Origin of the sequence: Streptomyces sp. NPDC057302, assembly GCF_042667685.1 — a bacterium.
GTDB lineage: Bacteria > Actinomycetota > Actinomycetes > Streptomycetales > Streptomycetaceae > Streptomyces.
Window position 1 is genome coordinate 1 of the sequence record NZ_JBHUZJ010000065.1, and the last position, 57275, is coordinate 57275.

Sequence of the window (57275 nt, forward strand, 5' to 3'; positions counted from 1 at the left end):
GCGAACGCGTGGGTGCGGGAGGGGCGGGGGGTGGGCGACACGACCACCGGCCCGTCCGGCTTTCACGTCGTCACGGCCCGGAGTGGCCGGAGTGGCCGGAGTGGAGCGGCCCGGAGCGGCGCCGGGCACACTGGCCGACATGCCTCTCTCCCTGCATCACATCGTCGTCGACGCCCATGATCTGCCCGCGCTTGCCCGCTTCTGGGCCGAGGCGCTGCACTGGCGGATCCTGTCCGAGCGGGAGCGGGAGGTCGTGATCGGGCCGGACGAGACCGCGCCGGTGGGCATCTGCTTCATGCCGGTGACGGACCGCAAGGCCGTCAAGAACCGACTGCACTTCGATCTGACGACCGCCGCCGACGACCGGGACTCCGAGATCGAGCGGCTGCTCGCGCTCGGGGCGCGCAGGGCGGAGGTCGGTCAGAGCGGTGAGGAGTCCTGGACCGTCCTGGCCGACCCGGAGGGGAACGAGTTCTGCGTGGTCCGCCCGAAGGAGACCCTCATCGGCTAGGGCGGGCGTGGGCGTGGGCGCGGGCGCGGGCGCGGGGGCTGGGGCGGGGCACGCACCCGTTCGAGGCGGGCCCTAGCCGTCCAGCTGCGTCCGCAGCCACTCCTCCACCTCGCCCACATGTGCCGCCGCCGCGGCCCTGGCCGCCTCCGGGTCGCGGGCCACCAGGGCCCGGTGGATGCGCGCGTGCTCACGGCGGGTGCGTTCGAAGGCGCCCTCTTCCTGGTAGCCGCGCCACACCCTCGCGCGGAACGTGCGCGAGGACAGGCCCTCCAGGATCGCCGCCATGGTGTCGTTGCCCGCCGCGAAGGCGATCGCGCGGTGGAACGCCAGGTCGTGGGCGAGGATCTCCTCCGGGTCCTCCGTGGCGTTCATCGCCTCCAAGTGCTTTTCCACATCCGCGAGTTGATCAGTAGAGATGCGTGCCGCCGCCAGCGCCGTCGCCGTGGACTCCAGGATCCGGCGTACCTCCAGGAGCTCCACGAGCCGTGGTCCGCGCGACAGGTCGGCCACCACACCGAAGGTCTCCAGGAGGTCCCCGGCCTCCAGCTGGGTGACGTAGATGCCCGAGCCGTGCCGGGCTTCCAGGACCCCCATCACCGTGAGCGCCCGGATCGCCTCGCGCATGGAACTGCGCGAGATGCCCAGCTGTGTCGCCAAGTCCCGCTCCGTGGGGAGGCGTTGACCCGGCTCCAGGCGGCCCTCGCCGATCATCGCCTTGATCTGCTCGATGGCCCGCCCGGTAACGGTGCCCTTCTGCGGGGCGGTCTGGTCCACGTAACGCTCCTCCACTAGCCGAGTGCGCCGCAGTCTAACCAGAGATGTGGTCGGACCACTACGGCCTGAAACTGGGAAAACTTGACTCCGAGGGGTGTTGTGAGCGCCAAGTGGTCTGATAAATATTCGCCCATCAGTCAGTGGGGCCCGCCAGGAAACGCTGGGGATTTGTCCGATCACGCTCGATTCACACTCGATTAACGCTCGATGAGGAGCCGTCAGATGGCCGGCACAACAGTGCGCAACAGGTCCAGCAGGGCAGGGATTTCGCGGGCGGCGCGGATGGCCGCCGCGGCCGCCTGCGCGTCCCTCGCGCTCACGGCATGCGGCAGTACGAAGGACAGCGCGGCGCCCGCAGGCGGCGAAGGCGGCGGAGAGGGCAAGGTCGGAGTGATCCTGCCCCTGCTGACCTCGCCCTTCTGGCAGTCGTACAACGACTACGTGCCGAAGATGGCGAAGTCCGAGGACGTCGACGCGCTCAAGACGGTCAACTCCAACAGCGACCCCTCGCAGCAGATCACCGACATCAACAACCAGCTCAACCAGAGCGTGAAGGGGCTCGTGGTCGCGCCGCTCGACAGCGCCGCGATCTCCGCCGGGCTCGACCAGGCCGAGCGCAAGGGCGTGCCCGTGGTCGCCGTCGACGTGGCCCCCGAGAAGGGAAAGGTCGCGATGGTGGTGCGGGCCAACAACGTCGCGTACGGCGAGAAGGCCTGCGACTACCTCGGCGGGCAGGTCAAGACGGGCAAGGTCGTCCAGATCATGGGGGACCTGGCCTCGGTCAACGGCCGTGAGCGCTCCGAGGCCTTCCGCACCTGCGTGAAGAGGAAGTACCCCGAGCTCAAGGTCCTGGAGATCCCCGCCAAGTGGGAGTCCGACACGGCCGCGTCGAAGCTCGACACGCTGCTCAACTCCAACCCCGACATCAAGGGCATCTACATGCAGGCGGGCGGCGTCTACCTCGCGCCCACCCTGCAGACCCTGAAGTCCAAGGGAATGCTGAAGAAGACGGGCGAGAAGGGACACATCACCGTCATCTCGAACGACGGCATCCCGCAGGAGTTCGACGCCATCCGCAAGGGCCAGATCGACGCGACCGTCTCGCAGCCCGCCGACGCGTACGCCAAGTACGGCATGTACTACATCAAGGCCGCGATGAACGGCAAGAAGTTCAAGCCGGGCCCGACCGACCACGACTCCACCATCGTGAAGCTGCCCAGCGGCATCCTCGAGGACCAGCTGCCCGCCCCGCTGGTCACGAAGAAGAACGTGGACGACTCCAAGCTGTGGGGCAACACGGTCAAATGAGTACGCCGATGACCAAGCCCCCCACGCCGGGACCGACGGGGCCCACCGCGCTCGTCGAAGCGACCGGCATAGCCAAGCGGTACGGACCCACCGTCGCGCTGCAGGACGGCCGGCTGACCGTCCTGCCCGGTGAGTCCCACGCCCTCGTCGGCCGCAACGGCGCGGGCAAGTCCACCCTCGTCACCGTCCTCACCGGACTCCAGGCCCCGGACGCGGGAACCGTGCTCTTCGACGGTGAGCCCGCACCGCCGCTGGGCGACCGCGACGCCTGGCGCCGCAAGGTGGCCTGCGTCTATCAGAAGCCGACCGTCGTCCCCGATCTGACCGTCGCCGAGAACCTCTTCATCAACCGGCAGCCCGCGGGCCGCGGCGGCTTCATCAGCTGGCGCAAGCTGCGCGGCCAGGCGGCGGAGGTGCTCGACACCTGGGACGTGCGGGTCGACCCGGAGGCGCGCACCGCCGACCTCAAGGTCGAGGACCGCCAAATGGTGGAGATCGCACGGGCGTTGAGCTTCGGAGCGCGGTTCATCGTCCTGGACGAGCCGACCGCGCAGCTCGACAACCGTGAGATCGAGCGGCTCTTCACGCGCATGCGGGCGCTCCAGGAGTCCGGGGTCACCTTCCTCTTCATCTCGCACCACCTCCAAGAGGTGTACGAGGTGTGCCAGACCGTCACCGTGCTGCGCGACGCCCGCTGGATCACCACCGCGCCCGTGGCCGACCTGCCGCGCGCCGCCCTGGTCGAGGCGATGGCGGGCGAGGCACTGCGGGAGAAGGTGGCGGCCGAGGAATCCGTCGCCCGGACCGAAGTGCCCGCCGACGCCCCGGTGATGCTCGACGTCAAGGGCCTCACCAGCGAGTCGTACGAGGACATCGACCTGACCGTCCGCAAGGGCGAGGTCGTCGGCCTCGCCGGATCGAGCGGCAGCGGCAAGATCAACCTCGCCGAGGCCATCGCGGGGCTGCACCTGCCGACCGGCGGCAGCGCTCAACTCGACGGCAAACAGCTCCCGTTCGGTGACGTGAGCGCCGCGCTGCGGGCAGGCGTCGGCTGTGTGCCGCGCGACCGGCACGGCCAAGGATTGGTCTTCGGGATGTCGATCGGCGACAACGCCACGATGACCGTGCTCGACCGGCTCGGGAAGTACGGCTTCGTCGGCACCGAGCGCAAGCGCGGCTTCGCCGAGGAGCTGATCGACCGCCTCGACATCCACGCCGAGGGACCCGACCAGCCCGTGTCGGACCTCTCCGGAGGCAACGCCCAGAAGGTCGTCATGGCGCGCGCACTCGCCTCCGACCCAAGGCTCCTCGTCCTCATCAACCCCACGGCGGGCGTGGACGTGAAGTCCAAGGAGTCGCTGCTCGCCCGGGTGGACAACGCCCGCGAGGACGGCACCGCCGTCCTCGTCGTCTCCGACGAGCTGGACGACCTGCGGCGCTGCGACCGCGTCTTGGTCCTCTTCCACGGCCGGATCGTCGCCGAGCACGCGGCGGGATTCACCGACCACGACCTGATCGCCTCGATCGAGGGCGTGGGAGAGGCCGAGCGCGCGACAGACATCGAAGGAGTGCAAAAAGGAGTGAATGACCGTGGCTGACACGAAGGCCCCGTCGGCCTCGACCGCACCGGAACTGCCCGCGAAAGCCGAGAACGCCCGCGCCCAGGCACGCTCCGTGCTGCTGCGCCGCGCCCGCGAACTCGCCCTGGTGCCTGCCCTGTTGCTGCTCATACTGCTCGGCGCCCTGGTGAACGACTCGTTCCTCACGGAACGGAACCTCATCTCCATCCTGGGAGCCTCCGCGGCCCTCGCGATGGTCGTGCTCGCCGAGTCGCTCGTCCTGATCACCGGCAAGTTCGACCTGTCGCTCGAATCGGTGGTCGGCATCGCGCCCGCCGTCGGGGCACTGCTCGTCCTGCCCGCGGCGCAGGCCGGATTCGGCACCGAGATGCCCGCCGCGGTGGCGCTCCTCGCGATCCTGGTCGTCGGCGCGGTCATCGGCGCCTTCAACGGCATCCTCGTGGTGAAGCTCAAGCTCAACGCGTTCATCGTCACGCTCGCCATGCTGATCGTGCTGCGCGGGCTGCTCGTCGGCGCGACCGAGGGCAAGACGCTCTTCGGCATGCCCGACGCCTTCTACACCCTGGCCACCTCGACGTTTCTGACCATCCCGCTCTCCGTGTGGCTGGCCGCCATCGCCTTCGGCGTCGCGGGCTTCGTCCTCAAGTACCACCGCGTGGGGCGCGCCCTGTACGCGATCGGCGGCAACCCGGACGCGGCACGCGCCGCCGGAATCCGCGTCGAGCGCGTGATGCTGGGCGTGTTCGTCGTCGCCGGAGTCCTCGCCGCCGTCGGCGGACTCATGCAGACCGGTTACGTGGGCGCGATCAACGCCAACCAGGGCCAGAACATGATCTTCACCGTGTTCGCGGCGGCGGTCATCGGCGGCATCAGTCTCGATGGCGGCAAGGGCACCATGTTCGGCGCCCTCACCGGCGTACTCCTGCTCGGCGTCGTACAGAACCTGCTCACTCTCGCCCAGGTGCCTTCCTTCTGGATCCAGGCCATCTACGGCGGAATCATCCTGGTCGCCCTGATGATCGCGCGCGTCACCACCGGCCGCGCACAGGACTGACCCCGCTCCGGGTTCCCCGTCTCCTTGCCCCTTTCCGGAAAGGCCTCCTGTGTCCCCGACCTCAGCCCGCATCACCGCGGTCGACACCTTCGACGTACGGTTCCCGACCTCGCGGGAACTGGACGGATCCGACGCGATGAACCCGGACCCCGACTACTCGGCCGCCTATGTGGTCCTGCGCACCGACGCGGACGACGGCCTGGAGGGGCACGGCTTCACCTTCACCATCGGGCGCGGCAACGACGTCCAGGTCGCCGCGATCCAGTCGCTGCGCCATCACGTGCTCGGCCGGTCCGTCGAGGAACTCTGCGCCGATCCGGGGACGTTGAACCGCGACCTCATCGGGGACAGTCAACTGCGGTGGCTCGGGCCCGAGAAGGGCGTGATGCACATGGCCATCGGCGCCGTCGTCAACGCGCTGTGGGATCTGGCGGCCAAGCGCGCGCACAAGCCGCTGTGGCGGTTTCTGGCCGACGCCGAGCCCCAGTGGCTGGTCTCCCAGATCGACTTCCGATACATCGCGGACGCCCTCACCCCGCAAGAGGCCCTGGAAATGCTCCAGTTGGGTCGTCACGGAGCAGCGGAACGGGAAGCCCTGCTGCAAGAGCGCGGCTTCCCCGGCTACACGACATCGCCGGGCTGGCTCGGCTACAGCGACGAGAAGCTGACCCGCCTGGCGCGACAGGCCGTGGCGGACGGCTTCACCCAGATCAAGCTCAAGGTCGGCGCGGACCTGGCGGACGACGTACGCCGCTGCCGTACCGCCCGTGAGGCGATCGGGCCCGACATCCGGATGGCGATCGACGCCAACCAGCGCTGGAACGTCGGCGAGGCCGTCGAGTGGACCCGCGCCCTGGCGCAGTTCGACCCGTACTGGGTGGAGGAGCCCACCAGCCCCGACGACGTCCTCGGCCACGCGGCGATCCGCAAGGCGGTCGCCCCGGTCAAGGTCGCCACCGGCGAGCACGTGCAGAACCGCATCGTCTTCAAGCAGCTTCTCCAGGCGGGCGCGATCGACGTGCTCCAGATCGACGCGGCCCGCGTCGGCGGCGTCAACGAGAACCTCGCGATCCTGCTGCTCGCCGCCAAGTTCGGCGTCCCGGTCTGCCCGCACGCCGGTGGCGTAGGCCTGTGCGAACTCGTCCAGCATCTGTCGATGTTCGACTACGTGGCGCTGTCGGGGACCACCGAGAACCGCGTCATCGAGTACGTCGACCACCTCCACGACCACTTCATCGACCCGGTCGTGGTGCGCGAGGGCCACTACATGGCGCCCTGCGCACCGGGCTTCTCCGCCACCATGCGGGCCGAGTCGCTCGCCGAATTCACCTACCCGGACGGCGCCTTCTGGGCCGCCGACCTCGCACCCGGCAAAGGAGCAGCCGCATGACTGACGCCCAGGACTTCGATGGCCTCAAGGCCCTGGTCACCGGCGGAGCCTCCGGCATCGGGCGGGCCACGGCCGAACTGCTCGCCGCGCGCGGCGCCCAGGTCGCCGTGCTCGACCTGGACCCCGACGCCGTGCGCAAGCCGCTCACCGGCTACCGCGCCGACGTCTCCGACGACGCCTCGGTGCGCGAAGCCGTCGCCGCCGCCGTGGCCGACCTCGGCGGACTCGACGTACTGATCAACAACGCGGGGATCGGCGCGCAGGGCACCGTCGAGGACAACGACGACGACCAATGGCACAAGGTGCTCGACGTGAACGTCCTCGGCATCGTGCGCACCACCCGCGCCGCCCTGCCCCACCTGCGCGTCTCCACCCATGCGGCGATCGTCAACACCTGCTCCATCGCCGCCACCGCCGGCCTGCCGCAGCGCGCCCTGTACTCGGCGTCCAAGGGCGCCGTGCTCTCCCTGACGCTCGCCATGGCCGCCGACCACGTACGCGAAGGGGTGCGCGTCAACTGCGTCAACCCCGGAACCGTCGACACCCCGTGGGTCGGCCGCCTCCTGGACGCCGCGCCGGACCCGGCCGCCGAGCGGGCCGCCCTCGCGGCCCGCCAGCCCACGGGGCGCCTCGTCACGGCGGACGAAGTCGCGGGCGCCGTCGCCTACTTGGCGAGCCCGCTCTCCGGCGCCACCACCGGCACCGCGCTCGCCGTCGACGGCGGAATGCAGGGCCTGCGGCTCCGGCCGGCCGGCCAGTGAGCGGCATAGCCCGGCGCACCCTGGGACCCGGCGGCGTCGAGGTGAGCGAGCTGTCCTTCGGCGCCGCCGGCCTCGGCAACCTCTACACGCCGATCGGCGACGAGGAGGCGGCCGCGGCGATCGACACCGCATGGGACGCGGGCATCCGCTACTTCGACACGGCACCGCACTACGGCATCGGCCTGTCCGAGCGCAGGGTGGGCGAGGCGCTGCGGGCCCGCCCCAGGGAGACGTACACACTCTCCACCAAGGCGGGACGCCTCCTCGAAGCGCTGGACGAGCCCGTGGGCGACGACCTCGGCCACGGTTTCGCCGTGCCCGCGACACACCGCCGGGTCTGGGACTTCAGCGCGGACGGCGTCCGCCGCTCCCTGGAGGCGAGCCTGACGCGCCTGGGCCTCGACCGCGTCGACATCGTCTACCTGCACGACCCGGACGACCACGCGGAACAGGCCTTCCGGGAGGCGTATCCGGCCCTGGAGCGGCTGCGCTCCGAAGGCGTCGTCGGCGCGATCGGCGCGGGCATGAACCAGACACAGATGCTCACCCGCTTCGTCCGTGACACGGACGTCGATGCCGTGCTGTGCGCGGGCCGCTACACGCTCCTGGACCAGAGCGCCCTGGCCGAGCTGCTCCCGGCAGCTCAGGAACACGGCAAGGCCGTGGTCATCGGCGGCGTCTTCAACTCGGGCCTCCTCGCCGACCCCAGACCCGGTGCGACCTACGACTACACGACCGCGCCCCGCGCCCTCGTGGACCGCGCCCGCCGGCTGCAGGCCATGGCGGAACGGCACGGCACCACGCTGCGTGCGGCGGCCCTCGCCTTCCCGCTGGCCCATCCGGCGGTGGCCACCGTCCTCGTCGGCGCCCGCTCGCCCCACGAAGTCCGGGACGCAGCTGCCCAGTTCGCTTCAGCCGTCCCTGCCGGTTTCTGGAAGGAAGCCCGCGCCGAAGGGCTGCTGCCCGCCTCTGTACCCGTCCCCGGAGAGGACCCCGCGTGAGAATCGCCCTGCACACCAAGGTCCGCGCCGACCGGATCGCCGCGTACGACGCCGCGCACCGCGAGGTCCCCGCCGAGCTGGTCACCGCGATCCGCTCGGCGGGCGCCACCTCCTGGACGATCTGGCGCAGCGGCACCGACCTCTTCCACGTCCTGGAGTGCGAGGACTACGCCCGTATGCTCGCCGAGCTGGACAAGCTGCCGGTCAACATCGCCTGGCAGGCGCGCATGGCCGAGCTCCTGGACGTCGTCCACGACTACTCGGCCGACGGCGCGGACGCGGGGATGCCCGTCGTATGGGAGCTGTGATGAGTGACGTGCCGTGGAGGGTCGACTCCCACCACCATGTGTGGGACCTCTCCGTACGCGACCAGGAATGGATCACCGGCGACGCGCTCGCCCCGATCCGCAGGAACTTCTCCCTGGCCGACCTGCTGCCCGAGGCCCGCGCCGCCGGTGTCGCCGCGACCGTCCTCGTCCAGACGGTCACCGTCGCCGACGAGACCCCCGAGCTGCTCGCCCTGGCGGCGGACAGCGACCTGGTGGCGGGCGTCGTCGGGTGGGCCGACCTCACCCGCCCCGATGTCGTCGACGTGCTCGCCGAGTCGTGCCAACTCCCGGGCGGAACATACCTGGTGGGCATCCGCCACCAGGTCCAGGGTGAGCCCGACCCCCAGTGGCTGCTGCGGCCCGACGTGCGCCGAGGCCTGGCAGCGGTCGGCGCGGCGGGCCTTGCCTACGACCTCGTCGTCCTGCCCCACCAGCTCCCCGCCTGCGTCAAGGCCGCCCAGGAACATCCGGAACTCACGTTCGTCCTCGACCACTTGGGCAAGCCGCCCATCGCCTCCGGCGCCGTCGAACCCTGGGCGACGGCCGTCCGGGCGCTCGCCGCGCTGCCCAACACCGTCTGCAAGCTCTCCGGCCTGGTGACCGAGGCGGATCCGAAGACCTGGACGGGCGACGACCTGCGCCCGTACGCGGACACCGTCCTGGACGCCTTCGGCCCCGACCGGCTGATGTTCGGGTCGGACTGGCCCGTCTGCACCCTGGCCGCCACGTACGGCGAAGTCAGCGACACTGCACGGCAGTTGACCGACACCCTGAGCGAAACCGAACGCGCCGCCCTCTTCACCGGGACCGCGACCCGCGTCTACCGCCTCTGAACTCAGCGAGGCGCATCCGGCTCAGCGAGGCGCGTCGACCCGCGTCGGCGGCAGGAACTCCCGTACGTACGTCCGCTCCCAGAAGGCGCCCGTCTCGCGCCGCTCACGCCGGGTCGTGTAGCGGTAGCGGTAGAGGCGGGCGCGGATGTACGCGGGCGGTGCGTCCGGCGGGAACGGCACGTGGCGCAGCAGCCGCAGCGTGTCCCGGTCGCCGTCCAGGAGCCGCTCCACCAGCGGGCCGAACCACGGCCTCGCGTACGCGGGGGAGAGCCCCGCGAACCACATCATCCAGTCGAGCCGCAGGTGGTAGGGCGCGAACTGCCGTGGCCTGCGCCGCACATCACCTGGCTTGCCCTTGAACTCGTACTCCCGCCACTCGGAGTCCTGACGGGGTCTCGTATCCGCCGTGCCCTCGATGACCACCTCCTGGCGGACGCGGTTGACGCTGCCGAACGCGCCATAGGTGTTGACGAGATGGAGCGGGTCGAAGGAGAAGTTCATGATCTGCCGCCGCGAGAACAGATTGCGCGCGGGCCGGTAGCTCAAGCCCAGGAGCAGCGCCGCCACCGCGATGACCACCACCTCGTACCAGAGCGGGGGACCCGCCACCGGCTGCGACGGCGCTCCCGCGCCCCCGAAGTCCACGACGGACACGGCGAGCACGATGGTCATCCAGTTGAGCCAGGCGAAGTTCCCCGAAAGGACCAGCCACAGCTGGGTGGCGATCATCAGACAGGCCGCGGCCGTCGCGATCGGCTGCGGTGTGAACAGCAGGACGGGCACGACGAGTTGGGTGAAGTGGTTCGCCGCGACCTCCATCCGGTGGACGGGCCTCGGCAGGTGGTGGAAGAACCGGCTCAGCGGTCCCGGCATCGGCTGGGTCTCGTGGTGGAAGTACAGGCAGGTGAGCTCGCGCCAGCACGCGTCGCCGCGCATCTTGATCAGTCCGGCCCCGAACTCGACGCGGAACAGCACCCAGCGCAGCAGGAGGAGCACGAGGACGGGCGGCGCCGTCTCGTCGTTGCCGAGGAAGACGGCGAGGAAGCCCACCTCCAGGAGCAGTGACTCCCAGCCGAAGCCGTACCAGGTCTGCCCCACGTTCACGATCGAGAGGTAGAGGATCCACGGCACGGCCCACAGCAGCATGCCGCCCCACAGGGGGAGGAGATCGCCCGCGCCCGCGAGCAGCGCGAGGGCGCAGGCGCAGCCCGTCCACGCGACGAGAGCGAAGAAGCGGTCGGAGTAGTGCAGCTGGAAGAGGCTCGGTGCCTTGCGGAACGGCACGCGCTCGACGTAGCGAGGCACCGGCAGCATGCCGCGCTCCCCGATGAGCGCCCGGAACTGCAGCGCCGCGCCGAGGAACGCGACGAGATAGACCGCGGCGAGCGCCCGCTGGAAGACGAGGCGGCTGAGCCAGTACTGATCTGCGGTGAACCACTCCACACGGCCATCTTGCGCCCAAAGCGGCCCGGCTCACCCGTCGGCTTGCGCACGGGCTCCGACTGCCCCGGAGAATGGGTGCAAAGTGCCCGATAACAGGCGGGAGAGCACGGTGCGCGTGCCCACAAGGCCCACCAGGTCCACAGGACCCACCAGGTTCACCGGACGCACAAGGCCCACCAGGACCTACGCGGCGGTCTTCGCGATATCCGCGGCCCTCGCCGTCGCGGGATGCTCCGGCGGAGGCGACAAGAACTCCGCGGACGGCGGCCCCGAGCTCTTCATGCAGCCGGTCGCCGCCCAGGGCCCCGATCCGTTCACCGACTCCACCGCGACCTCCACCGCGAGCCCCTCGCCCGTCACCCGTTCGCCGCAGCCGTCGCCCACCGGAACTTCCTCGCCCACGGCCCAGGGCGTGCGCTCCCTGTCGGGCGGTACACCGGGTCTGTACGGCGGCACGGAGTCCGTGGGCAGCTGCGACGTCGACGCCCAGGTCCGCTTCCTCACCGCCGACCAGGGCAAGGGCCGCGCCTTCGCCCAGGCGTCGGGCATCTCCCAGGCCGGTATACCGGGCTTCCTGCGCGGCCTGACGCCGGTCGTGCTGCGGGCCGACACGCGCGTCACCAACCACGGCTACCGCGACGACCGTGCCACCAGCTTCCAGTCCGTGCTGCAGACCGGCACCGCGGTCCTCGTCGACAACCGTGGACTGCCGCGCGTGCGGTGCGCCTGCGGAAACCCCCTGAAGCCGCCGGTCGCGTTCAAGGGCACCCCGAGCCACCAGGGCAAGCCGTGGTCCGGCTACCGCCCGGCGCAGGTGGTCGTCGTGACACCGGCGCCGAAGGTCATCGTGAACATCACCATCGTGAACATCGTCAACAACACGTGGATCGAGCGGAAGACGGGCGACCACGACGGCGACAAGGACCGTGTGGTGCCCCCGCCGTCCCCGACCCCCACACCCCCGACGCCCACGCCCCCCACGCCCACACCGACGCCCACGCCGACGAGCCCGAGCCCGAGCGAATCGGACGAGGGCAGCGGCACCCCCAGCGAGTCGGGCACCACCTCCACGGACTGCCCGACGCCCGCCCCCGCCACCGGCACGGAGTCACCCACCGGCACCCCGTCCCCGATCCCCCCGGGCTGCCCCACGCCCACACCCCCGTCGAGCCCGCCCACCTCGCCCCCTGACGAGCCCAGCACGCCGGACGGCGACACGGTGCGGCCCCCGTCCCAGGAGGACCCAGGCGACGAGACGGGCCCCGAGAGCGTCCCGGACGACCCCTCTCCGACCGACGACCCGCTGACCAGCGATCCCGGCACTTTCCAGAGCTGAGCGTGCGCGCTCCGGCCCGACAGCGAAGAATCATGAACTGTCATGAAGCCCACGCCCCTGCCGGACGACCGCCCAGCGGATCCACGGTCGATCCTGGCGCTCAACCGCACAGGCTGCTTCGACTGGGACCTCGACAGCGGCCTGATGCATCTGGACGCCGCAGGACACGAGGTCTTCGACGTGCGGGCCGACGAGTACGACGGCAACCCGACGAGCCTCGGCGTACGGGTGCCGCCTGCCGAGGCGCACCGCCTGGACGCCTACGTCTCGCACGCGCTCAAGGACGGCAGCCGTACCTACGGCATCTACTTCCGCATCCGGCTGCGCGGCGGCGGTCTGCGCTGGACCCACACCCAGGGCTACATCCACCGCGACGGGACGGGCCGCCCGCGCCGCATCGTGGGCATCGTCCGTGACGCCACGCAGGAGCTGGGCGACAGCACCGCCCGCCACCGGCGCGCCGACGAGGAGGAGGACCGGCGCCGCCGCACGAGCATCGTGCAGGGCACCACGGCGGCCCTCGCGCACGCCCGTACCGTCCGGGACGTCATCGACGTACTCAAGGACACCAACGGCCTCGCGCACCTGGGTGCGTCGAACCTGGTCATGGCCCTGGTCGAGGCCGGGCGGATCCGCCTGGTCGCGGAGGGGCCCGAGGGCAGCTTCGTGCCGGGCACCAAGTTCACGCGGATCGACGAGCGGTATCCGATGAGCGACGCCGTGCGCACGCTCTCGCCGCGCTTCATCGAGACGGCCGCCGAGTTCGCGGCCTCGTACCCGGAGCTGTGGCCGCACATCGACAAGCTGGGCATCACATCGGCCGCGTATCTGCCGCTGATCGCGCAGGCCAAGCCGATCGGTGTGCTCGGACTGCTCTACCAGGACAAGACCGGCTTCACCGAGGAGGAGCGCAACGTCCTGGTCGCGCTGAGCAGCGGCATCGCGCAGAGCCTCCAGCGCGCCATGTTCTACGAGCAGGAGAAGGACCTCGCCCAGGGCCTCCAGCAGGCCATGCTGCCGCGCACCATCCCCGGCGTGCCCGGCGCCGACGTCGCGGTCCGCTACCGCTCGGCGGCGCTCGGCCGGGACATCGGCGGCGACTGGTACGACGTGATCCCGCTGCCCGGCGGCCGTGTCGGGGCGGTCATCGGCGACGTGCAGGGCCACGACACGCACGCGGCGGCCGTCATGGGCCAGCTGCGCATCGTGCTGCGCGCCTACGCGGCCGAGGGGCACCCGCCCGCCACCGTGATGGCCCGCGCCTCGGGCTTCCTGCACGAACTGGACACCGAGCGCTTCGCCACCTGTCTGTACGCGGAGGCCGACCTCTCGACGGGGGTCGTCCAGCTGGTGCGGGCCGGTCACATCGACCCGCTCGTCCAGCAGACCGACGGGAGCTGTCGCCGGGTGCCGGTCGAGGGCGGGCTGCCGCTGGGGCTCTCGGCCGAGTTCGGCGGCCTCGAATATCCGGTGACCACGTTCGAACTCGACGCGGGCCAGACCCTGTTGCTCTTCACCGACGGGCTCATCGAGGAGCCGGGCGCCGACCTCGACGACGGACTGCGCGCCCTGGGCGAGCTCGCCCGCTCGGGCCCGCGCGACCTCCAGCCCCTCGCCGACCGGCTCTGCGGGATCGTGGACGACCGGGGCGGCGAGGACGACGCGGCGCTGCTGCTCCTGCGCCGCCGACTGGTCGACGCCCCGCTGTCCGGCGGCCGTCTCCAGCAGCATGTCGGCCCCGGCGATCCGGAGGCACTGGCCGAGGCCAGGCACATGATCCGCGCCGCGGTGCGGGCCTGGGGCGCCCGGGACCGCGCCGACGAGGTCGAGCTGGTGGCCGACGAAGTGATCACCAACGCCCTGATGCACACCGACGGCGCGGCGATCGTGACCCTGCGCGTCATCAGCGGCAGCGAGCGCAGGCTGCGCGTCGAGGTCGAGGACTCGTCGAGCGCGCTGCCGCGCCGCCGTGAGGCAGGGGAATCGGGCGTGTCGGGGCGGGGGTTGCTGCTTGTGGACATGCTCGCGGACGAGTGGGGCGTCGAATCGCGCGGCAGCGGCAAGTGCGTCTGGTGCGAATTCATCGTTCCGGGCAGGGAGAACCAGGTGCAGGGCGAGCGGGCGGCGCTGCCGGAACAGGGTCAGGAGTAAGCGCATGCCGGAACTCCCCGAGGTCGAGGCGCTGCGCGCCTTTCTCGCCGAGCACCTCGTCGGCCACGAGATCGTCCGGGTACTGCCCGTGGCGATCAGCGTCCTCAAGACGTACGACCCGCCGCTCACCGCCCTCGAAGGCCGCACCGTCACGGCCGTGGCACGCCACGGCAAGTTCCTCGACCTCGACGCGGACGGCCTGCACCTGGTCACCCACCTCGCCCGCGCGGGCTGGCTGCACTGGAAGGACCGACTCCCCGACGGCCCGCCGCGCCCCGGCAAGGGCCCCCTCGCGCTGCGCGTCGCGCTGGAGACGGGCGCGGGCTTCGACCTGACGGAGGCGGGCACGCAGAAACGCCTCACGGTGTACGTGAGCGACGATCCGTCAGGGATTGCGGGCATCGCCCGCCTCGGTCCCGACCCGCTGGCCCCGGACTTCGACGAGGAGCGCTTCGCCGGTCTCCTGGTGGGCGAACGCCGCCAGATCAAGGGCGCGTTGCGGGACCAGACCCTGATCGCGGGCGTCGGGAACGCGTACAGCGACGAGATCCTGCACGTGGCCCGCATGTCTCCGTTCAAGCTCACGTCGAGCCTCACCGAGGAGGAAGTCCATGGGCTGTATGTGGCGCTGCGGACCACGCTGACCGAGGCGGTGGAGCGCTCGCGCGGAGTCGCGGCGGGCCGTCTCAAGGCCGAGAAGAAGAGCGGCCTGCGCGTGCACGGCCGTACCGGTGAGCCGTGCCCCGTGTGCGGCGACACCATCCGCGAGGTCTCCTTCAGCGACTCCTCGCTCCAGTACTGCCCCACGTGCCAGACGGGCGGGAAGCTGCTGGCGGACCGGCGGATGTCGCGGCTGCTGAAGTAGCCGCCTGCGAAGCGGAGTTCAGCGGCGCCACAGGGTCAGTACGCGCCGCCCGTCCGTCGTGCGCACTTCGTAGCGGGCGATGTCCTCGCGGGGCATGGCCGCGCCGCCTCGTGTGGAGAGAGCGGCCGATGGATCGTCAGCGGGCCCGGCGGCGGGCACCTTCCATGTCGTCACCGTCTGCTCCGAGCCGTCGGTGCCGACGGCGACGAGTTCGCAGACGCGGGCGCCGCCGTGCGGATCGCGGATGCGCAGCCCGATGTCCGTGCCCCAGTCCCGGCCGCGCGCGGTCAGGGTCGCCGAGACGCCGGTGCGGCCGTCGCGGGCCGTGATCTGCTCCGGGCCGGGGCCGTCCGCCCTGAGGACGGCCGTCGCGGGGGCGGCGAGGGCCAGTACGACGCTCGCGGCGACCGCGCACAGCCACCGTCTGCGCCCGGCCCTGCGCAGCCGGCCGGCCTCGGTGAGCAGCCGTTCGGCGAGACCGGGACCCGGCACGGCCAGCGGTTCGACCTGGGGCGGGGTGAGGCGGTCGTAGGCGGCCAACTGCTGTGCGGTCGGGCCCAGTTCCTCCACCAGGGCCCGGCATGCGGGGCAGTCCATGAGGTGGTCGTCAAAGCGGAAGGTGTCCGCCGCGTCGAGGACGCCGAGCGCGTAGGCGCCGGCGTCGCGATGCCGCTCCAGGGACCTCATGGCGTTCCTTGCGTGACGAGTCGGGCAGGGGGTGCGTGCTGCCCTCCCGTACGCAGCGGACCGCCGAATCACTCAAGACCCGGGACGGGAACACCCGCGCGAGGCGTGGGGGATCTCCCTGCCGCGGCCGGAGGAGACGTGTCTGCCGTGGTGTCAGAACAGATGGATCGCCAGGTGACCGAGGGGCAGCCCCAGGCGCCAGGCCGCCGTCCACACCTTGGGCCCGTCGTCCTCGCCGACCGGCGATCCGCCTCCCGGTACCGCGTCCAGATCGGGCGCGAGCAGCTCCGTCTCCTCCAGCCAGCGCCATGCCAGGTCGGCGAGCTCCAGGTCGGGCGTCGGTTCACCGGAAGTGATCGCGTCGGCGGCGAGCACCGCCATCCGTTCACCCACCCAGTCCTGCCACGGCTGGTCGTAGGCCGTGAGGGACAGCCAGGTCTCCAGCTGGGAGACCACGCGGATGCCCGACAGTTCGCCTTTCGTGTCGGAGAGGAAAATAGTCAGGGCCAGAGCATCACGCCCCGCGCGGTATTCGAAAGATGTCGGCGGCATCAAATCACCGGTACGCAGCAATTCGTCCGCGATGTACTCGGCGTACAACCACGCCATCGGCACGGCCAGTTCGCCGTCACTCGGGCCCTCCGTGTTTCCTCGGCTCTCGTGCAGCATCCCGTCTCGCCTTCCTCCGATCCGTGCGCGTCGCCGGCCTCTGGCCCCCAATCCGGAACACGGATGAGGACAGCCGATTACCCGAAGGGGGCCCTGAGCAAGGCGCTTTACGGATCCTTGACTCAGGCCCCGGTTTCGTCGCAGGTCAAAGGCCCTGTGTTCTTCGTGTCACATGGCCGGATGATTTAAGTCCGTTTCGGGGACTATGACGGCATTGCTGCTTGACTCGACCTTGTGTCCGAATGTGGATTCGTTTCGCCGAATATCCCCCATTCACGGAGCCTGGTCGATGACGCAGCGCACACCGCAGGGAACAGCCGTTCTGGCAGCGGTAATGATCGGAGCCACTCTCGCCGCGACCGCCGCCTGTACGGCAAATGAAGAGCCCGCGCAGGAGCGGAATCCGAAGCAGCACGGCGAAAAGCACCCCGGCGGCGCCCGGGACGGAAATCGCGACAATCCGCCCCCCGCTCCTTCGGCGGCCGGCGGCGGCCAGGACGCACCGCGCCCCTTCACGCTCGTCGCCTCCGGGGACGTGCTCCCGCACTCCTCGATCATCGACAGGGCCAGCGCCGACGCGGGCGGTGACGGCTACGACTTCGTGCCGATGCTCAAGGGCGTCAAGCCCGTCGTGTCCAAGGCCGATCTGGCGATCTGTCACATGGAGACGGTCTACGGCGAGAACGGCGACTACACCGGCTACCCCAGCTTCAAGTCCCCGCCCCAGATCGCCCACGCGCTGAAGGCCACCGGCTACGACGCCTGCTCCACGGCCTCCAACCACACGCTCGACGACGGCGCCGCGGGGGTGCGCCGCACGCTCGGCGCGCTCGACAAGGCAGGCGTCAAGCACGCGGGTTCGGGCCGCACGGCCGCCGAGGGCAAGGCCCCCGCCTGGCTGCGCGCGGGCGGCGCGAAGGTGGCCCAGCTCGCGTACACGTACGGCACGAACGGATACCCGATGCCCCAGGGCAAGCCCTGGACGGTCAACCTCATGCAGCGCGAGCGGATCGTCGCGGACGCGCGCGCCGCGCGGAAGGCGGGCGCGGACGTGGTCGTCGTGTCGGTGCACTGGGGCACGGAGTGGCAGGACGCCCCGGACCGCCGCCAGCTGAGCCTCGGCAAGCAGCTCACCGCGTCCCGCACCCAGGGCCGCCCCGACATCGACCTGATCCTGGGCACCCACGCGCACGTCCCCCAGGCGTACGAGAAGGTCAACAAGACCTGGGTCATCTACGGCATGGGCGACCAGATCGCCGGCGACATGATCAACCACGACGGCGAGAACGACCCGCGGGGCAACCAGGGCACGCTCGGCCGCTTCACGTTCGCCCCGCCGACGGCCCCCGGCGGACGCTGGGAGGTCAAGAAGGCCGAGTTCATCCCCCAGTGGTTCAACACGGGCACGGGGCGCGTGACCAACCTGAACGCGGCGCTTGCCCGCGGCGCCGACGTCGCCGTCGTCCGCGACCGGATCCGCCGGATCGTCCTGAGCCGGGGCGCGGGGAAGGACGGCCTGGTGATGGGCCAGTAGCCGGGCCGCCGCCCGCGAGATCCTCGCCCGCCACCTCCGCATGTCACAGATGTCCGGGGCTGCCTCGTCTCTGGTGCGAGAGGCGGTTCCGTACATCGGAAGGTGATGGGCATGCGCGTGTTCGTGGCGGGCGGGAGCGGGGTCGTCGGGCGGCGCCTGGTGCCCCAGCTCGTGGCCAGGGGCCACCAGGTGACGGCTACGACGACGAGCGGGGCCACGTCGCGCCTGCTGAAGCAACTGGGCGCCGACGCGGTCGTGATGGACGGCCTCGACGCGATGTCGGTGGGCGAGGCGGTGGCCGCGGCCCGGCCGGACACGATCGTGCACCAGATGACCGCGATCTCCGTGGCGCACGCGGGCAAGCCCGACCTGAAGCACATCGACCGCTGGTTCGCCACGACCGTCCGGCTGCGCACCGAGGGGACCGACCACCTGCTGGCCGCCGCCGAGGCGGCCGGCGTCTCCCACGTCGTCGCCCAGAGCTACGCCGGCTGGAACGGCATACGCGAGGGCGGCTGGGTCAAGACCGAGGAGGACCCCCTGGACCCGGAGACGGGGACGCTCGCACGCGCGGGGGCGGACGCGCTGCGCCACGTCGAGGACGCGGTGCTCAGGGCCGGTGGCGCGGCCCTGCGGTACGGCGGGCTCTACGGCCCCGGCGCCACCGACGACCAGGTCGAGCTCGTGCGCAAGCGGCAGTTCCCGCTCGTCGGGGGTGGCGCGGGCCACAGCTCCTGGGTGCACCTCGACGACGCGGCGAGCGCTACCGTCCTGGCCGTGGAGCAAAAGGCGAGGGGGGTGTTCAACATCGTCGACGACGAACCGGCTCCGGCCGCCCAGTGGCTGCCGTATCTGGCCTCGTGCGCGGGCGCGAAGCCGCCGATGCGGGTCCCCAAGTGGCTGGCCCGCATGATCGCCGGGGACGTGGCGGTGACGATGATGACCGAGGGCCGCGGCTTCTCGAACGCCAAGGCCAAGCGGGAGCTCGGCTGGGAGCCTCGCTACCCGTCGTGGCGGCAGGGCTTCCGGGAGGGCATCGGATGAATCCGGCGGAGCATCGGACGAACCGGACGGACGAGATGAACCGGATGGACGAGATGAACCGGGCCGAGGAATTCCAGGAGCTGCGGCCCCTGTTGTTCGCGATCGCCTACCGGATCCTCGGCAGCGTCAGCGAGGCCGAGGACGCGGTCCAGGAGAGCTGGCTGCGCTGGGAGGCCTCCCCGGCCGAGCCCCGCTCGACCAAGGCCTTCCTGTCGGCCGTGGTCACCCGGATCTCGATCGACGTGCTGCGCTCGGCCCGCGTCCGGCGTGAGGCGTACGTGGGGCCGTGGTTCCCCGAGCCGCTCCTCGCCGACCCCTACGAGGACCCCGAGCGCTCGGCGGAGCTGGCCGACTCGCTGTCGATGGCCGCGCTGGTGCTGCTGGAGCGGCTGACCCCGCTGGAGCGTGCGGTCTTCGTGCTGCGGGAGGTGTTCGGCTTCGGCTTCCCGGAGATCGCGGCGTCCGTGGAGCGCTCGGAGGCGGCGTGCCGCCAGCTCGCCGTACGGGCGCGGCGCCACATGGACGAGGGCCGCCCCCGCTTCGAGGCCGACCGCAAGGAGCGTGACCAACTCGCCGAGCGGTTCTTCGACGCCTTCCGCGAGGGGGACGTCGACGGGCTGCAAGTGCTCCTGGCCGCCGATGTCGCGATGGTGGGCGACGGCGGCGGCAAGGCCCCGCAGTTCGCCAGGCAGATCGTGGGGCCCGCGAACGTGGCCCGTGTGTTCGCCGCGCTCATCCCGCAGTTCACGCGGATCGGCGTGGTGGTGGAGCCGCGTCGGATCAACGGCCAGCCGGGTGGGATCTTCCGCGATCAGGACGGCAGGGTCGTCAGCACGATGGTGCTCGAAGTCCTCGACGGCCAGATCCAGACGATCCGCTCGGTGCTCAATCCCGACAAGCTCGGCCATGTGGGTCCGGTGGCGGACGCCTGGGCGCTCCATCGCGAGGCCAACGCGGCCCGCAGGCCACGAAGGACCGACCCGAAGAGCTGACCGCGGGCGCGGATGGCCGCCGCCCCGGGGTCCCTGCCGGGCTGAACCCTCGGCCCGGCAGGGACCCCGGGCGGCCGTTCACTCCCCGAGCCGCACCAGCCGGCCACGCCCCGGCTCCACCCGCAGCGCCTCACCCGCGGCGAACCTCCGCTCCTCCTGGAACCCCTCGATCGCGGGAGCGTAGGCGGCGACGGGCCCCGAGGCCGTGGTGAGGACGACGTCCACCGGCTCCCCGGCCCAGGAGGCGAGCGCCGTCACGGTCCCTCCCGGCCCCTCCCACGTGGTGGCGAGGACATCGTCGTGCCCGGTCCGCACCGGAGGGGTGCCGGTGGCCCACCAGCCCGTCATCTCCGCCTCCGGGAGCCGGAGTTGGTCGAAGGCCCGCCACAAAGGCCGTACGTCCGTCATGGGTGCCCGCGCCGTCATCCCGAAGACGAGCCCGCGCCAGGGATTGCCGCCGCCCTCCAGCATCTCGCCCATCACACCGAAGGGAATGCCCGAGATCTCGACGAGCCAGTACGCGGGATCGCCCCCCGCCGAGCCGTCCGCGCCGTCGTAGTCGAAGAGCTCGCCGAGCCAGAGCCGGTCGACGTACGGCAGCAGCTCCGCGTACAGATTGGCGCTGGAGGCGAACCCGTCCGGCTCGCGGAACTGGTTGCAGGAGTGCAGGTCGACCAGCGGCGGCTCGTCCCCGGTGGCCGAAAGGACCTTGCGGACCCGCTTCATGGTCGTCCGGTCGTACGCCACGTCGTCGAGGTAGAGCCCGTCGACCCCGACGACCCGGCGCAGCCGCTCGATCCCGCTCACATAGGAGTTGTGCCAGCGCGAGTCACCGGAGGTGACGACCGCGACGTCCCCCACGTCGGGCGCCACCCACCCGGGCACGTAGTCCCCGCACAGATGCTCCCGGAGCCACGCGTGCCCGCCCCCGGGCCCCGGCGCGAAGATCTCGTCGCCCAGCGACGCGAGCACCGGCAACTCCGATGTGTGGCGCGTCAGTTCGCGCACCGTGTCGTACACCTTGACCTGGATGCCGAGCCGGTGCGCCTCCTCGGTGTAGGAGTGCAGGGCGTCCGCGCCGAGGAGCGGGTCGTTGATGTACGGGTTGGGCGGCGTCGCATGGTGCAGATTGGCGACGTTCGCGCCGTACTCGGCGATCTCCGGGGGCGAGGCGTACGCGTGGAAGTAGCGCTCGGAGAGCTGCCGCGCCGGTTCGAGCGGCTTGAACGGGGTCAGGAGCAGCCGGAACTCGAAGCACCGGCTCTCGCCCGCCCGCAGCGCGAGCGGCCCGCTGAAGGCGCTGAGAGAGCGCACCCCCTCGCTCGTGCGCAGCCGCACCCCGCCCGCCCCGTCGCCCGCCCAGGAGCGCGGTGTGCGCAGGGGCTTCTCCCGGTAGTAGTTGGTGTTGAGCGGTCGCGCGTAGTGCTCGTCACGCAGGCTGAGCTGGAGCCCCGCCGCCGGGTCGCCGAGCCAGAACGCGTCCTGGTTGCGGGTGGGCGTGTCCCAGCTCCAGTCGAACGTCTCCGGGCACACCCGGCCCGTCAGGCCGAGCCCCATCGCGTACCGCGCGATGTCCTTGCGCAAGGGCACGTCCAGCGTCACGTCGAGCTGAGTGTCGGCGGTGGCCTCGACCGTGGCCCGCACGACGAGGAAGCCGTCGGCCTCCAACTCGCCCTCCGTGCGCAGGAGTACGTCCTGCCCCGCGGCCCGAGCCGACCAGCCCACCCGCGCCGGGCCGAGGCGGTCCAGGCTGAGCGGCCCATGCTCCAAGGGGCGGCCGATGTCGAGCGTGACGGGGGCGGCGAGCAGGTCGCGGGGCGGTCCGTCGGCGCGCGTGACGGTCGGCGCGAAGGTGGAGATCAGCCGCTGGGGGAGTCCTTGTGGGCCGAGCTCGACCGTGCGGCCCAGCAGCGACAGGCGCTGCCCGCCGGGCACGGCCACCGCCTCGATCGGGGTGTACGGAGTCACCGGCTCGTCGTCCTGCGCGAGCGCCGAGTCCAGCCATCCCAGCCGAGCGAGCCGCCACGGCTCACCGGCGCCTCCGTCGGCGACGACGTCCTGGCCGACGGTGAGGCGCAGGGGCAGTACGCGCTCGGGGGCGCCCGACGCTCCGACGGCGATCTCCCCTTCGTGGCGGCCGGGTCGAGCGTCAGCGGGAACCTCGACGCCGAACCACAGGGCTCCCGCCCGCCCGGCGCCGACCGTCACGCGCCGCTCGAAGGAGTGGCCGCGCGCGTCGATGCCGCCCGTGCTGAGGCACCGTACGGGGAAGGGGAGCCCGCGGACCTCTGCGCGCACGTCGGTGAGCTCCTGGAGGGCGTACACGCCGACCTGCACCGCGTAGAACTCGCCGCGGTCCGCTGTGACGTCGAGCGGGGCGAAGGGGGTGGCAAGCGCCCAGCGTGCGGGCAACCGCTCGTAGCGTCCCAGCGGATGGGCGCGGTCCTCGCCGAAGAGGAGGAAATGCTCCTCGCCGTAAGCCTGTTGGAGCCGGGTGCGCTCGTCCTGCGTGGCCGCGAAGCCCAGCGGCGCGAAGGAGTCGACCGCGCTCGCCGCTTCGTATGCGAAGGCTTCGGCGCGCGGCAGCTTCTCCCACCCGGCGCCGCTGTGCAGGCCGCAGCGGTGCACCCAGCCGGGGTCGGCGGTTTGAGTGGGAGGCCGGTAGGCGGCCTGCGGATAGTAGGGCTTGCCCGTGTGTGCGTACGGGAGGTAGTGCACGGCGTACGTGCCGGGGCCGTCCACCGGCTCGAAGGCGATGCGCCCCGCCTCGCCCGTCACCTCCACGGCCAGGGTGTTGCGTACGCGCTCCCCGGACGGTCCGACCACGATCACGTCCACCGCCCCGGGATCTGGATCCTGGCGCCGCCACGGCAGTTCGGCCGCGAAGGCCGGGGCCGAACCGTCGGTCGTGGCGGCACGTACGAGAATCCGGTGGTTACCGTAGACGTCGCTGTCCCAGGAGCCGATCCCGCATGCCAGCTCCGGATGACCAGTCTCACCCATCTGTGCTCCCCCAAGGGCGCTATTTATTAGGTAAGTTTCTCAATCGCTCCGGGTCACCCTGGAGATCAACCGATCACGCTGTCAAGGGGGACGCCTTGAATCGGCCCACGAGTGCCTCGAGTGGGGACCCGTCGCTGCTGCGCCGCCTGAACGCGGCCGCCGCCCTGCGTGTGCTGCGCGAGCGGGACGAGATCACCGTGCCCGAACTGGCGGGCCTCATCGGCGTGTCACGGCCCACGGCCCAGGACCTCACGGCCCAGCTCCTTCGCGAAGGCCGCCTGGTGGAGCTGACGCCGGGCAGCGGCAGCGTGGGCAGGCCCGCCCGCCGCTTCCGCTTCCGGGCCGAGGCGGCGCACGTGCTCGGCGTGGACATCGGCGCGCACAAGATCCTGGTGCACGCGGCCGACCTGCTCGGCCGCACCGTGGCCACCCGGCGCGTCGCCGTCACGCCCGAACTCCCGGCCGGTCAGCGCCTGGACGCCGTCCGCGAGGCGATCGCGGGCTGCCTGGCCCAGCCCGCGGCGGCGGGCGTGCGCCCGCTGGCGACCGGGGTCGGCACCAGCGGCATGGTGGACGCCGCCGGCCGCGTGGTGGAGAGCGACTCGCTGCCCCAGTGGACGGGCCTCGACCTCACCCGCGAGCTCGCCGACCCGGGCCACGGCCCCGTCGTCGTGGGCAACGACATCCAGCTCGCGACCCTCGCCGAGTGCACCGGGGGAGTGTCGGTGGGCACGGGCGACTGCGTGTACCTGTACGTCGGCAACCGGCTCGGCATCGGCCTGTGGCTCCGCGGCGAGCTGTACCGCGGACACCGCGGCGCGGCGGGCGAGATGGTCGCCGGGGACGGCTGGGAGCGGTGCTACCAGCGGCTTCTCGACTGGTTCGCGGGCCACGAGGGCGCGGACCGGCCCACCCGCGAGAACGCCGCCCGCGCGGTGGTGACCGCCGCGGCGGCGGGCGACGGCGGGGCCAGGTACACCCTGCGGGCCTTCGCCGAGGCGCTCGCCGACAGCCTGGCCCGCCACGTCGCCGTACTCGACCCGCAGTCCGTCGTCCTGGGCGGCGGCATCTCCCGGGCGGGCGCCCTGCTCAGCGAGCCGTTCGCGGCGCGGCTCGGCGCGCTCTGCCCCTACCGGCCGACGGTCCAAACCTCCCTACTCGGCGAGGAATCCACCGCAATCGGGGCAGCTCGCCTCGCACTGGAACACATCGACCACGCGGCGCAGAAAAATCCAACTCTCTAGGACCGGAAGGTGGTTGACGGGCGGGAGCCACGCTTCGATGATGTGGCTCTCTTTCGGCAAGTTGGCTTCTTAATTGGCCGGCTCTCGACGGCCGTCCCGGCTGTCGGCTGCCACTTTTCTGTTCCGTCGTGCCGCCAGGCCAGGGAGTACGTGTGACATCCCCAGCAACCCAACGCAGGCCACGAGCCGCGTCGCCGCCACCACCCGGGTCGGATCCGACAGTTGATCCCAAGTCCCCGGGCCCGCCGCGCCACCGCCGCGTGCCGCTCCGCGTCCGACTGCGGAACAACTGGGTGATGCTCGCCCTGATGGCCCCGGGCCTGCTCTTCTTCCTGTTCTTCTTCTACGTGCCGATGCTCGGCAACGTCATCGCCTTCCAGGACTACCAGCCCTTCATCGGCTTCAAGGACAGCCCGCTGGTGGGCCTCGCCAACTTCCAGGAACTCTTCGCCGACCCGGCGTTCTGGGAGGCGGTCCGCAACACCCTGGCGTTCGCCGCGCTCCAGCTGATCTTCTTCTTCCCGGCGCCGCTGGCCCTCGCGCTGCTCATCAACAGCCTGGTCAGCCCACGCATCAAGAAGTTCGTGCAGAGCGTCGTCTATCTGCCGCACTTCATCTCCTGGGTCCTGGTCGTCGCGCTCTTCCAGCAGGTCCTCGGCGGCGCGGGCCTCTTCAGCAACTACCTGCGCGACCACGGCATGTCCGCCCTGGACGTGATGACCGACCCCGATACCTTCTCCCTCCTCATCACCGGACAGGTGATCTGGAAGGACATCGGCTGGGGCATGATCATTTACCTGGCGGCGCTCGCGAGCGTCGACCAGAGCCTCTACGAGTCGGCGGCCGTGGACGGCGCGGGACGCTGGCGCCGCATGTGGCACGTCACCCTGCCCGCAGTGCGCGGCGTCACGATCATGCTGCTCGTACTGCGCCTCGGCGATGTCCTCTCGGTCGGCTTCGAGCAGTTCCTGCTCCAGCGCGACGCGGTCGGCGCCCGCGCGTCCGAAGTCCTCGACACCTACATCTACTACCACGGCGTCGTCTACGGCGACTGGGGCGTCGGCGCCGCCGCGGGCCTGGTCAAGGGCGTCATCGGGGCCTTGATGATCTACGGCGCCAACAAGGTCGCCCACGCCTTCGGAGAGCACGGGGTGTACAGCAAATGAGCAGCTTCGGATTCCCCCTGCGCTCGCCGCGGGTCCGTGAGGAGCGCCCTGCCTGGGAAGAGCCGCCGTCGAAGATCGGCTCGGCCGCCAAGGCCGTCGTCATCACGGTCATCTGCGCCGTGATGATCGTGCCCTTCCTCACGGTCCTCTCCACCAGCCTCGCCTCCCGCAAGGAGATCACCGAGGCGGGCGGCTTCGTCCTCTTCCCCACGGAGCCGACCCTGGAGGCGTACCGCACGATCCTCTCCGGAGGCATCGTCTCCCGCGCCGTCGTCGTCAGCGTCCTGATCACGCTCGTCGGCACGGCCCTCTCGCTCCTGACGACGATCGCGCTCGCGTACGGCCTCAGCAAGCGCGGCGTCCCCGGCAGCAAGCCGATCCTCCTGATGGTGCTTTTCACGCTGCTCTTCGTGCCGGGCATGGTGCCGATGTACGTGGTGGTCAAGGAGCTCGGACTCCTCGACTCCTACTGGTCGTTGATCCTTCCCGTCATGATCAACGCCTTCAATCTCGTCGTCCTGCGGGCGTTCTTCATGAACATCCCCGAGGAGCTGTACCAGGCGGCGCGGATCGACGGCGCGGGCGACTGGCGGATCCTGACGCGCATCGTCCTCCCGCTCTCCAAGGGAGTCGTCGCCGTCGTAGGCCTCTTCTACGCGGTCACGTACTGGAACGCCTTCTTCAACGCGATGCTCTACCTCAACGACTCGGGCAAGTGGCCCATCCAGCTGGTCCTGCGGACCTACGTGGTCCAGGGCAAGTCCATCTCGGGCGACCAGCTCGGCGTCAGCCACATGCCGCCCCAGCAGTCGATCTCCATGGCCGTCGTCATGATCGCCCTCATCCCGATCCTGCTGCTCTTCCCCTTCCTGCAGAAGTACTTCACCAAGGGCGTGCTCACCGGCGCCATCAAGGGCTGAAGCTTCCTTCCCCTGAACCCTTTGCGGAGATTCCCATGACAGGCATGTCCCGACGCACGTTCCTGAGCCTCTCCACCGCCGTCGCCGCGGGCGCGGCCGCCACCTCGCTGACGGGCTGCGGCTCGGGTGCGAAGAAGACCGGCGAGGCGGCATCGTCGAAGGTGAAGCTGCCTTCGTACGTGCCCTTCGGCAAGGTCAAGCCCGATCTGCCGCCGAACGCGAAGGGGCTCTCGGCCGGGTTCCTCTCGTACCCCAAGGACCTGGTGCGCAGCGTTCCGAAGACCCCGGGCGACGGGTCGAAGGTCACGATGCTGACGGAGATATGGACGCAGCCGCCGCTGCCCAAGGGGTCCAACGCCTACTGGAAGAAGGTCGACAAGGAGCTCGGCGTCGACCTCACCGCGATCCTGGGCACCGACCCCGGCTACGAGGAGAAGTTCTCCTCCACGATCGCCGGCGGCGAGTTGCCCGACCTCCTGTGGATTCCGCCCAACCAAGGCATCCAGCACATAGCCGAACTCCTCGAAGCCAAGTGCGCGGACATCACCGAGTATCTGTCGGGCGACGCCGTGAAGGCTTACCCGAACCTCGCCGCGATGACGCCCGCGCACTGGAAGACCGCCGTGGTCAACGGCAAGATCTGGGGCGCGCCGGTCCCGTACCCCGCGTTCGGCCAGGTCTACGCGGGCAACCCCAAGGTCTGGGCGAAGGCGGGCGGTTTCCAGGCGAGCAGCCCGGAGGAATTCCTCGCCAAGTGCAAGGAGGTTACCGGCGGGAAGACCTGGGCACTTGAGCCCATCTACGTCAACGCGGCCAGTGTGATGAGCCAGTGCTTCGGTGCTCCCAACAAGTGGCGGCAGAACAAGGACGGTTCGCTCACCTGGTACCAGGACACCGACGAGTACGCGGAAGCGCTCAACTTCGTGCTCAAGCTGAAGAAGGCGGGCGTCTTCTATCCCGGGAACCCCAAGATGGCCGACGCGTACATCAAGATGGCGCAGGGCTCGATCGGCGCCACCGTGCACGCCACCCCCTTCAACGCCCGCCAGGAGATCCGTGTCCAGGACCCCGCAGTGGCTGCGGAGATCATGATCCCGTTCGCCGCGGGAGGCAACCGGCCCAACCACCACTACCACCTCGGCACCATCGGTTACACCGCCATCAAGAAGGGCGACGAGAAGCGGGTCCGCATGCTGCTGGGGGTGCTCAACTACCTGGCGGCGCCGTTCGGCACCAAGGAGCGCGAGTTCCTCGAGTACGGGACCGAGGGCGAGGACTTCACGTACGACAAGAGCGGCTTCCCGGAGCGCACCAAGAAGGGCAAGCAGGAGGTCGAGGGCCTGTACAGCGGACTGCAGACGTCGACGACCGCGCCCTTCGCCCTCATCGCCTCGAGCTTCCCCGGGAACGAGCGGGCGCAGGACGTCAAGGACGTGTACGCCGCCGAGCAGAAGCTCATCGAGACCGCCGTGCGCAACCCGACGGTCGGCCACTACTCGGACGCCTACACCCAGCACTACGGCCGCATGGACACCGAGGCGAGGGACCTCGTCAACGACATCGTCAGCGGCCGCAAGAAGCTCAGCGAATGGAAGCCGTTCTGGTCGGAGTGGAAGGGCAAGGGACTGGAGCAGATGGCCCGCGAGTTCCAGAAGTCCATCGAGCAGACCACCTGAGCGCCCCGCTAGGAAACGCGGTCGGCCTTCGCCAGTTCCGACTTCCGGTAGGAGTACGTGAAGTACACGACGAGGCCGACCGCGAACCACACCGCGAACCGCACCCACGTCTGCCACTGCAGGAACGTGATCAGCCAGATGGAGAACACGACCCCGATGGCGGGCACGACCGGCATCCCGGGGCAGCGGAACGTACGCGGCAGATCGGGCTGCTTGTAGCGCAGCACGATCACCGCGACGCACACCACGACGAAGGCCAGCAGGATGCCGATGTTGGTCAGTTCGGCCGCCTCGCCGATCGGCAGGAACCCGGCGATGGCGGCCGAGGCGAACCCGACGATCCACGTCACGCGCGTCGGCACGTGCCGGGTCTTGTGGGTCTTGGCGAACCACTTCGGGAGCAGCCCGTCGCGCGACATGCTGAACCACACGCGGGTGACACCGAGCATGAAGGTGAACATCACGGTGAGGATGCCGATGATCGCGCCGACCGCGATGACGTCGGCGAGACCGCCCAGGCCCACGGACTTGAAGGCGGTGGAGAATCCGCTCTCCGGGTCGATGTCCTTGTAGCTCTGCATGCCCGTGAGGACGAGGCAGGCAAGCACGTACAGGACCATCGAGATCGCGAGCGAGTAGAGGATCGCCTTCGGCATGTGGCGCTGCGCGTCCTTGGACTCCTCGGCCGCCGTACTCATGGCGTCGTACCCGAACACGGCGAAGAAGACCGTGGCCGCACCCGTGAACGCCCCGCTGACGCCGAACGGGAAGAACGGCTTGTAGTTGCCGGTGTTGATGTGGAAGAACCCGACCGCGATCACCACGATCACGACGATGACCTTCAGCACGACGACGATCATCTCGAAGCGTGCCGCGTTCTTGATACCGAGCGTCAGCAGATAGGCGATGAGCAGGCACAGCACCGCGGCGAACAGGTCGACCTTGTGCCCGTCGCCCGTGCCGGGCGCTCCCAGCATCCACTGGGGCAGCTGGGCGCCCATGTCGTTGATCAGGAAGTTGAAGTAGCCCGAGATGCCGATCGCGACCACCGCCACGATCGCCGTGTACTCCAGGAGCAGGTCCCAGCCGATGAACCAGCCGGTCAGTTCGCCGAGGACGACATAGCCGTAGGTGTACGCCGATCCCGCCTTCGGGATCAGGCCCGCGAACTCGGCGTACGAGAAGGCCGCCGCCGCGCTCGCGACACCGGCGATGAGGAAGGAGATGAGGACGGCGGGCCCGGCCGTGCCGTTGGCCACCGTCCCGGCGAGGGTGAAGATGCCGGCACCGATGATGCCGCCGACGCCGATCGCGGTGAGCTGCCAGAGACCGAGGGAGCGGGAGAGCCCGCCGCCCTCCGCGCCTTCGGTTTCTTCGATGCTTTCGATGGGCTTGCGGCGCAGAACGCCGTGCCCCATCCGGAGTCCCGCCATGAGCTCCACCTTTTCGCAGACGGCAGTCGGCTGATGGCGGATCATGATGGCCCAGGCATGCGCATGACGGAAGACGCCACACCCCTCGCACGGGTGAGGGTTCAGCACTCTGGGGGGTGCGGGTTACGGCACCACGGTGACGGGCCAGCGGCCCGCCTTGACCAGTCGTACCGCGACCGAGCCGACGATCCGGTGGCCCGCCTGCTCGGAGGCGCCGACGACCACGGCGTCGGCCTTGAGGTCGTCCGCCGCGGTGACCAGACCGCTGAAGGGATCGCCGCGGAAGGTGTGGAACTCCCAGCGCACGTCGAATATGTCCTTCACCCGCTCGGCCGCGTCTCTGATCTCGGTGATGAGGGACTCGGCGATCTCGTCGGTCGTATCGGCCACCGGGGCCCCGAGCGCGGCGCCCGCGGCCATCACGGGCTGGACATAGACGACGGCGAGCAGCGCGTGCTGCCGACGGGCCAGGCCTCCGGCATATGCCGCGGCCCGGAGCGAGGAGTCCGAGCCGTCGACACCGACGACGATCACCTTCGGGCCGTCGGTACCGCGTTCGAACTGGTGGGAGTGGTCTGCAGTCACAGCCGAGAGGTTATCGGAGCCGGTCCGCCGCCCTCGCCGTGGGCAGGTGTCCCATACAACGATCCGGCCCGGCTCTCGACCGGCGGCCCGGTCCCGCTCTCGACGGGCGGCCCGGTCCCGCTCTCGACGGGCGACCCGCGCAGACCCTTCCTAGGGTCGATCCATGAGCACCAGCGTGGAAAGGCCAGGCACCGAGCCGCCGAGCGCACGAGCCCGCTTCCTGAGACGCGTGCCGGAAGGGTTCGCCACCTTCTTCGGCGTCCTGGGCCTCTTCTGCGCGATCCTCGCGGTCATCGCCCCGCTGCGCCACCTCCTGCGCCCGGTCGTCCGCCTCCTCGACCTCCTCACGGTCCCGGTGAGCCCCAACCTCGCGTACGCCGTGTTCCTCTTCCTCCTCGCGGCGGCGACGGCAGCCCGCAAGAAGGTCGCGTGGTGGCTGGTCATCAGCTACCTGGGGCTCCTGCTCGCCTTCGACGTGCTCGGCATCGCCCTCGGCTACTGGGCGGACTCGCTCCCCTCCCTGATCGTCTGCGGCGTCGCCTTCGTCCTGCTGGTCCTCGCCCGCAAGGAGTTCTCCGCCGACTCCCGCCGCGGCGCCGTCCGGCGGGCCGTCCTCGTGCTCGTCGCGGGCCTCGCCGTGGCGATCCTGGTCGGCTGGGGTCTCGTCGCGCTCTTCCCGGGTACGTTGCCTCGCGGCGAGGCCCTGCCGTGGGCGGCGAACCGGGTCTGCGGCGGGCTCTTCACCGGGCACGACTACTTCGACGGCCGGCCCCCGCGCGCCCTGCACTTCTGGCTCGGCCTCTTCGGCGCCCTCGCCCTCCTGAACGCCGCCGCGGCCCTCTTCCGCTCCCAGCGCATGGAAGCCGCCCTGCACGGCGACGAGGAACCCCGCATCCGCGCGCTCCTGGGCACCTACGGCTCCCAGGACTCCCTCGGCTACTTCGCCACCCGGCGCGACAAGGCCGTCGTCTTCTCGCCCAGCGGCAAGGCCGCCGTCACCTACCGCGTCGAGGCGGGCGTCTGCCTGGCCAGCGGCGACCCCGTCGGCGACCGCGAGGCCTGGCCGCACGCGATCGGCGCCTGGCTGGACGTGGCCCGGCGGTACGCCTGGGCCCCCGCCGTGATGGGCGCCTCCGAGGAGGGCGCCACCGCCTACGCACGCTCCGGGCTCGGCGCGCTCCAGCTCGGCGACGAGGCGATCCTGCCCGTCGCCGACTTCGACCTGGACGGCCGCGACATGCGCGTCACGCGGCAGGCCGTGAACCGTGTCCGCCGCACCGGCGCCACCACCCGCATCCGCCGCCACTCCACCCTGACCGAGGAGGAGATGGAGGAGACCATCGACAAGGCGGACGCCTGGCGGGACACCGAGACCGAGCGCGGCTTCTCGATGGCCCTCGACCGGCTCGGCGACCCCGAGGACGGCGACTGCCTGCTCGTGGAGGCCCTGGACGCCGAAGGACGGCTCATCGCCCTGCTCTCCCTCGTCCCCTGGGGCAAGGACGGCATCTCGCTCGACCTGATGCGCCGCGACCGGGCGACCGCGCCCAACGGAGTCATGGAGTTCATGGTCGCCGAGCTCTGTGCGGGCGCGGGCAGGTTCGGGGTGCGCCGCATCTCCCTGAACTTCGCCGTCTTCCGCTCGGTCTTCGAGGAGGGCGCCCGCATCGGAGCGGGACCCGTCCTGCGCCTGTGGCGCAAGCTGCTCCTCTTCTTCTCCAAGTGGTGGCAGCTCGAAGCGCTCTACCGCTCCAACGCCAAGTACCACCCTCAGTGGTACCCCCGCTTCATCTGTTACGGCGACGCCGGAGCCCTCGCCCGGATCAGCCTCGCGTCGGGCATCGCGGAGGGCTTCGTCTCCGTGCCCTCGCTGCGCAAGCTCCGGGGCAAGGGCCGAGGATTCAGGGGCGTCACCAAGCCCACCAGCACGGAGAGCCTCCCGCCGATCTCCGCCCTCGGCCTCGCGGGTCAGGGGGACGCGGCCGACGCCGACCCCCTGGCGGCACTGCCCGACCAGGTCCGCGTCCGCCACCGCAAGCTCGACCGGCTGCGCGCCGACGGCATCGACCCCTACCCCGTGGGGCTCCCGCCGCGCACCCACACCCTGGCCGAGGTGACGCCCGCCCTGACGGGGGAGCAGGTCACGGTCGCGGGCCGCGTCATGCTCGTACGCGACTTCGGCGGGGTCGTCTTCGCCGTCCTGCGCGACTGGTCCGGCGACCGTCAACTGGCCCTGACCCGGGACCGGTCGGGCGCCGACGTCCTGGAGCGCTTCACCTCCGCCACCGACATCGGCGACCACATCACCGCCACCGGCACGGTCGGCGCCAGCGACCAGGGCGAGCTCACCGTCTTCGTCACCGGCTGGCAGCTCACCGGCAAGTGCCTGCGCCCGCTGCCCGACAAGCGCCGCGGGCTCGCCGACCCAGAGGCCAAGGTCCGCCGCCGCTACCTCGACCTCGTCGCCGGCCCCGGCGCCCGCGACGTCGTCCGGGCCCGCTCCACCGCCGTACAGGCCCTGCGCCAGGGGCTGTTGGACCGCGGCTATCTGGAGGTCGAGACACCGATGCTCCAGCAGATCCACGGCGGCGCCAACGCCCGTCCCTTCACCACCCACATCAACGCCTACGACCTCGACCTGTATCTGCGCATCGCGCCCGAGCTGTATCTGAAGCGGCTCTGCGTCGGCGGCATGGAGAAGGTCTTCGAGATGGGCCGCACCTTCCGCAACGAGGGCGTGAGCTACAAGCACAACCCCGAGTTCACGATGCTGGAGGCCTACCAGGCCTTCGCCGACTACGACGTGATGCTCGACCTCACCCGCGAACTCATCCAGGGCGCCGCCACCGCCGCCTTCGGCGCACCCGTCGCCCGCAAGGCTGACGAGGACGGGAAGCTCACCGAGCACGACATCTCCGGACCCTGGCCGGTCAAGACGGTCTACGGCGCCCTCTCCGAAGCGCTCGGCGACGAGGTCGACGCGGACACCCCGCTGCCGCGGCTGCACCGGCTCTGCGACCGCGTGCACGTGCCGTACACGGCGGACGACGCCCGCGGTGACGTCGTACTCGAGATGTACGAGCGGCTCGTCGAGGAGAAGACGAAGCTGCCCACCTTCTACAAGGACTTCCCGACCGACGTCTCCCCGCTGACCCGGCAGCACCGCACCGATCCGCGCCTCGCCGAGCGCTGGGACCTGGTCGCCTTCGGCACCGAACTGGGCACCGCCTACTCGGAGTTGACCGACCCCGTCGAGCAGCGCCGCCGCCTCACCGCCCAGTCGCTGCTGGCCGCCGGGGGAGACCCGGAAGCCATGGAACTGGACGAGGACTTCCTCGACGCCCTGGAGTACGCCATGCCGCCCACCGGTGGCCTGGGCATCGGCGTGGACCGGCTCGTCATGTTCCTCACCGGTCTGACGATCCGCGAGACGCTGCCCTTCCCGCTCGTACGCCGTCGCTGACACCCCACGGTTCCGCTGGTCCCATCGGGTGCTTTCGGGCCCCGCCGTGGTGTTGGTGTGCCGCGTCGGCCATCCGCCATGCGACGGATTAGTCATGAAAAAGGATCAAATGACTCCAGGGCGTCGCGCACTCCTGCGCGGCGCCGCTGTCTTCGGTCTGGTCGCGACCGCGGGCTGCGCCGGTACGGAGCGGTCCGGGACGCCGGGGCCCACGGCTTCCGGCGGCGCCGCGGCCGGTGGCCCGCCCGCCGCACGGGCCCTCAAGCCCTCCGCGTACCGCCTCCAGCCCATGACGGGCAACGGCCCGCCGCATGCCGCGCGCGCCCGGCCCCGCGTCCGCAAGGCGCCGATCCTGCGCATGGACGGGCAGGGCCGCACGATGGTGCTGACCTTCGACGACGGCCCCGACCCCCGCTACACGCCGGGCATCCTGCGCACCCTGCGCCGCTACGACGTCCGCGCGATGTTCTTCGTCTGCGGCGAGATGGCGGTCGACAACAAGCATCTGCTGCGCGAGATGGCCGACGACGGGCATCTGATCGGCAACCACACCTGGACGCACCCGCTGCTTCCGAAGATGACCCGGAGCGCGATGCGCGAGGAGATCGAGCGCACCTGCGAGGTCGTCGAGGACGCCGTGGGCGAACCTCCCGCCTGGTTCCGCGCCCCCTACGGGGCCTGGAACCGCGACGCCTTCCAGCTGGGCGCCGAGCTGGGCATGGAGCCGCTCGCCTGGACCGTGGACACCCTGGACTGGACCGAGCCGGGCGCGGGCACGATCATCCGGCGCGTACGGGCCGGTGCGGGCCCGGGAGTCGTCGTGCTCTCGCACGACGCGGGCGGCGACCGTACCCAGAGCGTCGAAGCCCTGCGGACGTATCTCCCGGAGCTCATCGATTCGGGCTACCACATCACCGTGCCGAGCCGCCACGAAATGTAGCCGGAATTCTGGGGGGGGAATTGAATCCGGGAGGGATTCAGCGCCCGCCCGGTGCCGTGTTCCGCCGGTGCATTCGCCGTCAGCGCACGTCCACCAGGCGGGCGAACACCACGACGTTCCCGTCGTATCCGGCCTGCTTGGAGAATCCGCCGCCACAGGTGATGACGCGGAGCTCCGGAGTTCCCTTGTCGCTGTAGACGCGGCTTCCCGGGAAATTGTCCTTCTCGAACACTTCGATCCCGTAGACCTCGAACACCGCGGTGCTGCGGTCCCTGCGCAGGACCTCGATGCGATTTCCCTTCTTCAGCGAGCCCAGGCCGTAGAAGACGGCGGGCCCCTGCTGATTGTCCACATGGCCGACGATCACGGAGGTGCCCTTCTGGCCCGGCGAGACGGCTCCGGTGAACCAGCCGGCGAGGTTCGGGTCCTGCGGCGGCGGGGCGTCCACCCAGCCGTCCGCGTCGAGCCCGACGGGCATGACCGGCGCGTCCACCCGGATCCCCTTGATCCCCACACGCGCGGCGGGGGAGAACGTCAGCGGCGTGACACCCTGCCCCGCCCCGTCGGGCGCCTGGTCCGCCGCCGCGGCCGACGCGGGCTGGGGCGGACCCACATCGAATTCCCCTGAGCCATTCCGGATCAGCGCGAGGCCGGTCAGCAGAACAAGTGCCATCACGCCCCACGGCGCGCGCTTCTTCGGCTGTTCCTCGTCATCGGCCGGCTGGGACGAAGGCATTCTCTGATCCCCTCTCAACGCGGCATTCGAACCGCGTCCGTTGCGCGTACAAGAACGCTAAACGCGGTGCACGCGACGGGCGACAGAGCGGGAGCGAACGGGTGGCAGCCATACCGGGCATGAGCCATCCGAGTCGAGGTCCGCAGGAATTTTCTGACGGTCCGTGACCTGCGGCAATATCGGCTTGTACGTTCGCGCTTCGGCGTGTCGCCTCACCAGGACGGCCGATCGCCGAAATGCGGGTCCGCGCACGGCATCTGAGGGTCAGTCTGGGAGGCGCTCTCGCCCATCGACCGGGGACGGTTACCCCGGGGCGTCTTCCGCGGAGGATTCACATGCGTACATCTCGTATGCGCACCACTCGTGCCCTCGCGGTCGCAGTCACCGCGGGTGCCGTCGTCGGCCTCGCCGCCCCGGCGGCATCGGCCTGGGCCGACCCGTCCAACATCGTCGCCATGCCGAGCGTGATCCCCCGAGGGGGACAGCTGACGGTCACGGTCGACGGCGAGTCCTGCAAGTCCGTCGGCAGCAAGGTCACGTCGGACGCCTTCCCGGACACGCACCTGAAGTCCATGGGCGGCGGCACGGCCAGCGCGAACCCGACGGTCTACCACCACGCCACGCCGGGGGCCCACAGCATCACGGTCCACTGCAACGGCAAGACCCTCAACAAGCCCGACGCGTTCACCGTCATCCACGGCGGTGTCCGTGGTGGTCTGGGCGGCAGCAGCAACACGGGCGCGACCAGCACCGACATGGCGATCGGCGGTGTGCTGGTGGCGGCCGCCGTGGTCGGCGGCGGGGTGTTCTGGATGCGCCGCCGCTCGGAGAACGCCGGGCGCGGATTCTGACCGTAGGTCCGGCGCCGGTACGCCCGTCACTCGCACGTCGGGCCCCGCTGCGCCGTGTGTGAACGTTTCGCCCTGCTGGCCGGCGCGTCCCCCCTTCCGCGCCGGCCACGGGGCGTTCCGTGCGTACTCACGTGCCGTCCGGTGGGGGTGGGTCAGGAGTTGCCGTCCCCGGTGCGGCGGCGCGTCCAGTAGTACGCGGTGCCGAGCGTGCCCACGATCAGGGCGCTGCCGAGGGCGATCTCGTGCAGGTCGAGCCCGCCGAGGCTGCCGCCGACACCCGCCCGCACTCCGTGGTGGACCGGGGCGGTGGGGTGGTGGGTCGGGTGATGGGTGGGGCGGCCCGTGGCGATGGTGAGGTCCGTGGTCCCCTTCTCGCCCTTGCAGTCGAAGGTCACCTCGTACATGGCGCCTGGTTTGGCGTCCTCGAAGACCGTCGCGGTGGTCGACTGCTGGCCCTTGGAGATGCTGGCGTCGTCGAAGACACCGGAGGTGACCGTCGTGTTCCCCTCGCAGCCGTCCACGCTGAGGGTGACCTGGCCGCCCGCGGCGATCGTCGACGGGGTGACGCGGAAGCCGAACGAGGTGATGTTGTTGTTCGTGTCGTTGTCGTCCGCGACGGCCGCGGAGGCGGTGGGCGCGGTGAGGGACAGGGCGGTGGCGGCTAGCAGAGTGGCCGAGGCGACGCGTATCGCGCGCATGATCATTCCTCCGGGTCTCCGAGGAGCAGCCGCGGACCTTCTTCCGCTTTCACCTGATATGCACCTCGATGCCGGAAACGCTAAGTAGGGAGCGGTGCGACCGCGATCGCAGTCGCGCGAACGGGGCAACGGTGTGGGCCGGACAGGGGAACGGGGCGGGGTGTCGCGGGTGCGGTGACGGGAGTTCAGGCGGCGGGGCGTGTAGTGGGGGCTGGCCGGCCCCCGACACGACGCGTGACGGCCCTGCCGCCAACGACGCCTCCGCTTCCGGCGCTGCCTCGGCGTCCGCGTCCGCGCCTCCGCTTCCGGCGCTGCCTCGGCGCCTCCGCCGCTGCGTCTCCGGGTCTGCGTCCGTACCTCTGCGTCCGCGTCCGGGCCTCTGCGTCCGCGTCCGCGCCTCCGCCTCTGCGTCTGCGCCTGCGTCCGCGCCTCCGCCTCTGCGTCTGCGCCTGCGTCCGCGCCTCCGCCTCGGCGTCCACGTCCGGGCCTCCGCGTCCGCCTCCTCGTCTGCGTCCGCGCCTCTGCGTCCGCGTCTCCGCGTCCGACTCCGCGTCTCCGCGCCTCTGCCTCGGCGCCGCGCCTCGGCGTCCGCGTCTCGGCGTCCGCGTCTCCGGGCCTCCGCGTCCGCGTCCGCGTCCGGGCCTCCGCGTCCGCGTCCGCCTCCGGGCCTCCGCGTCCGCCTCCGCGCCTCCGCTGCTCTGCGTCCGCGTCCTCGTCTCCGCCTCCGCGTCCGCCTTCGCTCCTGCCCCGCCTTTACCTCCGCCCCCGCCCGCCCCCGCCTTCGTCTCCGCTGACGAGGTCCATCGGCATCGGCATCGGCATCGGCGCGGGTCGGGCGCGCCGTCCCACCCGGATGCGGCGCAGGTCGCTTCCTTTCGGATGCCCTCGTAGCCGTCCGGACGGGCCTCGTACGGCTGGACTCCGTGTCCGTGACAGGACGCGCCCAACTCGTGCTTCCGCTCGCGGATCCGGTCCGGTGGCGGCGACGGCGTGTCGCCGGGCATGTGGCTCGGGGCAGCTTCAGGCCCCCGGTGCCCACACGTGCGCCCCACTGCCGCGCCACTCCACGAGGTGCGGGTCGTCCAGGGCCATGTCGGCGTCGCCGAGGCCGGCGCGGCGCAGGAACTCCACCAGGTCGCGGTCGTCCCGCGCGACGCCGACGGCCTGTCCGCGCACGGTGATCCGCCGTCCGCCGTCGGGGGCGGGCGGGTGGACGATGATGGGTGTCTGCCAGGTCATGCCACCAGAGTGCGCCGCGCGGGGCCGCCGCGCAGCACGGTTTACGGACCCGTGTGCGAAGCCGGTGCGGCGGTGCCGGGGTATCCGCTGCGCCGGTAGCCCTCCCAGAGGCGCCCGCCGGACGGCGCGAGCGCCTCGTCCACCAGCGCGACAAGCCCTGCGGCCCTGCCCTCCAAAGCCTCGCTCACCGCGTCCGCCAGCTCCGCGGAGAACCCCGGCCACACCTCGTCCACGCGCCGCGCGAGCCACTTCCCGCCGCCCCGCCACGCTCCCATACGCAGGAGGACGAACTCGGCGGTACGCCGGGCGATCTCGGTGACGACGAACAACCGCTCGCCGGACCGCACGCACCCGGCGAGGTCGTCGAGGAGGTCGGTGAGCGCGTAGCGATGATCCTCCAGCTCGCCCGCAGTCGCCTCGGGCGGCCCGGCCGCCAGCAACGCGCGCGCCGCGTCGCGCAGTCGGGCGCCGGTCCCGTCCCGGTCCAGGATCAGGGCGCCGTCGCCGCACATCGAGAGCAGCGACGACCGCCGTCGCGGAATCTCCCGCAGCACGAACCACCGCCAACTCGCCTCGGTGTGCACGAACACCTCGACCGGCCACGCCCCGAACCGCAGGCTGGTCCTGGAAGGCTCGCGCTCACCGGCGAGCACCACCACGACGTCCAGGTCGGACTTCGGTGTGCGCCACTTGGTCGCCGCGCTTCCGCCGAGAAACGCCGCCAGCGCGTCGGGGTGCCACGCCGCGACCAACTCCCTCGCCGTTCGGGTGGGTTCCGTCTTCTCCATGACCCGACTGTGCCGCAGTGGACCACGACCGGAGGTCCGATCGGACGATGACGCCGCCCACGTCGACCGCGAATCCCTCCGCGTCACCGGCGGCGCCGCCCGCTCCCCGTGACGACGGCCCCATAGGCTGAGCCCGATGATTGAGACCGTCGTGTTCGCCGTGGGGGAGACCCTCACCAAAGATGACCGCTACTGGGCTTCCTGGGCCGATTGGCTCGGCGTGCCCCGTCACACCGTCTCCGCGCTCGTGGGAGGTGTCGTCACGCGGGGCCGCGACAACGACGAGGCGCTGCGGCTGCTGAGCCCGGACATAGATGTCGCCGCCGCCTACAGCGCCCGCGAGGTCGCGGGACGCGGTGAGCACCTGGCCGAGACCGACCTCTACCCCGATGTGCGGCCCGCTCTCGGGGGGCTGCGCAAACAGGGGCTGCGCGTCGTCATCGCGGGGAACCAGACGTCCCGCGTCGGCGAGCTGCTGCGTCGCCTCGACCTGCCCGCCGACCTCGTCGTCACCTCGGGCGAGTGGGGCGTGGCGAAGCCGGATCCGTCGTTCTTCGCCAAGGTGATCGAGGCGGCCCAGGCCGATCCGGACCGGACGCTGTACGTCGGCGACCATCCCGCCAACGACATCTACCCGGCGAAGGCGGCAGGGCTGCGGACGGCGCACATCCGGCGCGGGCCCTGGGGGCACTGGTGGGCCGACGACCCGGCCGTCGTCGAGGCCGCGGACTGGCGCATCGACTCCCTCACCCAGGTCGCCTCGGTCATCGCCGAGTGAACGCGGGAGGGGCGGCCCCACCCTCGGCAACAGGGTGCGACCGCCCCTCCCGCCTCATCCGCCCAGCTTGTCGAAGAGCGCGCGGAACGGCTCAGGGGTGGCCGCGACGCCGCGGCTGTAGGGGGCGTCGAAGTCCCAGATGAGGAAGAGCAGGAAGGCGATCAAGGCCGAGAAGAGACCCGCGAGGATGAGTTCGCGCGGGGTGCGGCGGATCTGCAGGGCGAAGATCATGCCGACGGTGACCAGGCCGCCGGTGATCAGACCGAACCAGACGACACCCGGCATGGTGGCCCCGGCGCTGTCGCCACGGGAGTTGCGCGCGTCCGACGCGGCCGCGACCGCGTCGACGAGCGGCTGATAGGCCTGCGCCTCGAAGTCGGACTTGGGCTCGTAGTCGGTGACGTCGTGGCGTACGCGGGTGAGCAGTTGCGTACCGCGGTCGGTGAGTTCGCCGTGGTCGGCCATCGCGTCCCACTCGGTGGTCACGACATGGCTGACATAGGTGTGCACGTCCGTGCGGATGCGCTCACGGACGTCGGTCGGATAGACCCGCGCCCGCTCGGACACCTCGTGCAACGCCTGCGCCTCGGCGTGCACATGGTCCTGGGCGACGCTGCGCGCCTCCCAGACGCCGGCGATGGCCAGGCCGAGGACGATGGCGTACACCACGCCGATCATCATCGTCATGTACTCGATGACGTCCGGAGTCTCCGAAGGGTCGTAATCCGGTGTCGTCCTGCGGTGCCGAAGGACGGTGACGACAAGGACGACGCCGCACGCGGCCGCCATCGCGAGGGTGAGAACAAGCCATTCCGACATGGGATCTCCAACGGTCAGCGCGGCCGCAGCGCGGCGACGGCGAGCACCGCGGGCGCGGTGACGAGCAGGGTGAGCGAGACCAGGGACGGGCCGCTGCGGGGCTGCGCTTTGCGCGGGGCGACGCGGTACGAGGGGTAACTCACCGGTTTCGGCTCGATCTTGGGGGCGGGAGCGGGAGCGGGGGTCGGCTTCGGCTTCGCCTTGGGAGGAGGCGGCGGCGGTGGCGGCGGTGGCGGGGCCGGCGTGGGCTCGACGGGAGCCGGGCGCGCGGGCGGCGGCGGTGGCGGCGGGGGAGGCGGCTCCGGCGCCCGCGGCTCGGGGCGTGGCGGTGGAGCCGGAGCGGGCGGTGGGGGCGGCGGTGGCGGGGGAGGCGGCGGAGGCTTCGGGCGGTGTGTGGGACCCGCCCTGCAGACCACCCCGTCGCCCGAGACGGCCACCGTGTCGCCGCCGGGAGCGTCACCGATCGAGGCGTAGGCGCAGTTGTCCGCGGGCGCGGTGAACCATGCCGCGGCGGCCGTCGGCGAACCGAGCAGCCAGGCCAGCACCAGAAGCGCCAGTAATCGTGTGACCAGGCCGGATGAGACCCTCGATGATCCTTGCACGACAAGGAGCATCGGCAACCTGTCGCCCTGCCACGCCGTTGGCGCCCTCCTGTGACCCGAAGGGGGGAGACGCCGGGCGCGAACTTGACGAACAAAAGAATTTGGACGCGGGTTGAACGCACCAGCCGTTCCCACCCGTACCTAGGGCCATGCGTGACGCACTCAGCGGCGCGACACCCAAGGGACAGCGGGAGTTACCAATGCGGCATCCATCAGGGAATTCCTCCCGGGCCTGGCGGAGCGCCTCGCTCGTAGCGACAGCCGCGGCCATGCTGGCGTTGACGACGGCGTGCGGTCAGGAAAAGGGGGACCAGTCGCCGAACGGACAGAACGTGGGCAACCAGGCCCCGGCCAAGGACGACGGCTACGGAGCGGGGAGCGACGGGTACGGCGCCGACACGGGCGACGCGAAGGAAGGCGCCGGGAAGGCGAAGGCCGCCGGTCAGCTCGCCGTCTGGGACAGCAAGAAGCTCGGCAAGGTCGTCACCGACAGCGAGGGCCACACGCTCTACCGCTTCGACAAGGACACGGCCGAGCCCCCCAAGTCGAACTGTGACGGCGCCTGCGCCACCACCTGGCCCGTCGCCTCGCCCGAGGGCGCCGCCGCCCCTCCCGGCGTCGACAAGTCCCTGCTCGGCGAGGTCACCAGGACCGACGGCAGCAAGCAGCTGACCATCGACGGCTGGCCGATGTACCGGTACGCCAAGGACGCCAAGGCCGGTGACGCCAAGGGCCAGGGCGTGGGCGGCACTTGGTACGCAGCGGCCCCCGACGGCAAGAAGGCCGCGCCCGCCGCCGAGGCCGAGCCCCCCGCCGAGACGGCCCCCGTCGACCCGGCAGGGCTCTCCACCCGCAAGGACCCCAAGCTCGGGGAGATCGTCGTCGACAAGAACGGCATGACCGTCTACCGCTTCACGAAGGACTCCGCCTGGCCGATGAAGTCCGCGTGCACCGGCGCCTGCCTGGAGAAGTGGCCGGTCGTTCCGCCCGTCCAGAAGAACGACACCAAGGGAATTCTCAAGAAGGGCTTCGTCGTCTTCGACCGCCCCGACGGACAGCAGCAGCAGACGATCGACTGCTGGCCGATGTATACGTTCTCCGGCGACAAGAAGGCCGGTGACACCAACGGTCAGGGCGTGGGCGGCACTTGGTACGCAGCCGGGCCGGACGGAAAGCCCGTCGGCGTACCGAAGTAGAAAGCGGGCCCCGTCGGAAGTACCGCGCGTACGGTCCACCGGTCCGTTCCTTCCCCTCCGGGGGAAAGGAACGGACCGGTTTTTTGGGTTGATATTCGGCACTTGCCACAGGCAGTGACCGAGAACGGACGGCCAATTTCCGTTTTGACTCGCTCCCTTGGCGGACGATCAGTAGCCTCACTTCGAACACCGGCCCGCCTCGCCTACGACTTGGAGTCCTGATGGAGCGTCCCGCCTGGGCCCCGCAGGGCATCGACATCACGATGCCCAGTGTGTCCCGCATCTACGACTACTACCTGGGCGGTTCGCACAACTTCGAGGTCGACCGGGACGCAGCCCGCCGGGCCATGGAGTTCATGCCGGGGCTGCCCAAGATCATGCAGGCGAATCGTGCCTTCATGCGCCGAGCGGTGCGATTCGCCGTGGAGGAGGGCATCACCCAGTTCCTCGACATCGGTTCGGGCATCCCCACCTTCGGCAACGTCCACGAGATCGCACAGCAGGAACACCCGGATGCCCGCGTGGTGTACGTCGACCACGACGCGGTGGCCGTCGCGCACGGGCGGGCCGTGCTCGAAGGTGACGAGAGGGCGACGGCCGTCGCGGGGGATCTGCGCAAACCACGGGACATTCTGGGCAGTTCGGAGGTCAACGGACTGCTCGACCTGGACCGCCCGGTGGCTCTTCTTCTCGTGGCCGTCCTGCATTTCGTGGAGGACGCGTACGATCCCTACACAGCGGTCGCCGAACTGCGGGACGCCCTGGCGCCCGGCAGCGTGATCGCCCTCACGCACGCCTCGTACGAAGGGATGCCGATCCCCGCCGAGCAGGCCGGTCAGGTCGTCGGCGTCTACAAGGACATCCGCAATCCACTGATCATGCGCTCGCGCGAAGAGATCGCGCGGTTCTTCGAGGGATACGACATGGTGGAACCCGGCCTCGTGCCGATGCCGCGCTGGCGGCCCGACACCGCGCCCGAGGAGGAGGATCCGTATACCTTCTCCGGGTTCGCCGGCGTGGGGCGCAGGGCATGAGCGGGGAACCGGACGGGCCCGAGGGCAGAGTGCGCAGGTTCGCCACCATCTGGAGCCGCGCCATCTTCCCGGTGACGGCGACGTCGCTGACCCGTCCCGAGTTCGAGCTGCAACTGGTGCCGCTGGCCCGGAGGTTGCGTGCCGCGCTGCACGAGCGGATGCTCGAGGCGGCCGAGGGGCAGGCGATCGGCGCCGCGCTCGTGGGCACGCACTGCACCGACCCCGAGGCGTTGAGCCGCACGCTCGACTGCGTGGACGCCTACCTGGTCCTGTACTGCGGCGACGACGGCCCCCAGGAGGAGCTGCGGGCCCGGTCCGCGCGCCTGCAGCACGCCGTGGCCGCGGGCTTCGCGGCCGCCCTGCGGGAGCGGACCCGCGCCGAGCAGGAGGCGATATCCCACGCCGCCCTGGACGCCCGCAGCGCCGTCGCCGAAGCCCTGCACGCGAGCGAGGCGCGCTTCCGTGCCGTCTTCCACGGCGCGGCGATCGGCATCGGCATCGCCGACCTCACGGGCACGGTCCTGGAGGTGAACGAGGCGCTGATCCGCATGTTCGGCGGCCTGGACAACCAGTTGCGCGGACGCAACGTCGCGGAGTGGACGCACCCCGACGACTCACCCCATGTGTGGAAGCTCTACCAGGAGTTGGTGCGCGGGGAGCGCGAGCACTACCGCGTGGAGAAGGCCTTCTACCGGCCCGACGGCACCGTCCTGTGGACCAATCTGACCGTCTCGCTGCTGCGTGACGCGGACGGGGTGCCGCAGTACCAACTGGCGTTGATGGAGGACACCACCGAGCGCCGGCTGCTCAATCTGCGCCTTCGCTACGAGGCCACGCACGACGCCCTCACCGGCCTGCCGAACCGCACGCTGTTCTTCGAGCGCCTGGAGAAGGCCCTCGCGGCGGGCGACGGGGCGCGGTTCGGGCTCTGCTACCTCGACCTCGACGGCTTCAAGACCGTCAACGACAGCCTCGGGCACGCGGCGGGCGACCGGCTCCTCGTCGAGGTCGCCGACCGGCTCCAGTCCTGCGCCACCGCGCCCGGCGAGATGGTCGCGCGGCTCGGCGGCGACGAGTTCGTGGCGCTGACCACCGGCCGCGAGACCGAGGCCGAGGTGGACGACCTCGCCGGACGCATCATGCACGCGCTCTCCACGCCGATCCGCGTCGAGGGCCGTGAACTGACCGTGCGCGGCAGCATCGGCATCGTCGAGGGCCCGGCGGGGGAGCGCAACGCGGCGGAGGTGCTGCGCAGCGCGGACATCACGATGTACCGCGCGAAGTCCGCGGGCGGCAACCGCTTCGAGCTCGCCGACCCCGAGGCCGACGCCCGCGCCATCACCCGGCACGGCCTGACCACCGCGCTGCCCGCCGCCCTGGAGCGCGGCGAGTTCTTCATCGAGTACCAGCCGCTGGTGCACCTCGGCGACGGCAGTGTGCGCGGTGCGGAGGCGCTGGTGCGGTGGCTGCACCCGCAGCACGGCATCATCGGCCCGGACCGGTTCATCCCGCTCGCCGAGCACACCGGTCTGATCGTGCCGCTCGGCCGCTGGGTCCTCGAGGAATCGGTCCGCCAGGCCCGTACCTGGGAGGCGCGGCACAAGGACGCCGGGCCGCTGCGCGTGAACGTGAACCTCTCGCCCATGCAGCTGACCCACCCCGGCCTGGTCTCGGACACGGTGGAGATCCTGGAGCGCGCCGGGCTGGAACCGGGCGCCCTGTGCCTGGAGGTGACCGAGTCCGCGCTGATCGGCGCGGACGACGACCTGCTGAAGCCGCTGCGGCGGCTCGCCGAGATGGGCGTGGACATAGCGCTCGACGACTTCGGCACGGGCTACTCGAACCTCGCCAACCTGCGCCGCCTGCCGGTGAGCATCCTCAAGCTGGACCGCTCCTTCACGCAGGGCATGCAGCACTTCCCGGCCGACCCCGTCGACCTGAAGATCGTCGAGGGGATCGTCGCGCTCGCCCACAGCCTGGACCTCGCGGTCACCGTCGAGGGCGTCGAGACGGGCGCGCAGGCGGATCAGCTGCGAGAGTTGGGCTGCGACACGGCGCAGGGCTGGTACTACGCACGGCCGGGCCCGCCGGACCAGCTGCACGAGCTGGCGCTCGCCGACGCGACGAGCTGAGGAGCACGGATGTCCTCCGGAGAGATCCAGTGGGTGTACGCCTTCGTGGACCGGCCCAAGGACCGGTTCGCGCAGGCCCACGCCTTCTGGGCGGCGGTCACCGGGACGCGGCTCTCCGCGTTCCGTGGCGAGGACGACCAGTTCGTGACGCTGCTGCCGGACGGCTCCGACGCCTTCGTGAAGGCGCAGGCGGTCGATGGACCCGGCGGCGCGCACCTCGACTTCGCCGTGGCCGACGTCGTCGCCAAGGCGCGCGAGGCCCGCGCGCTCGGGGCCACCCCGGTCTTCGCGGAGGAGGGCCTGGAGGTCCTGCGCTCTCCGGGCGGGCAGCTGTTCTGCGTGGTGGCGTGGGAGGGCGAGAAGCTCCGTCCCGGGCCGCTCGTCGCTCCGGACGGGACCACCAGCCGCCTCGACCAGGTGTGCCTGGACGTGCCGCCTGCGGTGTTCGACGCGGAGAAGGCGTTCTGGCCGGCGTTCACGGGGTGGTCCGACCGCCCGGGTTCACGGCCGGAGTTCCACCTCGTCGAGCCGGCCGACCGGCTGCCGGTCCGGATCCTGCTCCAGCGCCTCGACACGGCCGGGCCCGCCGGGGCCCATCTGGACTTCTCCTGCTCCGACCTCGAAGCGGACCGCATCCGGCATGGAGGTTTCGGCGCCGAGACGGTGTGGCGGGGGCCGCACTGGATCGTGATGCGGGATCCTGCGGGCGGCACGTACTGCCTGACGATCAGGGACCCTGAAACCGGGGGCTTGCCCGCGGCCCCGTAAGGGGCGCGCGGAACTGCGCGCTCAGCCCTCACCGGCTCGCGGAACTGCGCGCTCAGCCCTCACCGGCTCGCGGAACTGCGCGCTCAGCCCCCACCGGCGCGGGGAACTATGCGCTCAGCCCCCACCGGCCCGCGGGCGCCACATGACCCTCACCGCTCCAGCAGCATCCGCTGAAGCTCCCGCGCGGCCCGTGGCGGAGCCACGTCGCTCCGGTGGGCGAGGGCGATCGTGCGGTGCAGGGAAGGCCGGGCGAGGGGCGTCATCCGCAGGCCGCGCCCCGCCCGCTCGGCCACCATGCGCGGCACGACCGCGACCCCCAGCCCGGCCCGCACGAAGCCGAGCACCGCGTCCATCTCGCCGCCCTCGACCGCGAACTCCGGCTCGAACCCCTCGGCCCGGCAGGCGGCCACCGTCAGTTCCCGCAGGTCATAGCCGTGCCGGAACATCACAAGGCGCTCGCGCTCGAGGTCGGCCACCCGTACCGCCTTGCCGCCGAACTTCCGGGCGTCCGGCGCCGACACCACGACCAGGTCCTCACGGAGCAGCTCGACGGTGGTCAGCGCGGGCGACGGGCTGGGCAGCGGCAGCACGACGATGGCCAGATCCAGGGCGCCGCGCGCCAGCTCCCGTACGAGGTCGTGGGAGCCGCCTTCTTCGAGGAGCAGCTGGATGCCGGGGTGCCGGTCGTGGAAGGCGCGGAGCACATCGGGCAGCAGGCCGGTGCAGACGCTGGGCGTCGCTCCCAGGCGGATCCGGCCGCGCCGCAGCTGGGCCAGCTCCTGGACCTCGATGCGGGCGGTGTCGGCGTCCGCGAGGATCCGCCGGGCGAGCGGGAGCAGTGCCTCGCCCGCGTCGGTCAGCGCGATGTTGCCCCGGGCCCTGCTGAACAGTTCGGCGCCCAGCTCCTTCTCCAGGGCGCGGACCTGCTGGGAGAGTGAGGGCTGCGAGACGTGCACCTGCTCGGCGGCCCGGGTGAAATGCCTGGTCTCGGCCACGGCGACGAAGTAGAGGAGCTGCTGGAACTGCATACAGGGCAGGGTACGGCCGATGATAGCCATACGCTATCGAGATGAGCTGATCCATCTCTTGGACCGATCGGGACCTTCGGCCTTAGCGTCGGTCCCATGGCTCTGGCAACGCGGACGGACCGAAAACGGTCGTCGATGGCGCGCACGATCTGGGACTCGTCCGTCGGCAAGAAGACAGTGATGGCCGTGAGCGGCCTGATCATGCTGCTCTACCTGATCGCCCACATGATCGGAAACCTGAAGATCTTCTTCGGGCCGGAGGAGCTCAATCACTACGCCCACTGGCTGCGCACGGTCGGCGAGCCCTTCATGCACTACGAGTGGACGCTCTGGCTGATCCGTGTCGTCCTCGTGGCCGCCGTGATCGCGCACGCCACCTCCGCCTACCAGCTGAGCCGCCGCGACATCAAGGCACGCCCCACCAAGTACGTGCACAAGAAGGCGGGGTCGAGCTTCGCCACGCGCACGATGCGCTGGGGCGGGATCATCCTCGCCCTGTTCATCGTCTGGCACATCCTCGACCTGACGACCGGCACCGTGCACCCGGGCGGCTACGAGCACCTGCACCCGTACCAGAACATCATCGACACGTTCTCCACGTGGTACGGCAACGTCATCTACATCGTCGCCGTCGTCGCCCTCGGCTTCCACGTCCGCCACGGGCTCTGGAGCGCCGCGCAGACGCTCGGCGCGGGCAAGGCGACCCGTGACCGCGCCCTCAAGACCATCGCCAACGGCCTCGCGCTGGTCCTGACGGCGGGCTTCGTCGTCGTACCCATCGCCGTCATGACTGGAGTGGTGAGCTAGATGAACTCCTATGCCGAGTACGAGGTCGGCGAGCCCGTCGTGGACGGCAAGGCCCCGGCCGGTCCCGTCACCGAGCGCTGGGACACCCGCCGCTTCGAGGCCAAGCTGGTCAACCCCGCCAACCGCCGCAAGCACACCGTGATCGTCGTCGGCACCGGCCTCGCGGGCGGTTCCGCGGGCGCCACACTGGCCGAACAGGGCTACCACGTCGTGCAGTTCTGCTATCAGGACTCGCCGCGCCGTGCGCACTCGATCGCCGCGCAGGGTGGCATCAACGCCGCGAAGAACTACCGCAACGACGGCGACTCCGTGCACCGCCTCTTCTACGACACGGTCAAGGGCGGCGACTTCCGGGCCCGCGAGTCCAACGTCCACCGCCTCGCGCAGATCTCGGTGGAGATCATCGACCAGTGTGTCGCCCAGGGCGTGCCCTTCGCGCGCGAGTACGGCGGCCTGCTCGACACCCGCTCCTTCGGCGGGGTGCAGGTCTCGCGGACGTTCTACGCCCGCGGCCAGACGGGCCAGCAGCTGCTGCTCGGCGCCTATCAGGCGCTCTCGCGGCAGATCGCCGCGGGCAACGTGGAGATGCACCCGCGCACCGAGATGCTGGACGTCATCGTGGTGGACGGGCGGGCCCGCGGCATCGTGGCCCGCGATCTGATCACCGGCAAGATCGAGACGTACTTCGCCGACGCGGTGGTCCTGGCCTCCGGCGGCTACGGCAACGTCTTCTACCTGTCGACGAACGCCATGAACTCCAATGCCACGGCGGTGTGGCGGGCCCACCGGCGCGGCGCCTACTTCGCCAACCCCTGCTTCACGCAGATCCACCCGACGTGCATTCCGCGTACCGGCGACCACCAGTCCAAGCTGACGCTGATGAGTGAGTCGCTGCGCAACGACGGCCGGATCTGGGTCCCCAAGGCGCACGGCGACGACCGGCCCGCGAACGAGATCCCCGAGGAGGAGCGCGACTACTACCTGGAGCGCATCTACCCCGCCTTCGGCAACCTGGTGCCCCGCGACATCGCCTCGCGCGCGGCCAAGAACGTATGCGACGAGGGCCGTGGGGTGGGCCCCGGCGGGCAGGGTGTCTACCTGGACTTCGCCGACGCGATCGCGCGGATGGGCCAGAAGGCGGTGGAGGCCAAGTACGGCAACCTCTTCGACATGTACGCGCGGATCACCGACGAGGATCCCTATCGCACCCCGATGCGGATCTACCCCGCCGTGCACTACACGATGGGCGGTCTCTGGGTCGACTACGACCTCCAGACCACCGTCCCCGGCCTGTTCGCGATCGGCGAGGCCAACTTCTCCGACCACGGTGCGAACCGGCTCGGCGCCTCCGCCCTGATGCAGGGCCTGGCGGACGGCTACTTCGTGCTGCCCTCCACGATCAACGACTACCTCGCGCGCCATCCGCACCACGACGAGGTCTCCGACGAACACCCCGTCGTACGGGAGGTGTTGGACGAGACAGCGGAGCGGATCACCAAGCTGCTCGCGGTGGACGGCGACCGGACCCCGGACTCCTTCCACCGCGAACTGGGCGAGGTGATGTGGGAGTTCTGCGGCATGGCCCGCACCGAGACCGGTCTGCGCAAGGCCCTGGAGCGCATCCCGCAGATCCGCGAGGAGTTCTGGCGCCGGATCAAGGTGCCCGGCACGGGGGAGGAGTTCAACCAGTCCCTGGAGAAGGCGAACCGCATCGTCGACTACCTGGAGCTGGCCGAGCTGATGTGCCTCGACGCCCTGCACCGCGCCGAGTCCTGCGGCGGGCACTTCCGCGAGGAGTCCCAGACCCCCGAGGGCGAGGCGGCCCGCCGCGACGAGGAGTTCTCCTACGCGGCCGCCTGGGAGTTCACCGCCACCGGCGACGCCCCCGTCCTGCACAAGGAAGACCTCGTCTTCGAGTACGTCCACCCCACTCAGCGGAGCTACGCATGAAGCTCACCCTGCGCGTCTGGCGCCAGCAGAACACCGACGCCCCCGGCGCCATGTCCACCTACGAGGTCGACAAGATCTCCCAGGACATGTCCTTCCTGGAGATGCTGGACACCCTCAACGAGGAGCTCATCCTCAAGGGAGAGGACCCCGTCGCCTTCGACCACGACTGCCGCGAGGGCATCTGCGGCGCCTGCTCGCTGGTCATCAACGGCGACGCACACGGCCCCGAGCGCACCACCACCTGCCAGCTGCACATGCGGTCCTTCCAGGACGGCGACACGATCGACGTCGAGCCGTGGCGCGCCGCCGCCTTCCCGGTCGTCAAGGACCTGGTCGTGGACCGCTCGTCCTTCGACCGGATCATCCAGTCCGGCGGCTACATCAGCGCCCCCACCGGCGCGGCCCCCGAGGCGCACGCGGCCCCGGTGCCCAAGCCGGACGCGGACTTCGCCTTCGAGCACGCGGAGTGCATCGGCTGCGGGGCATGCGTGGCGGCCTGTCCCAACGGCTCGGCGATGCTGTTCACCTCGGCCAAGGTCAACCACCTGGGCGTGCTGCCGCAGGGCGCACCCGAGCGCGAGACGCGAGTGCTCGACATGGTCGCGCAGATGGACGAGGAAGGCTTCGGCGGCTGCACGCTCACCGGCGCCTGCGCCACTGCCTGTCCCAAGGGCATCCCGCTGCCTTCCATCTCGGCGATGAACAAGGAGTGGTTGCGGGCCACGAGGAAGGTGAGCCGCTAGGCGCCGGGCGGGGGCGTCGTGATCCGCGGGCCGTTCGTGGCTGATCGCGCCGTTCCCCGCGCCCCTTCGGGGCACTACCGTCGCCCGCATGCATCCGGGAGCGTACGACCCCGCCAGGACGGCCGTCGTCACCGCCGACGGCACCAAGACCCTCACCTACGGACAGCTCGAAGAACGCTCCCTGCGGCTCGCGGATCATCTGCGGGCCGCGGGCTTGCGTCGGGGCGACCACTTCGCCCTGCTCGGCGACAACGACCCGCGCGCCCTGGAGGTCTACTGGGCGGCGCTGCGTTCCGGTCTCTATCTCACGGCCGTCAATCACCATCTCTCGCCGGACGAGGCCGCCTACATCGTCCGTGACTGCGGGGCGAAGGCGCTCATCGTCTCCGGCTCGCTCACCGAACTGGGCGCCGCGGTCATGGAGTTGGCGGGCGGCCCGCCTATCCGACTCGGCCTCGACGACGGAACGTACGAGAAGGCCCTGGAGGCCGCGTCGCCCGCGCCACCCGCCCACCAGCCGCGCGGCATCGACATGCTCTACTCCTCGGGCACCACGGGCCGTCCCAAGGGCATCAAGCCCGCGCTGCCCGAGGGTGACGTGCGCGAGGAGCCGAGCGCCTACGTACTGATCTTCCAGGCCATGTACGGCTTCGGTGAGGACACCGTCTACCTCTCGCCCGCTCCGATCTACCACGCGGCGCCCCTGCGCTTCTGCGGAGTCGTCACGGCGCTCGGCGGCACGGTCGTCCTCATGGACGCCTTCGACGCGGAAGGCGCCCTCGCGGCCGTCGAACGCCACCGCGTCACGCACAGCCAGTGGGTGCCGACCATGTTCGTACGGATGCTGAAGCTGCCCGCCGAGGTGCGCGAACGCTACGACCTGTCCTCGATGACGACCGCCATTCACGCGGCGGCGCCCTGCGCCGTCGAGGTCAAGCAGCGGATGCTGGAGTGGTGGGGGCCCATCCTCTACGAGTACTACTCCTCGACCGAGGGCAACGGCATCACGTTCATCTCGCCCGAGGAATGGCTGCGCAAGCCCGGCTCCGTGGGCAAGGACGGGTTCCTCGGGGAGCTGCGGATCTGCGACGAGGCGGGCGGGCTGCTGCCGAGCGGCGAGACCGGCACCGTCTACTTCGAGCGCGAGGAGGTCTCCTTCCGCTACCACAACGACGACACCCGCACCCGCGAGGGCCGGCACCCCGAGCACCCGAACTGGACCACCACCGGGGACATCGGGCACGTGGACGACGACGGCTATCTCTTCCTCACCGACCGCAAGGCATTCATGATCATCTCGGGTGGTGTGAACGTCTACCCGCAGGAGGCCGAGGACTGCCTCGTGCTGCATCCGGCGGTCGCGGACGTCGCGGTGATCGGGGTGCCGGACGCGGAGATGGGCGAGGCGGTCAAGGCGGTGGTGCAGCCGGCCGACGGGGTGGCCGCCGGGCCCGAACTGGAGCGTGAGCTGGTCGAGTTCGTGCGACGGCGCATCGCCCACTACAAGGCGCCGCGCTCCGTGGACTTCGCGGATTCACTGCCCCGCACACCCACCGGAAAGCTGGCCAAGTCCTCGCTGCGCAGGTCGTACTGGCGGTGAGCGGGCCGGTGCCGGACGGCGCTCGTCAGTCGATCTCGCCGCCCGCCAGGACCGTCTCGCGGAAGGACGCCACCACGGGCCGCAGATCGATGCCGTGCCAGGCCGCCCACAGGTGAACGGAGGCCTTGTGCCAGGGCAGTTCGCGTACGGCGACTCCGTCCGTGGTGCCCCGCACCATGCTCTTCTGGATGAGCGCGAGGCCCAGGCCCGAGGCGACGAGCCCGAGCGCGGTGAGCGGTTCCGCCGCGTCCAGGCGGATGTCCGGGGTGAAGCCGGACGCGACGCACGAGGCGAGGAAGGTGTCACGCCAGGCCGGGTCCTGGGAGTTCTCCACCGCGATCCACGCCTGGCCGTCCAGGTCGCCCGGCGTCAACTCGGCCTGGGCGGCGAGCGGATGGGCCGCCGGGAGCGCAAGCAGCAGCGGGTCCTCCAGAAGGGGCGCCGCCAGAAGATCCGGATCGTCCTTCGCCGGCGGTTCCTGGACGAGCGCGATGTCGAGGCTGCGCTGGCGCAGGCCCTCGAACTGCTCCGCCGTGGAGAGGCTGTAGAGGGCGACGTGGATCCCGGGGCGCTCCTCCTGGAGGGTGCGCAGCGCGCCCGGCAGGACGCCGGTGTGCATGGCGTCGCCCACGTACCCGATGCACAGGCCGCCCTCCTCGCCGCGGCCGAGCCTGCGCCCGAGGTTCTCCAGCCGGTCCGCGTGCCGCAGCAGGGCGCGGGCCTCGCTCAGGAAGACCTTGCCGTCGGGGGTGAGGCGGATGCGCTGCTGGCTGCGCTCGAACATGACCAGGCCGAGCTGTTTCTCCAGCTGGGCGATCTGGCGGCTGAGCGGCGACTGGGAGATGTGCAGCGCCTCCGCGGCCCTGCCGACGTGTTCCGTCTCGGCGACGGCCACGAAATAGCGGAGTTGTCGCAGGTCAAGCATGTAAGACCTCGAAGGACTCAAGTGTGTCCAAGCGAGTCTTGGACAGTCTCAAGCATCGATCCTAACCTCGAACTCGTCAGTCCGACGGATCACCCGATCACCACGCGAACTGCCAGAAACGCCAGAAACGCCAGAACCGCTGGAAATCCACCATCGCGAGGACCCCATGAGCATCAAGTCCCTACTCCCCGGAGCGCTCGGCTTCGGCACCGCCCCGCTCGGCAACATGTTCCGTGCCATCCCCGACGAGGAGGCCGCGGCCACCGTCGAGGCCGCCTGGGACCAGGGCATCCGCTACTTCGACACCGCCCCCTTCTACGGGGCGGGCCTCTCCGAGATCCGGCTCGGCGACGTCCTGGCGGGCCACCCCCGCGACGACTACGTCCTGAGCACGAAGGTCGGCCGCGTCATCCTCGACGAGGTCGAGGACCCCGCCGCACGCGACCTCGGCGAGAAGGGCGGCCTCTTCGAGCACGGCCGCCCGAACAAGATGGTCAACGACTACACGGCCGACGCCACCCTGCGCTCCATCGAGGACAGCCTGAAGAGGCTCAGGACGGACCGGCTCGACGTCGTGTGGGTGCACGATGTCGCGCAGGACTTCTACGGCGACGAATGGCTTGCCGCCTATGAGACGGCCCGTACGGGCGCCTTCCGCACCCTGGACCGGCTGCGCGACGAGGGTGTCATCAAGGCCTGGGGCCTGGGCGTCAACCGTGTGGAGCCGCTCGAACTCACCCTCGACCTGGACGAGCCGAAGCCCGACGCGTTCCTCCTCGCGGGCCGCTACACCCTCCTCGACCACGACCGCGCCCTCCAGCGCCTGCTGCCCGCCGCCGAGGCCCAGGGCGTCGACATCGTCGTGGGCGGTCCCTACAGCTCCGGCATCCTCGCGGGCGGCCAGCACTTCGAGTACCAGAAGGCGCCCGCGGAGATCATCGCCAAGGTCGAGCGCATCAAGGCGCTCGCCGAGCGGCACGGAGTCGGCATCAAGGCCGCCGCCCTGCAGTTCTCCCTCGCCCACCCGGCGACGGTGGCGGCGATCCCCGGAGCCACCAAGCCGAGCCGCATCGCCGAGGACGTCGCCGCGCTCGGCGAGAAGGTCCCGGCCGCATTCTGGAGCGACCTGCGCGCGGAGCGGCTCATCGCCGCCGACGCGCCGGTGCCCACCGCCTGACCGCCGACCGCCCCCGCCCCTCACCCGTACCCCTCAAGGAGAAACCGTGGCCTCCACCTCCGCGTCCATCGAGATCCCCGTACCGGCCGACCGCGTCTGGCAGCTCATCGGCGGCTTCGACTCGCTGCCCGACTGGCTTCCGTACATCCCCTCCAGCGAATCCAGCGAGGGCGGCCGCGTGCGCAGCCTGACGAGTGAGGACGGCGGCGTCATCGTCGAGCGCCTCCTGACGTTCGACGACAGGGCGCGCACCTACAGCTACTCGATCCTCAAGGCTCCCTTCCCCGCCACCGACTACGTGGCCACGCTCTCGGTCCACGAGGTGCCCGGACAGGACGCCTCCCGCGTGGAGTGGTCGGGCGTCTTCACGCCGGTGGGCGTCGGCGACGACGAGGTCGTCGCCCTGTTCCACGGCATCTTCAGCGACGGCCTCGCCGCCCTGAAGCAGACGCTCGCCGCCTGAGCGGCCGAGCCGGCCGAGCCGACCGACCCGGCTAGGCCGGCCGAACCCGCCGATCCCCTCGGAATGATCTACTGGACACCGGGGGACAAGGCGGGGCCCACGCACACGCACGGGCCCATCCAGTCGCACCACAGCAGGAGGTACGCAGCATGCTCGTCGATCTCTCCGGCAAGACCGCCCTCGTCACCGGATCGACCCAGGGAATCGGGTCGGCCATCGCGGTCGGCCTGGCCAAGGCGGGTGCCCGGGTGGCCGTCAACGGACGGTCCGCGGCCTCCGTCGACAAGGCCGTCGACCGGCTGAAGGGGGAGCACGGCGCAGCCGAATTCCTCCGGGCCCCCGGTGACATCTCCACCGACGAAGGCGCCGCGCAGGTCTTCGAGGCCGTCCCCCAGGTGGACATCCTCATCAACAACCTCGGCATCTTCGGCGCGGAGCCCGCCCTCGGCATCAGCGACGACGAATGGCGCCGCTACTTCGAGGTCAACGTACTGACCGCCGTCCGCATGATCCGGCACTATCTGCCCGGGATGAAGGACCGCTCCTGGGGGCGGATCCAGAACATCGCCAGCGACTCGGCGATCGTCGTCCCCGCCGAGATGATCCACTACGGCATGTCGAAGACCGCGCTCCTCGCCGTCTCCCGAGGCTTCGCGAAGGAGGCCGCCGGGTCGGGCGTGACCGTCAACTCCGTGATCGCGGGCCCCACGCACACCGGCGGCGTGGAGGACTTCGTGTACGAGCTGGTCGACTCCGCGCTGCCCTGGGACGAGGCGCAGCGGGAGTTCATGGTCAAGCACCGCCCGCAGTCCCTGATCCAGCGGCTCATCGAGCCCGAGGAGATCGCGCACATGGTGGTCTACCTCAGCTCACCGCTGGCCTCCGCCACGACGGGCGGCGCGATCCGGGTCGACGGCGGTTACGTGGACTCGATCGTCCCGTAGCATCCCCTAGCCATGACCTCCGCCACCGCGCCCCGCACCGCGCCCCGCACCGGTCTCCTGCTCGGCGTCGACATCGGGACGTCCTCCTCCAAGGGCGTCCTCGTCCGCCCCGACGGCACGCTCGTCGCCCAGGCGCAGCGCGAGCACCCGACGTCCACGCCGCGTCCCGGCTGGTTCGAGCACGACGCGCAGACCGTGTGGTGGGCCGATTTCCGGTCGCTGGCGCGGGAGCTGGTCGCCGGGATGCCCGCGGGCGAGGCCCTCGCCGCGGTCGGCGTCAGCGGCATCGGCCCCTGCCTGCTCCCCGTCGACGAGAAGGACACGCCGGTCCGCCCGGCCATCCTGTACGGCGTCGACACCCGGGCGGGGGCCGAGATCGCCGAACAGAACGAGCGCTACGGCCCCGACGAGATCATCCGCCGCTGCGGATCGCCCCTGACCAGCCAGGCGATCGGCCCGAAGCTGGCATGGCTGCGCCGCCACGAACCGGCGGCCTACGGCTCCACCCGCCGCTGGTACATGGCCAGTTCGTACCTCGTGCACCGACTCACCGGCCGGTACGTCCTCGACCACCACTCCGCGAGCCAGTGCACTCCGCTGTACGACCTGGCCGCGCGGGCCTGGCTCGACGACCGCTGCGAGGAGATCGCCCCGGGCCTCCAATGGCCCGAACTGGTCTGGCCCTTTGACGTCGTCGGGGCGGTGACGCCCGAAGCCGAGGCGCTGACCGGCCTCCCCGCGGGTACCCCCGTCGTCGCGGGGACGGTCGACGCCTGGGCCGAGGCGGCCGGTGTCGGTGTGGCCGCTCCCGGTGACCTGATGCTCATGTACGGGACGACGATGTTCCTGGTCGGCATCCTTCCCGAGCCGCTGACCAGCCCGCAGCTGTGGGGCACGGCAGGCGCGTTCCCCGGCACGTACTGCCTGGCCGCCGGGATGGCGACGTCGGGCGCGGTCACCGGCTGGCTGCGTGACCTCACCGGAGCATCGTACGAGCAACTGACGGTGGAGGCAGGGGAGTTGCCGCCCGGCGCCGAGGGGCTGCTGATGCTGCCGTACTTCGCGGGGGAGCGCACCCCGCTCTTCGACCCCGACGCCCGGGGCCTGGTCCACGGCCTGACGCTGCGGCACGGCCGCGGGCACCTCTACCGGGCCGCCCTGGAGGCCACCGCGTACGGCGTCCGGCACAATCTCGCCGCCATGACCGAGGCGGGGGGGGGCCCCCCCCCCCCCGGGGCGGGGGGGGGGGGGGGGCCCGCGCCGGGGGGCCCCCGCCAGGGCGGCGCGGAGAGGCCGGGCCCCGCG

The 57275-nt window shown here is 70.9% G+C and carries 50 protein-coding genes; 35 read left to right on the forward strand and 15 right to left on the reverse strand.

What is annotated here, in order from left to right; genetic code table 11:
- Positions 1 to 139 precede the first annotated feature (139 nt).
- Positions 140 to 511: a VOC family protein gene (locus ACFUPX_RS32660; protein WP_383330934.1), complete on the forward strand. Its 372-nt coding sequence runs from the start codon at positions 140 to 142 to the stop codon at positions 509 to 511.
- A gap of 72 nt (positions 512 to 583) precedes the next feature.
- On the opposite strand, the gene ACFUPX_RS32665 is transcribed toward ACFUPX_RS32660, so the two are convergent.
- Positions 584 to 1285, reverse strand: coding sequence for a FadR/GntR family transcriptional regulator (locus ACFUPX_RS32665; protein WP_383330937.1), 702 nt, complete (start codon positions 1283 to 1285; stop codon positions 584 to 586).
- 222 nt (positions 1286 to 1507) lie between these two features.
- Here ACFUPX_RS32665 and ACFUPX_RS32670 point away from each other — a divergent pair, with 222 nt between their 5' ends.
- Genes ACFUPX_RS32670 through ACFUPX_RS32705 form a run of 8 tightly spaced genes read left to right on the forward strand, consistent with a single transcriptional unit; the run spans position 1508 to position 9541 of the window.
- Positions 1508 to 2593: a sugar ABC transporter substrate-binding protein gene (locus tag ACFUPX_RS32670; RefSeq protein WP_383330940.1), complete on the forward strand. Its 1086-nt coding sequence runs from the start codon at positions 1508 to 1510 to the stop codon at positions 2591 to 2593.
- An 8-nt stretch (positions 2594 to 2601) separates the two neighbouring features.
- Positions 2602 to 4191: a sugar ABC transporter ATP-binding protein gene (locus tag ACFUPX_RS32675; RefSeq protein WP_383330943.1), complete on the forward strand. Its 1590-nt coding sequence runs from the start codon at positions 2602 to 2604 to the stop codon at positions 4189 to 4191.
- Positions 4184 to 5227, forward strand: coding sequence for an ABC transporter permease (locus ACFUPX_RS32680; RefSeq protein ID WP_383330946.1), 1044 nt, complete (start codon positions 4184 to 4186; stop codon positions 5225 to 5227). The genes ACFUPX_RS32675 and ACFUPX_RS32680 overlap by 8 nt, the downstream gene beginning before the upstream one ends.
- A gap of 49 nt (positions 5228 to 5276) precedes the next feature.
- The gene (locus ACFUPX_RS32685) at positions 5277 to 6617 is read left to right on the forward strand and encodes an L-fuconate dehydratase (protein WP_383330949.1); all 1341 of its coding nucleotides are present in this window, start codon (positions 5277 to 5279) and stop codon (positions 6615 to 6617) included.
- A complete protein-coding gene (locus ACFUPX_RS32690) occupies positions 6614 to 7378 on the forward strand; it encodes an SDR family NAD(P)-dependent oxidoreductase (RefSeq protein ID WP_383330951.1) in 765 nt (254 codons plus the stop codon). The genes ACFUPX_RS32685 and ACFUPX_RS32690 overlap by 4 nt, the downstream gene beginning before the upstream one ends.
- Positions 7375 to 8379 carry an aldo/keto reductase gene (locus ACFUPX_RS32695; protein ID WP_383330955.1) on the forward strand — a complete coding sequence of 335 codons (1005 nt, stop codon included), beginning with the start codon at positions 7375 to 7377 and terminating at the stop codon, positions 8377 to 8379. The genes ACFUPX_RS32690 and ACFUPX_RS32695 overlap by 4 nt, the downstream gene beginning before the upstream one ends.
- Positions 8376 to 8687, forward strand: a complete 312-nt coding sequence (locus ACFUPX_RS32700; RefSeq protein WP_383330957.1) for an L-rhamnose mutarotase — start codon at positions 8376 to 8378, stop codon at positions 8685 to 8687. The genes ACFUPX_RS32695 and ACFUPX_RS32700 overlap by 4 nt, the downstream gene beginning before the upstream one ends.
- Complete coding sequence (locus ACFUPX_RS32705) at positions 8687 to 9541, forward strand: amidohydrolase family protein (RefSeq protein WP_383330960.1); 855 nt, start codon at positions 8687 to 8689, stop codon at positions 9539 to 9541. Before ACFUPX_RS32700 ends, ACFUPX_RS32705 begins: the two co-directional genes overlap by 1 nt.
- Before the next feature lie 21 nt (positions 9542 to 9562).
- Here ACFUPX_RS32705 and ACFUPX_RS32710 read toward each other — a convergent pair whose 3' ends face one another.
- On the reverse strand, positions 9563 to 10984 hold the full coding sequence (locus tag ACFUPX_RS32710) for a lipase maturation factor family protein (protein ID WP_383330962.1): 1422 nt from the start codon (positions 10982 to 10984) through the stop codon (positions 9563 to 9565).
- A gap of 109 nt (positions 10985 to 11093) precedes the next feature.
- Here ACFUPX_RS32710 and ACFUPX_RS32715 point away from each other — a divergent pair, with 109 nt between their 5' ends.
- The 3 genes from ACFUPX_RS32715 to ACFUPX_RS32725 are packed head-to-tail and all read left to right on the forward strand — an operon-like array spanning position 11094 to position 15336.
- Positions 11094 to 12320, forward strand: a complete 1227-nt coding sequence (locus ACFUPX_RS32715) for a DUF6777 domain-containing protein (protein ID WP_383330964.1) — start codon at positions 11094 to 11096, stop codon at positions 12318 to 12320.
- A 42-nt stretch (positions 12321 to 12362) separates the two neighbouring features.
- Positions 12363 to 14471 (forward strand): SpoIIE family protein phosphatase, encoded by a 2109-nt coding sequence (locus ACFUPX_RS32720; RefSeq protein ID WP_383330967.1) that lies wholly within the window; start codon positions 12363 to 12365, stop codon positions 14469 to 14471.
- Positions 14472 to 14475: 4 nt separating this feature from the next.
- Entirely contained in the window at positions 14476 to 15336 is an 861-nt protein-coding gene (locus tag ACFUPX_RS32725) for an Fpg/Nei family DNA glycosylase (protein WP_383330970.1), read from the forward strand.
- A gap of 18 nt (positions 15337 to 15354) precedes the next feature.
- Here the strand turns inward: ACFUPX_RS32725 and ACFUPX_RS32730 are convergent, their stop codons facing one another.
- Positions 15355 to 16023, reverse strand: coding sequence for a zf-HC2 domain-containing protein (locus ACFUPX_RS32730; protein WP_383330973.1), 669 nt, complete (start codon positions 16021 to 16023; stop codon positions 15355 to 15357).
- Positions 16024 to 16176: 153 nt separating this feature from the next.
- A complete protein-coding gene (locus ACFUPX_RS32735; RefSeq protein WP_383330976.1) occupies positions 16177 to 16692 on the reverse strand; it encodes a hypothetical protein in 516 nt (171 codons plus the stop codon).
- A 289-nt stretch (positions 16693 to 16981) separates the two neighbouring features.
- On the opposite strand from ACFUPX_RS32735, the gene ACFUPX_RS32740 reads away from it, so the two are divergent.
- The 3 genes from ACFUPX_RS32740 (at position 16982) to ACFUPX_RS32750 (ending at position 20262) form a co-directional block, all read left to right on the forward strand.
- Complete coding sequence (locus ACFUPX_RS32740) at positions 16982 to 18226, forward strand: CapA family protein (RefSeq protein WP_383330979.1); 1245 nt, start codon at positions 16982 to 16984, stop codon at positions 18224 to 18226.
- 105 nt (positions 18227 to 18331) lie between these two features.
- Complete coding sequence (locus tag ACFUPX_RS32745) at positions 18332 to 19270, forward strand: NAD-dependent epimerase/dehydratase family protein (protein ID WP_383330982.1); 939 nt, start codon at positions 18332 to 18334, stop codon at positions 19268 to 19270.
- 53 nt (positions 19271 to 19323) lie between these two features.
- The gene (locus tag ACFUPX_RS32750; protein ID WP_383331067.1) at positions 19324 to 20262 is read left to right on the forward strand and encodes an RNA polymerase sigma-70 factor; all 939 of its coding nucleotides are present in this window, start codon (positions 19324 to 19326) and stop codon (positions 20260 to 20262) included.
- Between the two features lie 78 nt (positions 20263 to 20340).
- Here the strand turns inward: ACFUPX_RS32750 and ACFUPX_RS32755 are convergent, their stop codons facing one another.
- Positions 20341 to 23265 carry a glycoside hydrolase domain-containing protein gene (locus ACFUPX_RS32755; protein ID WP_383330985.1) on the reverse strand — a complete coding sequence of 975 codons (2925 nt, stop codon included), beginning with the start codon at positions 23263 to 23265 and terminating at the stop codon, positions 20341 to 20343.
- Positions 23266 to 23360: 95 nt separating this feature from the next.
- Between ACFUPX_RS32755 and ACFUPX_RS32760 the strand changes: the two genes are divergently transcribed.
- From ACFUPX_RS32760 to ACFUPX_RS32775, 4 genes are all read left to right on the forward strand, one after another.
- A complete protein-coding gene (locus tag ACFUPX_RS32760; protein WP_383330988.1) occupies positions 23361 to 24509 on the forward strand; it encodes an ROK family protein in 1149 nt (382 codons plus the stop codon).
- A gap of 260 nt (positions 24510 to 24769) precedes the next feature.
- Positions 24770 to 25675, forward strand: a complete 906-nt coding sequence (locus tag ACFUPX_RS32765; RefSeq protein ID WP_383330991.1) for an ABC transporter permease — start codon at positions 24770 to 24772, stop codon at positions 25673 to 25675.
- Entirely contained in the window at positions 25672 to 26595 is a 924-nt protein-coding gene (locus ACFUPX_RS32770; protein WP_383330994.1) for a carbohydrate ABC transporter permease, read from the forward strand. The genes ACFUPX_RS32765 and ACFUPX_RS32770 overlap by 4 nt, the downstream gene beginning before the upstream one ends.
- Positions 26596 to 26639: 44 nt before the next feature.
- Positions 26640 to 28271, forward strand: a complete 1632-nt coding sequence (locus tag ACFUPX_RS32775) for a hypothetical protein (protein ID WP_383330997.1) — start codon at positions 26640 to 26642, stop codon at positions 28269 to 28271.
- Between the two features lie 8 nt (positions 28272 to 28279).
- On the opposite strand, the gene ACFUPX_RS32780 is transcribed toward ACFUPX_RS32775, so the two are convergent.
- Positions 28280 to 29704: an amino acid permease gene (locus ACFUPX_RS32780; RefSeq protein WP_383331000.1), complete on the reverse strand. Its 1425-nt coding sequence runs from the start codon at positions 29702 to 29704 to the stop codon at positions 28280 to 28282.
- Positions 29705 to 29827: 123 nt separating this feature from the next.
- On the reverse strand, positions 29828 to 30289 hold the full coding sequence (locus tag ACFUPX_RS32785) for a universal stress protein (RefSeq protein ID WP_361040879.1): 462 nt from the start codon (positions 30287 to 30289) through the stop codon (positions 29828 to 29830).
- A gap of 163 nt (positions 30290 to 30452) precedes the next feature.
- Here ACFUPX_RS32785 and lysX point away from each other — a divergent pair, with 163 nt between their 5' ends.
- Entirely contained in the window at positions 30453 to 33752 is a 3300-nt protein-coding gene (gene lysX / locus ACFUPX_RS32790; protein WP_383331003.1) for a bifunctional lysylphosphatidylglycerol synthetase/lysine--tRNA ligase LysX, read from the forward strand.
- 109 nt (positions 33753 to 33861) lie between these two features.
- On the forward strand, positions 33862 to 34692 hold the full coding sequence (locus ACFUPX_RS32795; protein WP_383331006.1) for a polysaccharide deacetylase family protein: 831 nt from the start codon (positions 33862 to 33864) through the stop codon (positions 34690 to 34692).
- A gap of 79 nt (positions 34693 to 34771) precedes the next feature.
- Here the strand turns inward: ACFUPX_RS32795 and ACFUPX_RS32800 are convergent, their stop codons facing one another.
- A complete protein-coding gene (locus ACFUPX_RS32800) occupies positions 34772 to 35428 on the reverse strand; it encodes a class F sortase (protein WP_383331009.1) in 657 nt (218 codons plus the stop codon).
- A gap of 350 nt (positions 35429 to 35778) precedes the next feature.
- Between ACFUPX_RS32800 and ACFUPX_RS32805 the strand changes: the two genes are divergently transcribed.
- The gene (locus ACFUPX_RS32805) at positions 35779 to 36279 is read left to right on the forward strand and encodes a hypothetical protein (RefSeq protein ID WP_383331070.1); all 501 of its coding nucleotides are present in this window, start codon (positions 35779 to 35781) and stop codon (positions 36277 to 36279) included.
- A 152-nt stretch (positions 36280 to 36431) separates the two neighbouring features.
- On the opposite strand, the gene ACFUPX_RS32810 is transcribed toward ACFUPX_RS32805, so the two are convergent.
- The 3 genes from ACFUPX_RS32810 to ACFUPX_RS32820 form a co-directional block, all read right to left on the reverse strand.
- Positions 36432 to 36977: a hypothetical protein gene (locus tag ACFUPX_RS32810; protein ID WP_383331012.1), complete on the reverse strand. Its 546-nt coding sequence runs from the start codon at positions 36975 to 36977 to the stop codon at positions 36432 to 36434.
- Between the two features lie 1020 nt (positions 36978 to 37997).
- A complete protein-coding gene (locus tag ACFUPX_RS32815) occupies positions 37998 to 38216 on the reverse strand; it encodes a hypothetical protein (RefSeq protein ID WP_383331015.1) in 219 nt (72 codons plus the stop codon).
- A gap of 41 nt (positions 38217 to 38257) precedes the next feature.
- Positions 38258 to 39004, reverse strand: a complete 747-nt coding sequence (locus tag ACFUPX_RS32820) for a nucleotidyltransferase domain-containing protein (RefSeq protein ID WP_383331018.1) — start codon at positions 39002 to 39004, stop codon at positions 38258 to 38260.
- Between the two features lie 136 nt (positions 39005 to 39140).
- On the opposite strand from ACFUPX_RS32820, the gene ACFUPX_RS32825 reads away from it, so the two are divergent.
- Positions 39141 to 39782 (forward strand): HAD family hydrolase, encoded by a 642-nt coding sequence (locus ACFUPX_RS32825; protein ID WP_383331020.1) that lies wholly within the window; start codon positions 39141 to 39143, stop codon positions 39780 to 39782.
- Positions 39783 to 39836: 54 nt separating this feature from the next.
- Here ACFUPX_RS32825 and ACFUPX_RS32830 read toward each other — a convergent pair whose 3' ends face one another.
- Both ACFUPX_RS32830 and ACFUPX_RS32835 read right to left on the reverse strand, forming a co-directional pair.
- On the reverse strand, positions 39837 to 40601 hold the full coding sequence (locus tag ACFUPX_RS32830) for a hypothetical protein (protein WP_383331023.1): 765 nt from the start codon (positions 40599 to 40601) through the stop codon (positions 39837 to 39839).
- 14 nt (positions 40602 to 40615) lie between these two features.
- Complete coding sequence (locus tag ACFUPX_RS32835) at positions 40616 to 41203, reverse strand: hypothetical protein (RefSeq protein WP_383331026.1); 588 nt, start codon at positions 41201 to 41203, stop codon at positions 40616 to 40618.
- Between the two features lie 200 nt (positions 41204 to 41403).
- Between ACFUPX_RS32835 and ACFUPX_RS32840 the strand changes: the two genes are divergently transcribed.
- From ACFUPX_RS32840 to ACFUPX_RS32855, 4 genes are all read left to right on the forward strand, one after another.
- The gene (locus ACFUPX_RS32840; protein WP_383331029.1) at positions 41404 to 42399 is read left to right on the forward strand and encodes an SCO0930 family lipoprotein; all 996 of its coding nucleotides are present in this window, start codon (positions 41404 to 41406) and stop codon (positions 42397 to 42399) included.
- A gap of 221 nt (positions 42400 to 42620) precedes the next feature.
- The gene (locus ACFUPX_RS32845; RefSeq protein ID WP_383331032.1) at positions 42621 to 43433 is read left to right on the forward strand and encodes an SAM-dependent methyltransferase; all 813 of its coding nucleotides are present in this window, start codon (positions 42621 to 42623) and stop codon (positions 43431 to 43433) included.
- Entirely contained in the window at positions 43430 to 45565 is a 2136-nt protein-coding gene (locus ACFUPX_RS32850; protein WP_383331035.1) for a putative bifunctional diguanylate cyclase/phosphodiesterase, read from the forward strand. Before ACFUPX_RS32845 ends, ACFUPX_RS32850 begins: the two co-directional genes overlap by 4 nt.
- Before the next feature lie 9 nt (positions 45566 to 45574).
- Positions 45575 to 46333: a VOC family protein gene (locus ACFUPX_RS32855; RefSeq protein WP_383331038.1), complete on the forward strand. Its 759-nt coding sequence runs from the start codon at positions 45575 to 45577 to the stop codon at positions 46331 to 46333.
- Positions 46334 to 46482: 149 nt separating this feature from the next.
- Here ACFUPX_RS32855 and ACFUPX_RS32860 read toward each other — a convergent pair whose 3' ends face one another.
- Positions 46483 to 47361 (reverse strand): LysR family transcriptional regulator, encoded by an 879-nt coding sequence (locus ACFUPX_RS32860; RefSeq protein ID WP_383331041.1) that lies wholly within the window; start codon positions 47359 to 47361, stop codon positions 46483 to 46485.
- A 135-nt stretch (positions 47362 to 47496) separates the two neighbouring features.
- On the opposite strand from ACFUPX_RS32860, the gene ACFUPX_RS32865 reads away from it, so the two are divergent.
- The 4 genes from ACFUPX_RS32865 to ACFUPX_RS32880 all read left to right on the forward strand — a co-directional run bounded on the left by ACFUPX_RS32865 (position 47497) and on the right by ACFUPX_RS32880 (position 52461).
- Complete coding sequence (locus ACFUPX_RS32865) at positions 47497 to 48168, forward strand: succinate dehydrogenase (protein ID WP_383331073.1); 672 nt, start codon at positions 47497 to 47499, stop codon at positions 48166 to 48168.
- Entirely contained in the window at positions 48169 to 50118 is a 1950-nt protein-coding gene (locus ACFUPX_RS32870; protein ID WP_383331044.1) for a fumarate reductase/succinate dehydrogenase flavoprotein subunit, read from the forward strand.
- Positions 50115 to 50861, forward strand: coding sequence for a succinate dehydrogenase/fumarate reductase iron-sulfur subunit (locus tag ACFUPX_RS32875; RefSeq protein WP_383331046.1), 747 nt, complete (start codon positions 50115 to 50117; stop codon positions 50859 to 50861). Before ACFUPX_RS32870 ends, ACFUPX_RS32875 begins: the two co-directional genes overlap by 4 nt.
- Positions 50862 to 50949: 88 nt before the next feature.
- Positions 50950 to 52461, forward strand: coding sequence for an acyl-CoA synthetase (locus ACFUPX_RS32880; protein ID WP_383331049.1), 1512 nt, complete (start codon positions 50950 to 50952; stop codon positions 52459 to 52461).
- A gap of 25 nt (positions 52462 to 52486) precedes the next feature.
- Here ACFUPX_RS32880 and ACFUPX_RS32885 read toward each other — a convergent pair whose 3' ends face one another.
- The gene (locus ACFUPX_RS32885) at positions 52487 to 53386 is read right to left on the reverse strand and encodes a LysR substrate-binding domain-containing protein (RefSeq protein WP_383331052.1); all 900 of its coding nucleotides are present in this window, start codon (positions 53384 to 53386) and stop codon (positions 52487 to 52489) included.
- A gap of 166 nt (positions 53387 to 53552) precedes the next feature.
- On the opposite strand from ACFUPX_RS32885, the gene ACFUPX_RS32890 reads away from it, so the two are divergent.
- The 4 genes from ACFUPX_RS32890 to ACFUPX_RS32905 all read left to right on the forward strand — a co-directional run.
- A complete protein-coding gene (locus tag ACFUPX_RS32890) occupies positions 53553 to 54563 on the forward strand; it encodes an aldo/keto reductase (RefSeq protein ID WP_383331055.1) in 1011 nt (336 codons plus the stop codon).
- Positions 54564 to 54609: 46 nt separating this feature from the next.
- Entirely contained in the window at positions 54610 to 55026 is a 417-nt protein-coding gene (locus ACFUPX_RS32895; RefSeq protein WP_383331058.1) for an SRPBCC family protein, read from the forward strand.
- Positions 55027 to 55175: 149 nt separating this feature from the next.
- Positions 55176 to 55970 (forward strand): SDR family NAD(P)-dependent oxidoreductase, encoded by a 795-nt coding sequence (locus ACFUPX_RS32900; protein WP_383331061.1) that lies wholly within the window; start codon positions 55176 to 55178, stop codon positions 55968 to 55970.
- A 12-nt stretch (positions 55971 to 55982) separates the two neighbouring features.
- The coding region (locus tag ACFUPX_RS32905; protein WP_383331064.1) for an FGGY-family carbohydrate kinase at positions 55983 to 57275 on the forward strand (1293 nt) is incomplete at its 3' end.

Coding starts and splice junctions, on each gene's coding strand:
- ACFUPX_RS32660 (WP_383330934.1), top strand. CDS start 140: ATGCCTCTCTCCCTGCATCACATCGTCGTCGACGCCCATGATCTGCCC.
- ACFUPX_RS32670 (WP_383330940.1), top strand. CDS start 1,508: ATGGCCGGCACAACAGTGCGCAACAGGTCCAGCAGGGCAGGGATTTCG.
- ACFUPX_RS32675 (WP_383330943.1), top strand. CDS start 2,602: ATGACCAAGCCCCCCACGCCGGGACCGACGGGGCCCACCGCGCTCGTC.
- ACFUPX_RS32690 (WP_383330951.1), top strand. CDS start 6,614: ATGACTGACGCCCAGGACTTCGATGGCCTCAAGGCCCTGGTCACCGGC.
- ACFUPX_RS32705 (WP_383330960.1), top strand. CDS start 8,687: ATGAGTGACGTGCCGTGGAGGGTCGACTCCCACCACCATGTGTGGGAC.
- ACFUPX_RS32720 (WP_383330967.1), top strand. CDS start 12,363: ATGAAGCCCACGCCCCTGCCGGACGACCGCCCAGCGGATCCACGGTCG.
- ACFUPX_RS32725 (WP_383330970.1), top strand. CDS start 14,476: ATGCCGGAACTCCCCGAGGTCGAGGCGCTGCGCGCCTTTCTCGCCGAG.
- ACFUPX_RS32730 (WP_383330973.1), bottom strand. CDS start 16,023: ATGAGGTCCCTGGAGCGGCATCGCGACGCCGGCGCCTACGCGCTCGGC.
- ACFUPX_RS32735 (WP_383330976.1), bottom strand. CDS start 16,692: ATGCTGCACGAGAGCCGAGGAAACACGGAGGGCCCGAGTGACGGCGAA.
- ACFUPX_RS32740 (WP_383330979.1), top strand. CDS start 16,982: ATGACGCAGCGCACACCGCAGGGAACAGCCGTTCTGGCAGCGGTAATG.
- ACFUPX_RS32745 (WP_383330982.1), top strand. CDS start 18,332: ATGGGCATGCGCGTGTTCGTGGCGGGCGGGAGCGGGGTCGTCGGGCGG.
- ACFUPX_RS32750 (WP_383331067.1), top strand. CDS start 19,324: ATGAACCGGGCCGAGGAATTCCAGGAGCTGCGGCCCCTGTTGTTCGCG.
- ACFUPX_RS32755 (WP_383330985.1), bottom strand. CDS start 23,265: ATGGGTGAGACTGGTCATCCGGAGCTGGCATGCGGGATCGGCTCCTGG.
- ACFUPX_RS32770 (WP_383330994.1), top strand. CDS start 25,672: ATGAGCAGCTTCGGATTCCCCCTGCGCTCGCCGCGGGTCCGTGAGGAG.
- ACFUPX_RS32775 (WP_383330997.1), top strand. CDS start 26,640: ATGTCCCGACGCACGTTCCTGAGCCTCTCCACCGCCGTCGCCGCGGGC.
- ACFUPX_RS32780 (WP_383331000.1), bottom strand. CDS start 29,704: ATGGCGGGACTCCGGATGGGGCACGGCGTTCTGCGCCGCAAGCCCATC.
- lysX (WP_383331003.1), top strand. CDS start 30,453: ATGAGCACCAGCGTGGAAAGGCCAGGCACCGAGCCGCCGAGCGCACGA.
- ACFUPX_RS32795 (WP_383331006.1), top strand. CDS start 33,862: ATGACTCCAGGGCGTCGCGCACTCCTGCGCGGCGCCGCTGTCTTCGGT.
- ACFUPX_RS32800 (WP_383331009.1), bottom strand. CDS start 35,428: ATGCCTTCGTCCCAGCCGGCCGATGACGAGGAACAGCCGAAGAAGCGC.
- ACFUPX_RS32805 (WP_383331070.1), top strand. CDS start 35,779: ATGCGCACCACTCGTGCCCTCGCGGTCGCAGTCACCGCGGGTGCCGTC.
- ACFUPX_RS32810 (WP_383331012.1), bottom strand. CDS start 36,977: ATGCGCGCGATACGCGTCGCCTCGGCCACTCTGCTAGCCGCCACCGCC.
- ACFUPX_RS32815 (WP_383331015.1), bottom strand. CDS start 38,216: ATGACCTGGCAGACACCCATCATCGTCCACCCGCCCGCCCCCGACGGC.
- ACFUPX_RS32820 (WP_383331018.1), bottom strand. CDS start 39,004: ATGGAGAAGACGGAACCCACCCGAACGGCGAGGGAGTTGGTCGCGGCG.
- ACFUPX_RS32825 (WP_383331020.1), top strand. CDS start 39,141: ATGATTGAGACCGTCGTGTTCGCCGTGGGGGAGACCCTCACCAAAGAT.
- ACFUPX_RS32830 (WP_383331023.1), bottom strand. CDS start 40,601: ATGTCGGAATGGCTTGTTCTCACCCTCGCGATGGCGGCCGCGTGCGGC.
- ACFUPX_RS32840 (WP_383331029.1), top strand. CDS start 41,404: ATGCGGCATCCATCAGGGAATTCCTCCCGGGCCTGGCGGAGCGCCTCG.
- ACFUPX_RS32845 (WP_383331032.1), top strand. CDS start 42,621: ATGGAGCGTCCCGCCTGGGCCCCGCAGGGCATCGACATCACGATGCCC.
- ACFUPX_RS32850 (WP_383331035.1), top strand. CDS start 43,430: ATGAGCGGGGAACCGGACGGGCCCGAGGGCAGAGTGCGCAGGTTCGCC.
- ACFUPX_RS32855 (WP_383331038.1), top strand. CDS start 45,575: ATGTCCTCCGGAGAGATCCAGTGGGTGTACGCCTTCGTGGACCGGCCC.
- ACFUPX_RS32860 (WP_383331041.1), bottom strand. CDS start 47,361: ATGCAGTTCCAGCAGCTCCTCTACTTCGTCGCCGTGGCCGAGACCAGG.
- ACFUPX_RS32865 (WP_383331073.1), top strand. CDS start 47,497: ATGGCGCGCACGATCTGGGACTCGTCCGTCGGCAAGAAGACAGTGATG.
- ACFUPX_RS32870 (WP_383331044.1), top strand. CDS start 48,169: ATGAACTCCTATGCCGAGTACGAGGTCGGCGAGCCCGTCGTGGACGGC.
- ACFUPX_RS32875 (WP_383331046.1), top strand. CDS start 50,115: ATGAAGCTCACCCTGCGCGTCTGGCGCCAGCAGAACACCGACGCCCCC.
- ACFUPX_RS32880 (WP_383331049.1), top strand. CDS start 50,950: ATGCATCCGGGAGCGTACGACCCCGCCAGGACGGCCGTCGTCACCGCC.
- ACFUPX_RS32885 (WP_383331052.1), bottom strand. CDS start 53,386: ATGCTTGACCTGCGACAACTCCGCTATTTCGTGGCCGTCGCCGAGACG.
- ACFUPX_RS32890 (WP_383331055.1), top strand. CDS start 53,553: ATGAGCATCAAGTCCCTACTCCCCGGAGCGCTCGGCTTCGGCACCGCC.
- ACFUPX_RS32900 (WP_383331061.1), top strand. CDS start 55,176: ATGCTCGTCGATCTCTCCGGCAAGACCGCCCTCGTCACCGGATCGACC.